Raw genomic sequence first — 57671 nt, 5'->3', positions numbered from 1 at the left:
TGGCTGACGCATTAGGTGTGAAACAGGGGTCATGGCTGACAGTAATGATCCCGAATAGTGATCCTGAAATGAAACTGCTGCAACCTAAGCGTATTCGCTTACAGGTCGCCGGTGTTTTTCAGCTCAGTGGCCAGTTGGATCACAGTCTGGCACTGGTTCCTTTAGCTGATGCCCAGCAATATTTGGAAATGGGTGACAGTGTCACTGGTATAGCCATCAAGGTCAATGATGTATACAACGCGAACAAACTGGTGCGAAGTGCCGGTGAAGTGAGCAATGCGTATGTTTATATCAGCAGTTGGATTGGCACTTATGGCTATATGTACCGCGATATCCAGATGATTCGTACCATCATGTACTTGGCCATGGTGCTGGTGATAGGTGTTGCCAGTTTTAATATTGTGTCCACCCTGGTTATGGCTGTTAAAGATAAAAGTAGCGATATAGCCGTGTTACGCACATTAGGGGCCAAAGATGGTCTGATCCGTGCAATCTTTATCTGGTATGGCTTATTAGCCGGACTTATCGGCAGTATCAGCGGGGTGATAGTGGGGGTGATTGTCTCGATGCAATTGACCAACATTATCCGTGGGCTGGAGAGGCTGATTGGCCATCAATTCTTGTCTGGCGATATCTATTTCATTGATTTTCTGCCGTCAGAATTGCACTGGTTTGATGTGGCCTGCGTATTAGCCACCGCGCTGGTGCTGAGTTTAATTGCCAGTTGGTATCCTGCACGTCGCGCAAGTCGTATTGATCCGGCTCGGGTATTAAGCGGGCAATAATTACCCCCGTTATACTTCAAGCCGCATCTGCGTTGGCTGCTTTCGTTTACCCCCAGTCACTTGCTTCAGTAAGCGCCTGGGACTTATTCAGTTGCCGTCTTCCTACAGCTCGAATTATTTAGGGTATATAAGGACAATTCTATGTATTACGGTTTTGATATGGGCGGCACCAAGATTGAGTTAGGGGTTTTTGATGCCAATCTGCAACGAATCTGGCATAAACGAGTCCCAACGCCCCGTGAAGATTATCAGCAGTTACTGCAAACTTTGCGTGATTTAACGCTGGAAGCTGATGCATATTGTGGTGTTAAAGGCAGTGTGGGTATTGGTATTCCCGGTTTACCCAATGCCGATGATGGCACAGTATTTACGGCCAATGTGCCATCGGCCATGGGGCAATTATTGCAGGGTGATCTTTCCCACCTGATTGAGCGTGAAGTTCGAATCGATAACGATGCTAACTGTTTTGCGCTGTCCGAAGCGTGGGATCCTGAATTTCGCACTTATCCAACCGTTCTGGGGCTAATTCTTGGCACCGGTGTTGGCGGTGGCCTGATTGTTAATGGCAGTATTGTTAGCGGGCGGAATCATATTACCGGCGAATTCGGCCACTTTCGGTTACCGGTAGATGCGTTGGATATTTTAGGCGCAGATATTCCGCGCGTACCCTGTGGTTGCGGCCATAACGGTTGCATAGAGAATTATATCTCAGGGCGTGGTTTTGAATGGATGTATAAGCACTTTAACCAACAATCGCTGCCCGCAACTGAGATTATCGCCAACTATAATGCTGGCGAGCCTAAAGCAGTAGCCCATATTGAGCGCTTTATGGATGTGCTGGCGGTATGTTTGGGTAATTTATTGACGATGCTTGATCCACATCTGGTTGTCATTGGTGGCGGGCTATCTAATTTTGACAAGATTTATCAGGAACTACCAAAACGCTTACCCCAGCATTTATTGCGAGTGGCGCGATTGCCACGCATTGAAAAAGCGCGTTATGGTGATGCGGGCGGCGTTCGTGGCGCTGCGTTTCTGCATTTGAGTTAATAATAGTCGTCACAAGCTATAGAGTCGTCACAAACAATAACGATATCCAATATAGAGGCAAAAGTTATGCGTATTCGCCATCGGCTATGTCGGTTTCGCAAGAATAAGCATTTGCGGCATCAACGTTTTCGTTCCCGTATCTTTCATCGGGACAGTGCTGCTACATCAGAAATGAAGAAACCGTTTGTGGTGGTGCTTACCGGTGCGGGGATTTCTGCTGAGTCAGGTATCCGTACTTTCCGTGCCGCAGATGGCCTATGGGAAGAGCATCAGGTGGAAGATGTTGCAACGCCGGAAGGGTATCGTCGCGACCCTGAGTTAGTTCAAGCTTTTTATAATGCTCGTCGCCGTCAATTGCAGCAGCCAGAAATTGCACCCAATGCGGCGCATCAGGCGCTGGCAGATTTGGAAGCGGTGCTGGGTGATAACTTTGTTCTGATTACCCAGAATATTGATAATTTGCATGAAAGGGCAGGCAGTAAGCGTGTTATCCATATGCACGGTGAATTGCTGAAGGTGCGTTGCACGCAGTCTGGCCAGGTATTAGATTGGCCGGGAGATCTCTCGGCTGACGAGCGTTGTCATTGCTGCCAGTTCCCATCCCCTTTGCGACCTCATATTGTGTGGTTTGGTGAAATGCCGATGGGGATGGATGATATCTATCAGGCGCTGGCTGAGGCTGATTTCTTTATCTCGATAGGAACTTCAGGCCACGTCTATCCAGCGGCTGGGTTTGTCCATGAGTCACGTTTGCACGGTGCTCATACCGTTGAATTGAATCTGGAACCCAGTCAGGTAGAAAGCCAGTTTGATGAAAAACATTATGGTTTGGCCAGTAAAGTAGTACCTGAATATGTGCGTGAGTTTTTGACTACCCGGGGCGAGAATCGTCAGGGTGATAGCAGTAATTAGCCAAAATGGCGTATAAATAAACGATAGTCCCTGCGGGTTGATGAATAAATCACCCTGCGGGGTTTTAGCATCCCACCTTATTATTCTGGCTTAAGTTTGCCTAAAGCTGACTTGACGCAATATTTGATCACGATCACTTCCCCATAATGATATTCACTATTATGAGGGTGGGAACCATGGACAAATTACTCGACCGCTTTTTCAACTATGTCTCTTTTGATACACAAGCAAAAGCCAATGTAAAATCCGTGCCGAGCACTGAGGGGCAGCACAAGCTTGCGCTGGCATTACAGCATGAGTTGCAGGCGCTGGGGTTTTCTCAGGTTACCTTGAGTGATCACAGTTGTGTAATGGCAACATTACCTGCAAATGTCTCTTGGCCGGTCCCCACTATTGGTTTTATTGCACATCTCGATACGTCACCTGATTTTTCGGGCAAAAATGTTAATCCACAGATTGTAGAAAGTTACCGTGGTGGGGATATTGCCTTGGGGATAGGCGACGAGGTGTTGTCACCAGTCATGTTTCCGGTATTACACCAGCTACTCGGCCACACATTAATTACCACTGATGGTAAAACCTTGCTGGGGGCCGATGATAAAGCCGGTATTGCCGAAATTATTACTGCAATGGTGCGGTTAAAGCACAGTAATGTGCCTCACGGCGATATCCGCATTGCATTCACTCCCGATGAAGAGGTTGGCAAAGGTGCACGCTTCTTTAATGTGGACGAGTTTGATGCCCAGTGGGCTTATACCGTTGATGGTGGTGGTGTTGGCGAGTTAGAGTTTGAAAACTTTAATGCGGCGTCAGTAACGATCAAGATTGTCGGTAATAATGTCCACCCAGGCAGTGCCAAAGGGGTAATGGTAAATGCGTTATCACTGGCGACCCGTTTCCATCAGGAACTTCCTGCGAATGAAACTCCTGAATGTACAGATGGTTACGAGGGTTTTTATCATCTGCAAAGTATTAAAGGCACTGTCGAGCGGGCAGAAATGCACTATATAGTACGTGATTTCAACCGTGATGGTTTTGAAGCCCGTAAGAAGAATATGGTGGATATTGCTAAGCGGGTTGGTAAAGGTTTGCATCGTGACTGCTACATCGAAATCGTTATGGATGACAGTTATTACAATATGCGTGAACATATAATCAAGCACCCGCATATCATCGAGTTAGCACAGCAGGCGATGCGTGATTGCGATATCGCGCCCGTCATGAAGCCAATACGGGGAGGCACTGATGGCGCGCAGTTATCTTTCCTCGGATTACCTTGTCCCAATATCTTTACTGGTGGCTATAATTATCATGGTAAACATGAATTTATTACGCTGGAAGGGATGGAGAAGGCGGTTGCAGTAATCATGCGGATTTCTGAGCTAACCGCAGCACGAGCTAAAGCGTCATAAATTGCCTGCTACCTGCTTAACAGCCTATAACAAACGCCCCGTAAATGGGGCGTTTTGTATCATATATCACAGAGATTAGTCGTTGAAATACCAATAACCGCTATTAACCAGTTCCGCCAGCAGTGCCAGGAACGCCGGGTCTTCCAATGCATTACCAAGTTGTTGAGCATCCACACTGAAATGTTGACACAAAGCATTGGCAGCACTCATATGCGGCGTATCAATCAGTTCACCGTTAACAAAGCAGCTATCACCAATACGTAAAGCGCGCAGGCCACTAAGGCGGCGTAATGCCTCACCTTGTTGTAGCAAATCATAGATCTCACTGGCCTGATAAGGTGGTTCAGGTGGTGCAACATCCAGCTCATGACGTGATTGAGAAGTAAACTCACCAAACCAGTTTTGGAAATGCTCGGGTTGCTGGAGTAAATCCAACATCATTGCCCGCAGCTTATCGACTTCATGTGGCAAAATATCTGCTGGCTGGTCACGCAGTTGCAAATCAGGATCACTGTAACGGTAGCTCCCCAATTCACGCGAAAGGATATAATCGGCAAAACCACTGACTAATTCACGGCCATTTGGCGCGCGGAAACCTACTGAATAATTCAATGCATTTTCAAGTGCATAGCCTTCATGGGGGAAACCCGGTGGAATGTAGAGAATATCGCCCGGCTCCATTTCCTCATCAATGATGGCATCAAAGGGAGCGACTTGTAGCAAGTCAGGGTGTGGGCAATGCTGCTTCATTTCAGTTTTTTCACCCACTCGCCAGCGGCGGCGGCCAGTCCCCTGAATGATAAAGACATCATATTGATCAAAGTGTGGGCCAACACCGCCACCGGGTACGGAGAAGGAGATCATCAAATCATCCATACGCCAGTCAGATAGTTGGCGGAAGGGGCGCATTAATGCAGCGGCAGGCTCATGCCAATGGTCAACAGCTTGAACCAGCAGCGACCAGTTGGTTTCACCTAAGTGATCAAAACTCTCAAACGGGCCGTGACTCACTTGCCAACGACCATCTTCATGGCTTACCAAGCGGCTGTCGACTTCATTTTCCATAGCTAGCCCAGCAAGTTCATCCGGCGAGAGCGGGTCTATAAAGTTTTTAAAACCGCGTTTGAGGATAACGGGGCGTTTCTGCCAGTAACGTTGCAGAAAGTCAGGCCAATCGAGACAGAGTTGGTAATCCATGTTTATTCCAGAATAGGAGGGAATTTGCTTGTGATTATAACGGAAGCCAGCCTTTAGTATCAGGGGCTGGCAGGCAAATTTTGTTAATCATCGTGATAATCATGTTGCTGGCCAAAAGTCACCATCATTTTGGCTCCACCCAGGGGGCTTTCAGTGATGGAAATCTCACCTTGATACTGTTCAATAATTTCGGCGGCCACGGATAGCCCCAGCCCTTGTCCAGGGCGCAAAGTATCAACTCGCTGGCCGCGCTGGAAAATCAGCAACCGCTTACTTTCAGGAATACCCGGTCCATCATCATCTACCACAATAGTTAGCTGTTTTTCAGAGTGTAGGGCGGTAATTTCAACGAATTCAAGACAATACTTGCAAGCGTTATCCAGTACGTTGCCCATCACTTCCATAAAGTCATTTTTATCACCAAGGAAGGTGACTTCAGGTGAGATATCCAGCGTCAGTACTACCCCTTTACGCTGATAGACTTTATTCAGTGCACTGCACAAGCTGTCTAACAGCGCCGGTACCGAGTGGATTTCCCGGACCAGTACATTATGTTCGGAACGCATACTGGCGCGGTGCAGGTAATAGCCAATTTGCTGAGAGATACGGCTTATCTGCTCTAGCATGATAGGTTCGACCTCTTCGATGGTCGTCTGCTTGCCGGTACGTAAAGAACGCAGGGTGGTCTGTAATACCGCCAGTGGGGTCTTAAGGCTGTGGGTGAGATCCGACAAGGTTGTGCGATACTTGGTATAACGTTGACGCTCATTGGTGAGCAGAATATTGAGGTTTCGAACTAAGCTCTGCAATTCACGCGGTGGATTTTCATCCAGTTGTTCGCGTTCACCTTTTTCCAACTGACTGATCTGACTGACCAGTGCTTTAATTGGCCGCAGGCTCCAGTAGGCCGCCAGCCACAGTAAGGGAACCACTAACAGCAAATTAGCCAGTAACACATAGCTAAACCAGTTCCACACCAAGTCAGAACGTTGTAACTCCTGCGGGATAGTATCTACGACCACAATGGTGAGCTGTGGTAAGCGTGAGGTAGCAGGATAAGTATTGACGGAGATGGAGTGCGTTAGGGCGCTGTTATCAGTATCGTCATATTTTTTGAGCTGGTCTTGGGCTTTGGGGTTATCACCCAACATCATGCTACTGATGTGTGTCCCGGTATCCAGCTCGTAGAAGCCGGGTTTTTGTAGCCAACTTTTTTCGATATGAGACTCAAGCTCGGGCACATGGCGCTGACGCCACAAAATATTGCCGTCTTTGTCATAAATCAGCACCAATGTTGGGATGTTCAGTTCAAGTTCAGGGGGAACCGAAATACTCAGTTTATTATCATGCCACTGAGCCAAACTGAAAAATAAGTTACTTTCACCACGATGGGCGCTGAAGGTATTTTTATCAAAGCTGACAATGTACCCAACCACGGCAACCATGCCATAAGATAACGACAGCGCTAAAATGACACCTGCTGTCGCCATAAGAAAACGCGCACGAAGAGAGAACGGTTTGCTATTTTTCCTGAACATAGTGTCTAGCTGGCGTCAAAACGGTATCCCTGACCTCGAATGGTCGTAATCACTTCGCCTTCATGTTCTGCCAGTAGCTTTTTACGCAAACGGCCCATTAATACATCGATGGTGTGGCTCTCACGTAGTTCTGCATCAGGATAGAGTTGCAGCATGAGCGTATCTTTGCTGACCACTTTACCGGCATTACGAATAAGGGTCTCGATGATAGTGTATTCAAAGGCTGTCAGTTTAATCTGTTGCTGATTGACACACAACTCTCGGCGCGAGAGGTCAATCTGAAACGGAGGGAATTCAATTACCTGAGATGCTAAACCAATATTGCGGCGCATCAACGCCTGCATCCGTGCGATGACTTCTTCGAGATGAAAGGGCTTAGTCACGTAATCGTCGGCACCTGCTTCCAGCACGGCGACTTTATCTTGCCAGCTTTCCCGTGCCGTGAGCACCAGAATAGGTAAGTTTGTTTGATGACTGCGCCAGCGACGAATAAGACTTAAGCCATCTTCCCCGGGAAGGCCGAGATCAATAATCGCGATATCCGGGGCATGCTCTTGCAAGAAATAGTCTGCTTCTTTAGCATCTTCCGCCGCATCAACCTGATGGCCCATTTCACGCATTTGCACCGTAAGATGGTGACGCAATAAAGCATTATCTTCCACAACCAGAACCCGCATACCACATTCCTCGATAAGACTTAACCGGGTAACTCAATATTACCCGGTAAGTAAACAATTAAAACCAACGACTTAGAAGTTATAACGTAAACCTGCTTGCATTGCTTGATCACTCACTTTCCAGTTATGGTAGGTGTAACCTACTTCCGCTGCAAGGCTCTGTGTTAAGGCGTAGCTCGTCGTAATTCGCGCTTCATGGAATGCCCGGTGGTCATAATTTGCCAGGCGATAAGCAACATCCATACCGATACTTTGCGTGAGTTTGCTCTTAATACCTATTTCACCGGTAGCGCTATTGTAGGTATTGGTTTTTTTACCGTCTTTGCTGGCATCAAATACCATCGCATGGCGGCTGCCACCCACTAAGCTATAAAAATCGATATTAGGTGAAAAAGCAAAGTGGTACCCCAAGCCGAGCACTGCTTGTGCAAGGCCGCGATCGTTATTGGCAATACTGTTCAGGCGGGCATCAATAAAAAGATCATTATCAAATCCATAGCCACCATTCAGATAAATGCCGCCCATCTCGCGATTACCAGTCTGGCTATACTTTTTTTGGTCAAACTGTTTATCAAAACGGGCATTATTGCTGATGGCACCATATTGCAGGCCACCTGCAACATAAGTGTAATCACCCGCTATTGCGGCTGTACAGGTGCCCATCAGGGCGAGAGATAATAAGGTTTGCTTCAACATATAATAATAGCTCCTGCAATTGTAACGTCCTTTTGGCATCGCGGGTATTATCGATGATAACGGCTAAACCGTTGCTAAACAGGGGAGAGTACGCGGGAAAATAAGAGAAATCAGGGGGATAATACAGGTGGCATAGGGCTACCACCTGTATTAGGGATTAAAAAATTACTTTAATTCATCGACCATAGTGGCTGCCCGGCCAATATAATTAGCGGGCGTCATTGCTTTCAACCGGGTTTTTTCTTCTTCCGGTAAGGCAAGGCCATCGATAAATGCCTGCATGCCTGCGGCATCTACCCGCTTGCCACGGGTGAGTTCTTTTAGTTTTTCATACGGTTTTTCAATGCCATAACGGCGCATTACGGTTTGGATCGGCTCAGCCAGAACTTCCCAGTTGTGATCAAGCTCATCCAGTAGGTGCGCTTCGTTGACTTCCAACTTGCTAATGCCTTTCATTGTCGCCTGATAGGCTATCAACGCATAGCCCAAACCAACACCCAAATTACGGAGCACTGTGGAGTCAGTCAGGTCGCGCTGCCAGCGGGAAACCGGTAATTTACTGGCCAGATGTCCGAGCACCGCATTGGACATGCCCAAATTGCCTTCGGAGTTTTCGAAATCAATGGGGTTTACTTTATGGGGCATGGTGCTTGAACCGATTTCACCGGCGATAGTTTTTTGTTTGAAATGATTTAGGGCAACGTAACCCCAAATATCACGGTCAAAATCGATCAGGATAGTATTGAAACGGGCAACACAATCAAACAGTTCGGCAATGTAGTCATGAGGTTCAATTTGCGTGGTGTATGGGTTCCAGTTGATCCCCAGCGACGTGACAAAACTTTCGCTGAACTGATGCCAGTCCACTTCAGGATAAGCAACGATGTGAGCATTATAGTTACCTACTGCACCGTTGATTTTACCCAGAATTTCCACTTGTGACAGTTGACGGAACTGGCGCTCCATACGGTAAGCAACGTTAGCCAGTTCTTTCCCGATAGTTGAAGGTGTGGCTGGCTGACCATGGGTACGGGACAGCAGTGGCAAATCACGGTACTGGTGGGCCAGCGCTTTAATTGAATCAATAATCTGCCGCCACATTGGCAATACCACATCCTGACGGGCGGTTTGCAACATTAAGGCGTGGGATAAGTTATTGATATCTTCTGAAGTACAAGCAAAGTGAATAAATTCTGACACTGCGTGCAATGCCGGAACACTCGCTACTTTTTCTTTCAGGAAATACTCAACAGCTTTCACATCATGATTGGTCGTGCGCTCAATGGTTTTGATGCGCTGTGCATCTTGTTCGTTGAACTGTTGCACGATCTTATCAAGGTAAGCGTTTGCGTCGGCATCAAAAGCCGGAACTTCTTTGATCTCTGCGCAGGCGGCCAGTTTTTGCAGCCAACGTACTTCGACCTGCACGCGGAATTTCAGCAAACCGAATTCGCTAAAGATTGGGCGCAGTGCGCTGACTTTGTCGCCGTAGCGACCATCAATAGGTGAAACGGCGGTCAGTGAGGATAATTCCATCGGTGGCAACTCCAATTACTTTGGTATGGTTCAATTATGAGCAAGAATACTCTGTGCCTGTTTAAAAAGACGATTTCGCGAAAACATTAACTGCAAGCGGCTTCCACCGACTTGTTGCCAAAGCACGGCTGAGCGAATTCCCGCCAGCAGGGCGGCACGAACTTTTGCCTGCACCAGCGTGCTTTGTAAAATAGCGGGTGAACCGGTAACCTGAATGCGTGGGCCGAGAGGGCTGATGACATCAGTATAAATGGATGCCAGTGAACTCATCATTGTTTCTGATTCAAGATCGAAATGTGCCAGTTGGCGATCAAGCTGATTGATTCGGTCACCCAATGTATTCATGGCAGGCTTATTGCCATTGAGCTTGCGTTCTAACACCATTAAGCTGAGGGTATAGCGGGTCAATTCTGCTGCTGGCCCCTGACGATTGGCATTTAAGACCGTTTGCAGCGTCTCCAATCCCATTTTCAGCGATTGCTCATTACCGCCGTACACCGCAAGTGTTGACGGTGGGTCGGTCTGTAGTAGCCCGCCCAAGATGGTGTTCAATGCCTCATTATCGCACTGGCCTTCATGAGCCAGTTGCTGAACCAAGCGAGCGGACTGGCAGATCCCTGCCAGTGCCAGCGTAATGTCATAATAATTCTTCGCCACGGTCACTCCTGTAAACGTTCTGGTTCATTGCTGGGCTGATTTAGTTTGTTACTACGTCAGTCAGTGGATAACGCTCTTCAATGATACCGCCGCCAAGGCAGACTTCACCTTGATAGAATACAGCGGACTGACCCGGTGTTACTGCGGCAACCGGGCTATCGAATCTGACCTCGATACGCTCATCATCCAGCGGGGTGACGGTGCAGGGAATATCCTGCTGACGGTAGCGTGTTTTCACCACACACTGAAAAGCGGCGGTTATCGGTTGACGGTCAACCCAATGCAACTGTTGGGCTATCAGGCCGACTGACATTAACCGTGGATGTTCATGTCCTTGCGCCACGAGCAAGATGTTATTGGCGACATCTTTATCTACCACATACCATGGGTCATCACCGCCATCTTTGGTGCCACCGATACCCAGCCCTTTACGTTGCCCCAAGGTGTGATACATCAACCCCTGATGCTCGCCCATATGCTGACCGTCAACAGTCATGATAGGGCCGGGTTGTGCGGGCAGATAACGCCCCAGGAAATCACGGAATTTGCGCTCACCGATAAAGCAGATGCCGGTGGAGTCTTTTTTCTTGGCGGTGACCAGATCAAGTTGCTCGGCGATACGGCGCACTTCGGGTTTTTCCAGTTCGCCGACCGGGAACAGGCTTTGGGCCAGTTGGTCGTGGCTTAATGTATAGAGGAAGTAACTTTGATCTTTATTGCCATCCAGACCACGTAGTAAACGGCTTTTGCCATCGACATCCTGGCGGCGAACATAGTGGCCAGTGGCAATATAGTCAGCCCCTAAGTCTTCGGCGGCAAACTCAAGGAAAGCTTTAAATTTGATCTCTTTATTACACAGAATATCAGGGTTAGGTGTGCGCCCGGCTTTATATTCTTCCAGGAACAATTCGAACACGTTATCCCAATATTCTGCGGCAAAATTGACGGTGTGCAACTCCATGCCCAGTTTGTCGCATACTGCTTGCGCATCGGCCAAATCGGTCGCTGCTGAGCAATACTCTTCGCCATCATCCTCTTCCCAATTCTTCATGAACAAACCGGCAACTTGGTAACCTTGTTGCTGAAGCAGGTAGGCGGAAACGGAAGAGTCGACACCGCCGGACATACCGACGATTACTTTTTTCTGGCTATTATCTGACATGGGAGTCTCACTAACGTAAATACCTAAGCTTCTGATAGAGACCAAGGCGGATAGCACTATCCGAACACTTTATCGCCACGGGCAAGGCATTATAAAAACAAGCGCCGGATTTTATCACGTTGACCGCTTGGCTGCATTCTAGATTCGCGCTCTCGACGAAATTACCTGAGTAAATCAACGCTACCTTTTATAAAGGCCAGTTAAAAGAACCAACCAGATCAAGGGAATAACGTTCGGGTTGTTGGTAACAGCGGATACTCTCGGCCACTAATGGTGAACGTAAATTGGCTGATTGCAGTATTTCATCAGCAAAGAGCCACCGACAGCAATCAATATCACTATCATGAGGATGGGTGGGTAAGGGGGCCAGCAGTTCAATAACGAAAGCGAAGCGCAAAAATGGGGTCTTGTCCGGGGCTATCCATTGATGCATTCGCAGAAACGATTGCGGTGTGGCGCGAATTCCGGTCTCTTCCCACAACTCTCTCTCTGCGGCTTGCAACAGAGTTTCATCGGCTTCCAAATGTCCAGCCGGTTGATTCCATAGTTTTTTGCCATTAATCGTCTCTTCGACAACTAAGAATTTCCCTTGAGCGTGCACAACACAAGCGACAGTTACATGGGGCTTAAACATGGTTAATCTCCTTCCATTCGCCGGGCTGTAGGTCGGCAAGGCTTAAATTTCCTACACTAAACCGTATCAGACGCAGGGTAGGGAAGCCAATATGGGCCGTCATTCTGCGCACTTGCCGATTACGACCTTCGTAAAGTGTGATCTGTAGCCAGCAGGTGGGACTATTTTTGCGCTCTCTGATCGGGGGCACCCGCGGCCATAGCCACTCAGGTTCATTAACCAACTCAGCCCCTGCGGGTAAGGTAGGGCCATCTTTTAAGGTGACACCACGGCGTAATTGGCCGAGAGCATCATCGCCAGGTATTCCTTCTACTTGTACAAAATAGATTTTACCTGTTTTCTCGCCTGGTTGGGTGAGTTTGGCTTGCAACTTGCCATCATTGGTTAATACCAGTAAACCTTCACTGTCGCGATCGAGTCTGCCTGCGGCATAAACGTCGTTAAAGGGGATAAATTCCTTCAATGTGCTACGGCCAGACTCATCGGTAAATTGTGGCAAGACATCGAAAGGTTTGTTGAATAACAGCACTCTCCTTGGGCCGACAGGCTTTACCCGTTTGGCCGGTGTCTTGGTGCTGAATCGGTTAACTTTGTGATTTTTAACAGAGAATTTATTCATGTTTATTGCGATTCCGAATGATTAGCGCATTATACCTCAATCCGTTTCGGATTGGCGTGGAACGAATATTCAAGTAGTATTGACACGAATCTTACAAGGCATTAACAAAATTGCGCTGAAGGAGAAGGTTGATGGAAAGCAAAGTAGTTGTTCCGGCAGAAGGTAAGAAAATTACTGTCGATGCTCAGGGTAAACTGGTTGTTCCGCATAATCCGATCATTCCATTTATTGAAGGTGATGGTATCGGCGTTGATGTGACCCCTGCCATGATCCACGTGGTAGATGCCGCGGTTAAGAAAGCCTATAAAGGTGAGCGTAAAATCTCCTGGATGGAAATCTACACCGGTGAGAAGTCAACGCATGTTTATGGCAAAGATGTTTGGTTGCCAGAAGAAACATTGGATCTGATTCGTGAGTACCGCGTGGCGATTAAAGGCCCATTGACTACCCCGGTCGGTGGCGGTATTCGTTCGTTGAACGTTGCTTTGCGCCAACAACTTGATCTGTATGTGTGCCTGCGTCCGGTGCGTTATTACGAAGGGACCCCAAGCCCGGTAAAACACCCTGAATTGACCAACATGGTGATTTTCCGCGAAAATGCTGAAGATATCTATGCTGGAATCGAATGGAAAGCCGGTTCACCAGAAGCTGAAAAAGTGATTAAGTTCCTGCGTGAAGAGATGGGTGTGAAGAAAATCCGTTTCCCTGAACAATGCGGTATTGGTATCAAACCTTGTTCAGAAGAAGGGACTAAGCGCTTGGTTCGTGCGGCAATTGAGTATGCAATTACCAACGATCGTGAATCAGTAACTCTGGTTCATAAAGGCAACATTATGAAATTCACCGAAGGTGCCTTTAAAGACTGGGGTTACCAGTTAGCACGTGAGGAATTTGGTGGTGAGCTGATCGATGGCGGTCCTTGGGTTAAAATCAAGAACCCGAATAATGGCAAAGAGATCATTATCAAAGATGTGATTGCTGATGCCTTCCTGCAACAAATTCTGCTGCGTCCTGCTGAATATGATGTTATCGCCTGTATGAACCTGAATGGTGATTACATCTCTGACGCCTTGGCTGCTCAGGTTGGCGGTATCGGTATTGCTCCGGGAGCCAACATTGGTGATGATTGTGCTTTGTTTGAGGCCACTCACGGCACTGCACCAAAATATGCTGGTCAGGATAAAGTGAACCCAGGCTCAATCATTCTGTCCGCAGAAATGATGCTGCGTCACATGGGTTGGTTCGAAGCCGCAGACCTGATTATCAAAGGCACCGAAGGCGCAATTCAGGCCAAGACCGTGACTTATGATTTCGAACGTCTGATGGAAGGCGCTAAACTGCGCAAATGTAGCGAGTTTGGTCAAGACATCATCGACAACATGTAAATTGTTGAGCAGAACAAAGCCTCGCGGGAGTTTAAGCTGCCGTGAGGCTTTTTTTATCCCAAGAAGGGACGAAGTTGGTTGCTTAAATATCTATTAGTACAGATTTATCTCTTATTTGTTATTAAATTGTTACTCACCGCTCAAGCTGTTTTTGCGGTAGGAATATATGAAGAAAATATTTGACTGATTATGGTAACTCTTTATCCTTTACCGCAAGTTATTTGGCATATAGCTGCTGGCGAATTGTACTGAGCTTATTTAGCGAGCAGTTTTCAAGATATTATAAAAATCTTATTTTTTATTTTCTCTCTTAAAACAGAGGTTTACATTGTGACAAAGGATGTAGAAATTGTTAAAGCACGGCATCCGTTAGATAAGCAGCATATCAAACTGACTTATGTAACTCATTTTTACTGCAATCAGGGAAATATGGATTCTGTTGAATCTTTGATGAAGGAATATGAATCTTACCCTGATGATATTAAAGATGCAGTGGAGTTTGTCATCGTCGATGATTGCTCGCCATTAGAGTATGACGTAAAAGATTATGATTTGAATTTCACGTGGTTAAGAATAACCACTGATATTCAGTGGAATCAGGCTGGCTCTCGGAATCTGGGGGTGACATACGCGAAGTCAGACAAGATTATCATTACTGATTTAGATTGCTTGCTGCCGGCAGAAACCCTGCGTTATTTGGTGAATGCCCGTAACCCTGGCCGTTCCCTGTATCGTATCTACCGCACAGATGAAAAAACAGGTAAAGCCTATCGTGGCCATCCTAACCTGTTCTTCATGTCCAGAGCACGGTTCTTTAGGTTGTATGGGTATGATGAAGAGTTCGCTGGCCATTATGGCTCGGAGGATTATCGGTTTGTGAAGTTCCATAAAGATCATGGTAGCACACCACGTTATCTGCCTAAGCAGTACCGATGCATTGAGCGTAATGTAGATAGGAAGAAAAGCTACCATTCTCTGGATCGTGATTTGACTCATAACGCCCCGATTGATGACCGGAAGAAGAGTGAAATTGCACGGTTTGGTGCAGAATATGGCCATAGCCGAATATTCCTTAACTTTAACTGGGAAATTAAAAAAGTGCATTCACGTGTGCCGACGGTGCCTGAACGCAAGCTTTGGTGGCGACCATTATGGTGGTTCCGTTACTTGTTTAGACCACTGGCAGCATAACGGCACTCGCCACAAATATTGCCATAGCTAGCGGTTATCTGATGGTTGGTTATGGCGTAAATTGGGGCTGCTATCCTTTGCGAAAAGGTATCTGATAGCCTCAACTGATTATCAATTCGAAGTGAGTGACTTATGATTTCTCCGGTTTCTACTTCTTTGCCCGGCTCTGCGCCAGTGCATCGATATGTTGGCATGTTTTCCTGTGCTACGGCATTCCTGTTAGGTATTGGTCTACCCACTTCTAATTTCATAATGAATTTGTCGATGGTGTTAGCTGTCATCTGTTTGCTGCTGAACCGCGATACTCGCTATGTGAAAACGTTGGCAAAGAATCCGTTGATTTGGTTGCCCGCCATTATGTTCATACTGCTGGCACTGTCGTTGCTCTGGCAGCACAACCTATACGGCAAAGTGATGGTCAGCAAGTACTCCAAATTACTGTATATCTTACCGTTAGCGATGTTTTTTGTGCTGTCACGTTCATTGGCTGGCTATTTTGCCAAAGGTTTTTTACTGGCAAATGCCGTTATCCTGGCAGCCAGCCTGTGGGTTGGCCTTCTCCATCTGCCGCTGGGGCATATTGATCCACTGAATCCCTCTGTGTTTAAACTGCAAATCACACATAATTTCTTTATGGCTCTGGCTGCCGTTATCTGGCTTGCTCTGGCTTTTAGAAGCCAAGGATGGAAGCGTTGGGGTTATGGTCTGTTGGTGTGTTTGGCTATCTATAACATTGTGTTTATGGTGCAAGGCCGCACCGGCTATGTTGCATTGGCCGCGGCATTTGGCCTGTGGGGGTTACTGTCACTGTCAATCCGCCAACGCTTGGCGATGGCCGTTTGCGCATTTATCGTCGCGGCCATTGTACTTATGGTGCCTAACCGGGCGGTAGATCGGTTGCAGCAGGGCGTTACTGAGGTTAAAACCTGTCTGGCCGTCTCGAATGGTGATGCTAATGTTTCCTGTGACAGCTCGATGGGGCTACGTACCGCATTTATGCTCGCCTCAGTGAAGTTGATTGAGGATGCGCCGGTATTGGGGCATGGGGCCGGGGGTTTTTGGTATCCGAATCCGCAAATTGGTTATAGCATCAATCCACATAATGAATATCTGATGCAGACAGTTCAGTCGGGATTGATCGGGTTAGCCTTATTCCTGGGATGGATGTGGTGCTATTTCCGCTCCGCATGGCGTTTATCTGCTCAGGTTAGAAATGTGCTGATTGCATTACTTGGTGCCTATTTGGCTTGCCACTTGTTTAATTCCTTCTTACTCGACTCTTCAGAAGGGCATCTGTTTATTATTCTTACGGCGATAGTTGCCAGTTATTCAGTTCTGCCGCCGAAAGAGCAAAATGAAATCAGTAGTCAATAAAGTTGGCTGTGAAATAAATAAGACAGGTGCCCGATGTGGCACCTGTTCTTTATCTGTTTATTCCGGTGTTGCCGTGGCTGAAGTGATGCCTAAACTGTTGTATCCCTCTTTAAAACCAAATACCTCTAAAAACTCATAAACTATTGAATACATATGGTATGGTGAGAAAAACAACCAGGCAAAAAGTGATAATAAAACCATAATGGCAACTAGCAAGAATTTATCCAGCAGCACTTTTCCTCCTTGTATTTTTTGGCTTCATAAACCTTGCCGAATTGATCTTTTAGGTCTAATACGCAAAGTACAATAACGATAACGTAAAACCATATAAAAATCATGGACAGAGTGAGCGAAAATGACTTTTTAGTCACTAGATCACCCAATTCTATGCAATATATTATTTCCCTCACCTTTGCTTTAGCACAGGTCTGTACAGTCGCCATGATAGCGATGCTCCAGTAGATGCTTCAGCCAATGATGCAGAAAATACGGTGTTCAGATGGGAGATATCAGTAGTAAGGACGACAGTGCTACTGTATATGCGGGTAATCAGGTTAATCGCCTGACGCGATACCACCGTGTGACCTTAATGGGTCATGTTGTCGTTTTAATTGGTTGATTATCATGTTATTGCCATTGTTGAACAACCGGCACGACCCTGAGGATGAACCAATAAAAAGCCCTCAATGATGAGGGCTATAGACTAACGGTTGGCTTTATCATCAGCCTCATCGAGCAGGCCTTTGGCTATTTTGCTGGCATCCAGATAACGTGCTGAGTGTAAGATGCCGTTAAGCGTCTCTCGGACACTGGCCAGGAACTGATCGTTATCTGACTCATTAGCACATTCAACCATTAACGCGACAAGCAAAGCTTCATGGGCGATCAGATGATCTTCACCAGGTAAGTTTGCATCAGTTTCACCTTTGTGAGCGCGGACAGATGTTTGATTAAGTGATGACATAAAACTCCTTATTTAATAATTGAGTAACTCCCTGACTACTATAGCGGGATTTCTATTTATTGCTATCGTATAAAAATACAGGTGAAATTTATCCACCTGCATAGTGAGATTGGCTAAATTAGATGAAGCCTAATTATTTATTGACCAAAGTCGACATCACATGCTTGATAAAACGCATTGCCTGAGTCTGCAACAATCCATGCCAGAATAATGACGTGATGGCCTTTTTTACCTTTAGGTAAATGAACCTTATGCTCGATTTTAGCCACTAACTTATCGTTGTGCGAGTAATAAGGAACATAAGGATAGATATCCTCATAAAACGGTGCTGGCTCTAATTGAGCCCGTGTAATACGTTCTGCTGGGTTCCAATCATCTTTGGTAATAAACCAACGATAACCACGAGTAACATGAGCAACAGTGTAGGCCCAATATATATCAAGGTCACTGCCTGGGTTAACCACGATAGTTGGCCAGGTAAAGTTATCATTAGGGTGACCGATAGACCGTAGCTTGTGTTGCATTTCTTTATCGGTGAAATTCACCACCTCTCGATTACCGCGGTGACCACCACTGAGAATAAGGCCATCAGGAGGTGGTGGGTTGCTCCAACTATCCATTTCGTAAGGGGGGGCGAAAGAACCGCCTGTCAAATCAGGGAAGTTTTTTCCTCCTTCCATTTCATTATTTTCCCATTCAGCAATCAATCCTAAATCAGTTGCTACCAAGCCTCGTGTTTGAGGATCAGTGACCCGGCCATGCCGAAGTTGTAATTTATTGTTACTCATGATTTTTACCTCGATAGTTAAGTGTTTATTTCGATTTTTATGCAACAATATATAAGTATTAATTGGTAATATTGCAGTTTGATACTTTGTAAATAACCTTATTCTACTGTTTATTTAATTATCAAACTTATTATTAATTTGTTTTTTGATAAATATAGTTAATGCCAAGTTTGGTGCACATAATGACATTATGTTTTTTTTGTGGGGAATTATCGTTTAATATATTATTTTGTGTTTAATTTTTTTATAAGTATGTGGTGTGATAATTCATTTATCAAATCCTTTAATTGTTACTCTATGGGTGAAATATGTATATCTTCACTGCTATTATATTTAACACGGTTACCGAACATGGCTGAGTTAAGGATTGGTCATCATTTTGATTATTATCATTTTTTAGGGGGCGATTAATTTGCATGCCACGATGGAACGTTGTAATTATGTTTATTTATTAAAGCGAAGTGATATTTTTAAAAAATGATACTCAGCCCTCTGGCGACGTTAAACGCGGCAGTATTATGGCTACTGGGCATATTATATTATGCTGAAAATAAAGGATTACATCTGAGATGTCAGGCCAATAGCCTTAAGTCATGACGGGTCATATCTTATCTGACATTAGCGGAGAATATCTTGCGACACTCTCCGCTAATTTTAATGCGAACATTACTGGATGCCGTTCTTAAACACCTCGCCAAAGCCTACCGAAGTAGGGCGTTGGAGTATCAGTGCTGGCACTATTTCAGCGTTATGTCATCTAACAACCTATCTCATTTTACTGGGCGGTAAATTCGAACAGCCGCTGTTAGGCGCAGGGTTCGATGCGCCAATTCTTCTGCCGCCCCGGCATACTGTTCAACCATGGCCGCATTCTGGTGTGTCATTTGATCTAACTGACCGATCGATTGGTTAATTTGACCAAGTGCCTGTGTCTGTTCATGGGTTGAGGTGCTGATTTCACTGATTAGGGTAGAAACTTGACCCGCTTGTTTGACGATATTATCCATGGTGGCCCCGGCATTTTGCACTAAGGCGCTACCGTCACGGACCCGCTCCACACTGGTTTCAATTAATTGTTTTATTTCTTTGGCCGCGGTTGAGGAGCGCTGAGCCAGATGGCGTACCTCACTGGCAACTACCGCAAACCCTCGACCTTGTTCCCCAGCACGTGCCGCTTCAACCGCCGCATTGAGCGCCAGAATGTTGGTCTGAAAGGCGATTCCTTCAATGACACTGATAATATCTACAATACGATGACTGGAGGCATTAATCGTGCCCATAGTTTCAATGACTTGATGCATCAACTCGCTGCCTTGTTCTGCGGCATGGCTGCTCATCGCGGCCAACGATGTGGTTTCATTGGCACTATTAGCACTGTGCTGTACTGTGGCCACTAATTGTTCTGTGGCGCTGACGATATGCTGCAAGTTAGCGGTAGCCTGTTCAGTTCTGACTTTTAACTCACGATTCCCCGCGGCAATTTCACTGCTGGCAGTGTTAATACCATCAACCTGGCCGCTAACGTCATCCGTCAGAGAACGGAGATTCAGCCCTAATTGATTGACACTCCGCATCAAGTAACCAATTTCATCAACGCGATTTAGCTGTACGTAATCACCAGCTTGCCCAGAAGAGACATCTTGCGCTTGTTGCAAAATTGCGGCGATAGGGCGGGCAACCTGACGTTCTAACCACCAGGAGGTCACCACGCTGCTGGCAACGCTAACTGCGGCCAAAACGAATAATGGCAAACCGGTTATCCCAATCACTCCGGCGGCCACAGTAGGGAGTAAAGCCGCCCCCAATAATGCCCCGCGCAAGCGCCAGCGCAATGGTAATTTTTGGAACAACGACAATAAAGACAACCAACCGGTACGAACAACTAACCCTCGATATAGTGCTATGTGGCGCTGCCTGGCCTTACCCGAATTAAAATCGGCATACAGTGCTTCCGCTTGTTTAACTTCTTCACGAGTGGGTGCAATGCGTACCGAAATATAACCGGTCAGACGGCCATCATGACGTAATGGCGTAGCATTAGCGCGTACCCAATAGTAGTCACCATTTTTACGGCGATTCTTAACCAGTGATGACCAGGATAAGCCAGCATTCAGGGTTTGCCACATGTCAGCAAATGCCGCGGGTGGCATATCTGGGTGCCGAACAACATTGTGCGGTTGACTCAGTAAGTCCTGATATTCAAAACCACTGGCGCGAACAAAGGCGGCATTGGCATAGGCGATATTGCCGTGAATATCGGTGGTGGATTGCAAGGTGGTATCGCGATCAATGGGATACTCCTGCCGACTGACAGGCTTGTTCACTCTCATAATAACCTCAGTAAATGGGGGAGTTCCCTGATAACAGGTGAATACAATAACTACTGACGGTAATCGGCCTCATAAGATAAAACTTTATACTTTTATTAATTAAATTATTAATTCCCCATAATGGTGCTGATTATTCATGCTATTGCACTTTTTTGGGGCGCAATTGTATTTATGAAATGATTAATTTATTTAAATTTATTTTTTTTATTCAATTATAATTCTATTATTTAAAGTGATGTAAGTTATATAAAAACACATTAAAAACAACTGGATGTGATTTTTACTGTAGGGTTACATTAAATATAATTGATGAAAAGAGTGAATGAGTTCTCTTGCATCTAGTTGTTTGTCTATTATTTAGATAAAAATAGTTCAAATCTGTTTAGATGTTGCAAAAAATGATGTTCATGAGTTTTTTATTTACAATTGACCATTTATTATGAATATATGAATAACTATTTGTTACAGTAGTGGGGTATTAGTTGAGTCGCTATCAAGGGTAAAACCTCTGAAAGGCAGGGGTAAAAGATGATAACACCGTATGGACGTTTAATAGCAAGCTGCTCTAAATCTAATGTTTCATCTGTGCAGCTTGCAAGGTTTTGACGCTTGTAAATGGATTAAACCCATTTGAATATCGCACTTTTGCACCGTGGATAGGGTAAATTTTCTCGTCTAGCTAAAGTGATTATGACTTTTCTTCAAGCTTTCAATTTTCATCAAAAAATCATAGATAGGTGAAAGACGGAGAAAGTCTTTACTCAACCGGTCAACCAGTTGGTTGGAAAATAATAAATCCATATCTCTGCGGTGGCTAATTAATGCCCACGACTTCTTGTTGTACCAGACCGCCAATGCCGGTGGTTGATCTTTAATCAAAGGGCGCTTGTAACTCTCTCCCTCAATCGAGAAATCGGGATAAATACAGTCAGCTATGGTGAGAAAATCAGCCGGAGCACGGAGCAGTTGTTGTCTGAAAAGATCCATTGTTTCTCGCGAGGCGCTGTAATACCCCAACCCATAACGCCACCAGTCTGGACCAAATTCGAAAAAGTAAGTTGGAGCATCCGTCCTATTTTTACGTGATCTTTTAAATGTTAACCAAATATTGCTGCGATAGAGTGACTTATCATGAGAAAAACGGGTATCGCGATTCATGCGAGAAATTGTCTTGCCAATCGCCGGACGAACTTCAAACAGTTCATCAATAGTCAGCATATCTGAACTCAGGTCGGTAACCAGTTTTCGCACTGGCTGTAGTAGATGCTGATCATAGATATCGCGATGTTCCTCGAACCATTCTTTGTTATTGTTGTGAGCAATGTGCTGTAAGAATGTCAGCCCATGTTGAGTAAAACCGGTAAATTCACCCATAATATTCCTTTCTATATGCAGGGCGGACTAAGCCTCTGTTGCCAACCATCAATGTTTTCACGTGACATTCATCTATAAGCAGTACACCGAGGTATTCGTTAAGTTATGATACCGGATAACCGCGCTAGGACAATTTTTAATTAGCTCATCTACCAGGCTTTAATTTTATTAAAAGTACAGGGCAATTTTAGGGGCAAACTAATAGTGAAGTATGTACTTCATTAATCCAGTGGCCCGCAAGCGTTGGATCCTTTCAGCTATTATCATAGTCATTCGAGTGAACTGAGTGTTATTTGGCCACGGTCACGTCACTTATTGCCAAGCATTCGCTTTATTGTTGATGAACTTATCGCTTTATCGAAGCTGAACGCCTTTAGATAATTGTCATCTTATCTTCCACACTTAGTTCATTTTGGGAGGGTATCAACTTTTTTAACGGCGCTATCATATCTCTCTTAGTGCAATGAAGATGAAAATTGTCGCGCTACCTGGCTGAATGGCGGCTGAGAGGATGTCGATATCGTTTAATTATAATTAATAGCTAAATAATTACTTTTGTAGGTAGGTACTGCTCATTAATTCCTCTATTGTTATTCTCTTCATCACCTCCGTCGCCAGTCAAGAATGTGACTAGTCACGTTATATCATCGTGTTGGCAGCGGCGCTGGCTATTGTCATATAACAAGGGATAAAGAATGAAATTAGAAACATTATCTATTCATGCAGGTTATTCACCGGACCCCACCACCAAAGCCGTTGCGGTACCTATTTACCAGACTTCCTCCTTTGCTTTTGACGATACCCAGCATGGTGCTGATCTGTTTGATTTAAAAGTCGCCGGCAATATTTACTCGCGCATCATGAACCCCACCAATGATGTCCTGGAGAAACGGGTTGCCGCTCTCGAAGGGGGGATTGCCGCTCTGGCCGTGGCTTCCGGTATGGCGGCGATTACTTATGCTATCCAAACCATTGCCGAAGTGGGGGATAATATTGTGTCGGTGGCCAAGTTGTACGGCGGGACTTACAATCTGCTGGCGCATACGTTACCGCGTTATGGGATAGAAACCCGGTTTGCCGATCATGATGATATCGCCGCATTGGAAGCCTTAATCGATGACCGAACTAAAGCAGTTTTCTGTGAATCGATTGGTAATCCTGCTGGGAATATTGTTGATTTGAAAAAATTGGCTGATGCGGCTCATCGCCATGGTGTGCCATTGATTGTCGATAATACCGTCGCAACACCAATCTTGTGTCGACCATTTGAACACGGTGCGGATATTGTGGTTCATTCATTGACCAAATATATCGGCGGTCATGGTTCCAGTATTGGCGGTATCGTGGTGGATTCGGGTAAGTTCCCTTGGACGCAATACCCTGAGCGTTTTGCTCAATTAAATACCCCTGATCCGTCATATCATGGCGTGACCTATACCGAGCAATTCGGCGCGGCTGCCTATATTGGCCGTTGCCGGGTGGTGCCATTGCGCAATACTGGCGCTGCGTTATCGCCGTTCAATGCTTTCCTGATTTTGCAGGGGCTGGAAACATTGGCTTTACGTATGGAGCGTCATACTGAAAATGCGCTGAAAGTCGCGCACTATTTGCAAAACCATCCACAAGTCAGTTGGGTTAAATACGCAGGCTTACCTGATCATCCTGAGCATGAACTAGCCCAGCGCTATTTAGGTGGCAAACCGGCCTCGATATTGTCATTTGGTATTCATGGCGGCCAGGAGGCGGGCGGGCGTTTTATAGATGCGCTGAATTTGATCGTGCGCTTAGTGAATATTGGTGATGCCAAATCACTGGCTTGCCACCCAGCGTCAACCACCCACCGTCAGCTTAACGATGAAGAGCTGATCAAGGCGGGCGTACCGCGGGATATGGTGCGCCTATCGATTGGTATTGAGCATATTGATGACATTCTCAATGATCTTGCTCAGGCACTGGATGCTGCCAAGTCTTAGTCCGGCATTATTATAAGTTCTAATGGAGAACGGCCGGTAACTTAAGGGGAACCGGCCGAGAGTATTTGAATAGATTTAACGTGTTGCTAGCGTTGCAGCAATGACATCTGCATAAGGCGTTGTCGGCCGGCCAATCAGTTTGCTCAATGTATGACTGTCATCAAACAGCCCTCCTTTAGCCGCGCCAGCATCAGAATCTGCTAATAGGCTGGCGAAAACATCAGGTAAACCGGCATCGAGCAATGCTTGCTTGAAATCTGCTTCAGACAAATCGTGGTACACCACAGCTTTACCTGACTGGCGGGCAATTTCTGCCGAGAATTCAGCCAGTGTATAGATATCGTCACCGGCTAATTCGTAAACTTTTCCTGCCTGGTTTTCCTGAGTTAGAACCACAGCGGCCGCTTCGGCATAGTCTTCACGTGCGGCAGAGGCGATACGCCCCTCAGCTACTGCGCCGATAAATGCGCCGTGTGCCAGGGCTGGCGCGATACTTGCTGCATAGTTCTCGGTATACCAGCCGTTACGCAATAACACCACGGGCAGACCTGATTCACGTAATAGTGCTTCGGTGGCCCGGTGTTCTTCGCCTAACCCCAGTGGGCTTTTATCCGCATGTAACAAACTGGTATATGCCAACAATTTAACCCCTGCACGCTTGGCCGCCGCAATCACGGCGCTATGTTGGGCAATACGCTGACCCACTTCACTCGATGAAATTAACAGTAGTTTATCAACACCTTGAAAGGCGGTATCCAGCGTGGCTGGCTGGCTATAGTCAGCTTTGCGGATTTGAACACCTAACGCCGCCAGCTCGTGGGCTTTGTCCGGGGTACGTACCGCAGCAATAATCTCACTGGCTGGCACTTTTTTAAGTAATGCATTGATAACAAGGCGGCCCAATTGGCCTGTGGCACCGGTTACTGCGATCATAATGACACTCCAGATTTGATGTTATGAGAAAGATGACAGACAGTTGGCAAAGAATAAAACCGCATGATTGGCCAGAAAGTTGCCCTTAAGTTCATCATATGCAATATACTAACTTTACGTAAGTACGCACCAAAAGGTTAGTATGAAAATAATAGAGCCGCAAAATTTGAGTCACACTGTTTCGTTTCCCGAACAAGTTCGGCGGGGTGAATTACTCAATGCTGATTGTCCCTCAAGAGAAGTGCTCAAGCGCGTAACCAGCCGTTGGGGGGTGTTAGTCTTGATTGCGTTAAGCAATGAGACTCTGCGTTTTAGTGCGTTGCGCAGAAAGATTGGCGGTGTTAGTGAAAAGATGCTGGCACAAACTCTGCAACACCTTGAAGAAGATGGTTTTGTTGAGCGTATTGCTTATCCGGTAGTACCACCTCATGTGGAATATAAATTAACGCCGTTGGGGAAGGAGATTCAGGAGCAGGTGGAAGGGCTGACTGTATGGCTTGAGGCCAATCTGCACCGCATTATGGCGCAACGACAACAGCGGGCAGAATTAACGACCAATACGTTGTAACAGCAGCCATGGCATCAACCATAGCTGCTGTTAGGATTTATCGCATAAAAGCATCACAGAGTTTTCAACGCTTCCACCGACTCGATAGCCATGGAGGCGATAAACTCGGTCACGCTATAATCGGCAACCGCATTAAACGGATCTTCGGCCAATATCTTATCCAGCTCTTCACGGGCAATACTTTTGGCCAAAATAATGCCACCGGTACGCGGCACTTTACGGCCTGATGCGATAAAAACACCTTGTGTATAGTACTTTTTCAACCACTCTTTATGACTTTCAGTGAGTGCTTCGACCACATCGATAGGTTGATGGTAAGTCAGACTGACAACAAACATGCGAAACTCCTTCAGGGCGAATGTCTAATTAAGATAACGCCTTGGCTGATGGCTGGCATCTTTAAAATGCATAATTATTAATTTTTATCTTAAGTTTTGGCCTTCATAGCTAAATTTGGCATATCCAAAGCCATAATCGTTATTTCACCTTTGCGCGCGGCAGCGTCTACCCTTAAAGCATCAGTTTCATCCCGCTAGATAAATAACGCAGAGGTAGCAATGGCTAAGATTACAGCATGGTTTATCGGTCTTCCCCTGTGGTGGTCAGCGCATTCAACCGCGAGCGATACCGTCCTGCATCAAGCGGATGGTGCGCATCTATTAGAAACTATCAATGCTATTGGTGGGTTGTATGGTATTGAGTTTATCCATCACGATGGTGCTTGAACCGCACGGTGATTGCACTAGATGGCGGGCAGAAAATAAAATCATCTGCCCGGATAAACATATTTAGCGGTAAGCGGCTAAAGCAGCTCGCATCCCCACACGTTTAATTGTTTGCAACTGTTCAGTAATGCTATTGGTGAGCTGCGGGATGTGATTGAGGTCTTGCCCCCAATGGGTGGTGTCGGCTAATACCAATTGCACCAATCCCTCCATCGACAGTGAACCGGCGTCAACGTCGTGCCACAGGGAGGCGAAACAATTTAGCCAGTGGGCATCATCTTGTAATGCAAAACATTCATCGTCACGTTTTCCTCGATAAAACATCAATAAGGCGGCAAAGGCAAAGGTGAGTCGTGGCGGTAACTGCCCGTTATTTTGCTGGCTGGAGAGCAACTGAGGCAAAATACGGGTACGGAATTTGGTCATGCTATTGAGGGCAATAGACAGCAGTTGGTGCTGAATAAACGGGTTACGAAAACGGCTCAACACGGCTTGAGCAAAGGTTTGTAGCTCATCCGCGGGTAAATCCAACACTGGAATGATCTCTTCGCTGATCAGTTGTGCGACGAATTGACTGATTTGCGGGTCGGCCATGGCCTCGCCGACTGTATTTAAACCGGCCAGAAATGCGATCGGCACCAATGCGGTATGGGCACCATTGAGAATTGCTACTTTGCGTTCTTTATAGGGCTTAATATCATCGACGATTCGAATGTTTAGTGGGTATTGATTCAGACGTAGTTCCTGCGCTAATGATTGCGGTCCTTGGATCACAAACAGGTAAAAGTGTTCTGCGGTATCGAGGAATGCATCGTGATAACCCAGGTGGTTTTCCAGGGCCACAGCTTCATCGCGGGGATAGCCGGTCACGATACGATCGACCAATGTAGAGCAAAACGTATTGTGCTGTAATAACCATTGACTGAAACCTTCGCCTAAATTCCAGCACTGCGCATAGCGTAGGACTAACTCCAGCAATGCTTCGCCGTTATAATCGATCAACTCACATGGCAACAGCACCCACCCCTTATCGGCTGCCCCGGAAAAATGTTGAAAGCGCTCAAACATGAGCCGCGTTAATTTCGCGGGATAACTGGCGGGAGGCGTATCACCAAACTTATCATCTTCCAGATAACTTATCCCAGCCTCCGTAGTATTGGAGAACACCCAACGAATATCTTCATTACGGGCGAGGGCGAGGTAGCTGTCAAAGTCCTGATAAATATTGATTTCGCGATTAACCGAGCGAATGATGCGCGCATCACTGACTTTCTCACCCTGTTCGTTTAAACCGCGAATAATCGTGGTGTATAAGCCATCCTGAGTATTAAGTGATGGGGGGAAATCACTGTTAATCGGGCGGACCACTACGACACCGGCATTAAGGTCGGTATGTTCATTTAGTCGGTCCAATTGCCAATCGACAAAGGCGCGCAAGAAGTTTCCTTCACCAAATTGAATCACTTTATCCGGGTGAGTACGGCCAGGAAAGTTTTCGCGGTTTAACGTTAGCATGGTGTTATATCCTTAAAATGAGTGAGATCAGAATTGAATAACGCCTTTGATAAGATCTTTATTCTTCACGACCTGCTGTTCATAAATATCTGCCAAGGTATTGAATTCAAAACGATGTGTCAGGATCATGTCCGCCGATAGTTTGCCAGCGGCCATTAATTTCCCCACTTTGTCAAAATCCTCAAAGGTGGCATTTCTGCTGCCCATCATGGTGGTCTCTTTCTTATGGAAGTCAGGATCAGGGAAACTGAGATCACCTTTGAATAAGCCCACAAATACAATGCTGCCCCCGTGACGGATAAAGTTGAGGGTGTTATTCATTGCTCGTTGGTTACCTGTGGCATCAATAACTTTTAATGGCAGCATGCCAGCAAATTGCTGGCGTAAATTCTGCTCAAATCCGGCATCGCTGGGATCTAATGCCCGGATATCCAACAGGTTTTCTACATGTTCACGGCGTTGTGCACTGGTGTCGGCCATCACTACATAGGCACCATCGGCTTGCGCAATGGCGGCCACACCCAAGCCAATTGGGCCAGCACCGACCACCAAAACATGCTCATCAGGATGAACATCGGCACGGCGCACGGCATGGGCGCTGATGGCAAAAGGTTCAATCAATGCAGCCGAGACGGGATCTACATCGTCGACCACCAATAAATTACTGACTGGGACGGATAAATACTCACTGAAACCCCCGTCTTGATGGACGCCAATAACAGAAATGTTTTCGCAGCAATTGGTTTTACCGCTGAGACAAGAATTACAGTGCTGGCAAGCAACATAAGGAATAACGGCAACGCGTTGCCCGGCATGCATATTATTGACGTTATCCCCCAGCGCTATTATTTCGCCACAAATTTCATGACCCAATACCCGTGGATAATTAAAGAACGGTTGATTACCTGCCCAGGCATGTATATCTGTGCCACAAATACCAACATTTAAAACCTTTATTAAGGCTTCATTAATTCTCGGTAACGGTTGAGTTCGTTTTTGATAAATAAGTTTGGTTGGTTCAAGGCAAACTAAAGTATTCATCGTGGTCATGATTATTCCTCCAAAAGGTGAGGTTTGATATTCATTAAAAATCACAACCAGGTTTAAATCGAATGTGATATTTGTGAGGGATGACGAATTATTCTGTTTTAAATTGGTTTTAAATGAATAAAAAACAGCTAAGGATAATCATGAGCAGAACACAAAATCTTCGTCACAATGTCATCAATCAGATGATCGACGCTATTGCCAAAGGGCATATTACATCACCACTTCCTTCTCAAGCTTCCCTGGCAGAAATGTACAGTATCAGCCGGACAACTGTGCGTAATACCCTGAGTCATTTAGATCACTGTGGCGTGTTGGAGAAGGTCGGCGACTACTACATTATTGTCAGAACACCCCAATCAGAGGACGGTTTTGATTGTATCAGTCAGTCACCAGACGCTCAGGGCGACGTATTTGAACGTGCTTTTTTTCAGATGATTAATCAACGTCAGCTTCGTGCAGGAGATTCCTTTTCAGAGTTACAACTTGCTCGTGCCGCCAATGTCAGCGCTGTGGTGGTTCGTGAGTTCTTACTGCGTTTTTGTCGTTATGACCTCATTGTTAATATCCGCCGTGGTCAGTGGAGCATGAAAAAATTTGATCAAAACTATGCTGAAAAGTTATTTGAGTTACGTGAAATGTTGGAAACGCATGCGCTAAATCGCTTTTTAAATCTTGCACATAGTGATGAGCGTTGGCTGCAAGCCAAAGAGCTATTGGCTCGCCATCGGCAATTGCGGGATACCATTGGCAGCAGCTATCGCATGTTTTCACAGTTAGATCGTGATTTTCATACCCTGATACTTTCTGCTGCTAATAACCCATTTTTTAATCAATCTCTGGAGATTATTTCAGTTATTTTCCACTTCCATTATCAATGGGATGAGAGCGATTTAAAGCAGCGCAATATCGTGGCGATAGAAGAGCATATGGCAATTTTAAGTGCGTTAATCTTTCGCAATGATTTGGATGCGGTGCGTGAGTTACGGCGTCATCTTGATACCGCTAAGCAATCAATGATTCGTTCGATCACGCAGTACAGCGAATGATTAACCACCTAGAGAGTATTGCTGAAAGCGCATGCTAAGATAAAAAACTGGATAAAAAACCGCATAAAAAACCATTAAGGACAGATAAAATCCAGCAAACTATTAATCATCTCACGTATTCATCACAAAGATATGCTGTATATAGAATGCCCACATTAACCTGAATTTCAGTTAACTTATCTCTCTATAGTTGACGCTGTAATAAGTCTGTTTTCTTGAGATTTTTATTTCCTAATCGATTCATATCGGCCAGGTTTTTCTATGAATCGCAATATGAATATATTATAAAGTTCAGGAGCTGGGCGTGGAAAAAAATAATGTCGTGATAAATAATGATGCGGGTGTATTAAACCCAATATCAGATGAAACCCCCAAGGTCATACTACATACAGAGCGTTCTAGTCGTATTAAAAGAATTCAAACCGTATCGATGGTTTTATTATTCTTGGCCGCAGTTATTAACTTTCTTGACCGTAGTTCTTTATCTGTAGCGAATTTAACCATTCGTGAAGAGCTAGGGCTAAGTGCCACGGAGATTGGTTTTCTGCTTTCCGCATTTTCTCTGGCATACGGTATTGCTCAACTGCCGTGTGGCCCGTTGTTAGACCGTAAAGGCCCGCGCATTATGTTAGGGCTAGGCATGTTTGTATGGTCATTCTTTCAGGCGCTATCCGGGGCAGTTCATACCTTTACGCAATTTATTCTGGTACGTATTGGGTTAGGTATCGGTGAGGCACCCATGAACCCTTGCGGTGTGAAAGTGATAAATGACTGGTTCAATATTAAAGAACGTGGCCTGCCTATGGGGATATTTAATTCCGCGTCGACAATTGGTTTAGCCATCAGTCCACCTATTCTGGCCGCCATGATGATGGTTATCGGTTGGCGTGGGATGTTTATTACCATTGGTCTTCTGGGGATCGCACTTTCTATCGGTTGGTATCTGCTTTACCGTAATCGTGACAGTATCAATTTAACCGAAGCAGAACAAAAATATCTTGATGCTGGCAGTGTTAATGTAAGTCGTAAGCCTATGAATTTTAAAGAATGGCGTGGCTTATTCCGTAATCGTACTATGTGGGGCATGATGCTGGGCTTCAGTGGCGTCAATTATACCGCATGGCTCTATCTGGCATGGCTACCGGGCTATTTGCAGACAACGTATCATTTAAATCTTGCCAGCACTGGCATGTTTGCTTCTATTCCCTTTATTTTCGGCGCGGCAGGCATGTTATGTAATGGATTCGTTACCGATTTTCTGGTCCGTCAGGGTATGGCTCCTTTAAAAAGCCGCAAAATATGCATTGCGGTCGGTATGTTGCTGTCAGCGGCATTTACCTCTGTCGTCGTCCGTGCTGACACTACCGGGAGTGCGGTTATATTAATAGGCATGGCACTGTTCTGTATTCACTTCGCTGGGACATCATGCTGGGGGCTTATACATGTCGCGGTCTCTTCTCGTATGACTGCATCGGTTGGCAGCATACAGAATTTTGCCAGTTTCATATTTGCATCATTTGCACCGGTGATAACGGGTTGGATAGTTGATACCACTCACTCATTTAGCCTGGCATTAACCATCTGTTCTTGCGTTACTGTCCTCGGGGCTCTGTCTTACATATTCATTGTACGTGAACCCATTTTAGATACCGCAAAATAAAATGAGCAAGGCCGATCAGAACTCTCGATGAGATAACGATCGGCCTTTCTTGGTTATCTTTGTGGCTGGCAATGATGGCGGCGCTTAAACCAGGATTGCATCATGCCTGGGCGTGAGAACATCACTAAATTACCTAATAGGATGAGTAGTAAACCAATAATGGCATTCAGGTGCCAGTGATAGCCTTCATAGAAGGTTGATATGGTTAGGGCCACCAGCGGAAATAACAAGGTGCTATAAGCCGCACCACTGGCTCCGATTCGTCCAATCAAGCTGAAATAGGCGGCAAATGCAATCACGGAACCGAAGATAGCCAGATACAGCAATGAGCCAAGGTAACGTGGCGTGAGTTCGAGAGTAAAAGAGTGTTGTTGAATCAGACTGAAAAGTCCCATCACTGCCGCACCATAAGTCATGGCATAAGCATTGGTTGACAGAATATCCAATCCCCTGCGTTGGTGGCGGCTACTGATCATATTACCCAGAGAAAAACCATAGGTACCCAGCAAACTTAAGCCAATACCTTTAAGTAATTCCGGGGCCATTTGTGTGGCGGTCAGATCTTGCCAGAACAAAGCAACAATACCTATCATGCCGAGGATACTGGCTGGCAGCAGGTTAGGGCTAAGGCGTTGGCGAAAGAAAAGCATGCCATTGATGGCATTAAACAGTACCGCCATTGAGAAAATAACCGATTCCAGGCCGCTACTGATATAAGCCGCAGCATGATAAAAACAGTAAAAATTAAAAGCAAAGACACAAACCCCTTGTGCCAGACAAAAAAGGTGGTCACGTACCGTGAGCTGGTGCAGTCGGCGGGCGAGCAGTAAAACGATCATCATGACACCGGCCGCCAGCACAAACCGATAAAAAATGGACACAGTAATAGCAACATCACCTTGCTGTTGTAGGGTAATAGCAATCCAGGTCGTTCCCCAGATCAGTACAACTAACAAATATAGCAGCGCGTTCATCGTTATTTCTCATCACAGCTAGAAAACAGCAGTATCCGGTATGGGAAGCAGAGGCGCTTTCAGCGGCTTGCTTTAAATTGCAAAATCTTGCGCATTTTTACGATAAATCACTGGAAAATATAGTCTGCCGTCTGGCAAGCCATTAAACTGGTTGCATCCGCGTACCCAAAGGAAGTCAGCGCAATGTTGGAACGGTATCAAGCTTTTGAAACCCTAAAAGAACACAAAGCGCGCTTGCATGATTGTGTGCAACTCGGCTCGGGTATTCAATTGGCTGCCTGGTCTAACCGTGATGACTGTATTACACAAGAAAGCCCTGATCACCACACCTTGAGCCTGTATGTTGCCGATGGCTATGAGTGCTATCACAAAACGCGCGCTGGCTGGAAAAATGGCGGTGGACCGGATCGTTTTTGTATTATGCCAAAGGGCAGCTTATCCAGTTGGGATGTGCGGGATGACCTGTCATTTGTACATTTGTATTGCACCGATAAGCATCTGCGCCAGCTAGCTGAACAAATTTGGGAGCGCAGCCCCCAGTCAATTCAGGTTGATGAACGAATTTTCGCAGAAGATCCGCAAATAACGTTGTTATATCGCCAATTTTTACTGAATTGTAACTGGCAAGAACAGGCCAATCATTTAGCCCTCAGTAGTGCTGCTACCTTGTTGATGACCCATTTATTAAAAAATTACACCCAGTTGCAGTGGGCGATCCCCGTAATTCGCGGTGGGTTGTCTCCGGCAGTGTTAAAACGGGTGAAAGAGTATATTGACGAACATCTTTCACAGCCGTTGCTGTTGTCAGACCTTGCTGAACAGGCAGGGTTGAGTGAGTTCCATTTCGCACGGATGTTTAAGCAGAGTACTGGGCTGGCACCACATCAATTTGTGTTGAAAGCGCGGTTATCTCGCGCAGACCAGCTATTAAGACATAGTATGATGCCGCTTATTCACATTGCCCTGGAGTGTGGTTTCAGCTCTGCCAGCCACTTCAGTAACTGTTTTAAAGTGGCTTATGGCCTAACGCCCTCGACTATTCGGCAACGCTAATCACAGCACGCTATAAGGGGCAACTTAGGTCACCTTCAGCACAATCAAGGAATGACTGTAGTTCTGCCGAGCGAGCTTCAGTTTTGTGGGTCAAACAAGCCGAGATAATCATAGGATGCACTGAACCGCCTTCGGTGGCTGAGGATTGGAAGGTACAATCTGCGTCACGGTATTTTATCCAGGTAAGTTGCGCACTCTTTAATAATGCTCTTTGGGCAACTGGGGTTTTGGCCAAAACCTGTTTATAAATACGGTTTAGTTCGGTATCGGCTTTCTTATAATCTAAATTTGCGCACTGGTTCATATCCAGTTGTGTCAGTGCGTTCTGGCAGTCAAGTGCCAATGCCTGGTGGACGGGTAATGCCAGTAGCGATATCAATATGATCTTCTTTAACATGATTATTTCTCCCCAATAATAGTCAAAAAATAATGTTAGCCCCACATTAAATAATGTGAGGCTCAGAGTTATATTACATTGGTTTCTTAGGTACCCACTCAATCTCTTTTTTCATCTCAGTAATTTTTTTGTTCGGTGATTTTTTACAAACATCAATCACTTTTGGTGTGTAGACCTGGTCTATTTCCTGGAAATCGACGCTATCGCCTTTTTTATACTGGATATCCTGGTTTAGGATCCAGAAAGCGACGGGGGTCATACTTTTCGGATTAAGATCAAGGAATTCTTTGCAGGTCATCTCTGTTGGGGTAGTGGGTGATGATGCCGCGAATACTGTGTTAACGGTTACGAGCATGAGTGTCACAATGACACTCTTAAGCAGTGATTTATAGAACATGACTATTTCCTTATCTATATATTATATTTCAACTGATATTATTGTTACATGGATGAGAGTTATATCTCGTTATTTAGCATGAGCTATAAAGGTATATCTTGCCAGCGCCAAGCTTAATTTATCGGGAGGAGGGGGTAAGACGGATTATTATTTTCCGCTAGTGTTCCTCTTATGTATCTGATTTGCATGAAAGAGATTTAATAGTGACTTATATAAGATTGGGAAACGTAGCTAGCAACAGTAATTTGTTATATTTTTTTGTTTCTTTATTGATTATGACAGGGTTATTTATTTTGAAATAAAAAGCAGAGCAACAAAATATGCCTGCTTTCAATTTATCTGTTGTTACAATAGTATTAGCTATACTAATAAATATAACATATTAAACTTTGTGGTTTTTATCTGATAGCGGTGGCGGGCATGGATACTTGCCATCATGTTGCGGCGGGATTTTTGCTGGTTGGCCATCATGATGTTCTTTCGCTGGCGGCAACGGGCGGCCACTCTTGTCTTTTGGCGGTTCAGGCGGGCGTTTACATCTCACTCCCGATTGTTTTTGTGCTTCTTTATTAATAGGTTGTGTGGCAAAGCTAGAGGCTGCATTCAATAGCAACACTGATACACCACAAAACATCAGTAACTTCTTCATTCTCGCTCCAGTTATTCAATAGGAATACATCATCACCATAACGGATTGTTCTTTCAGTTTTCTTGGCGAGATTTGTAATGATATTATCAAGTTGAGTGTCTGTAGTTATCTATTAGAGAGTATCATCATTCCAAACCTACACTGATTCATTGGTGTATGTTATAGTTCATAGTGTTATTATTAGCACCATCAGTAGACTGGTTATAATTTCATTTTTTCTTGTTCTAAATTATAGGTGATTTACTTTATGTCTTTATTTTCTTTTTATCATAACTGCCTGAATGCTTTGACTGGGAAAGTATTTGGTCAGCACCGTAAAGGTGAACCAGTGAAGAGAGAGAATGGGAAAGATAAATTATCTAATCTTCAACTGGATGTACTGTTGAATGCGGAAAAACAGGTCGCGATTATTACCACCGACTTAGAGAGTCGGATCACCATATTTAATGTGGGCGCGGAGCGAATGTTTGGCTATTCTAAAGATGAAGTCTTGGGATGCCCTATTTCGGATATACTGCATATTCCAGAGTTTGGTAAGGATCAAGCTGAGCTGGATTATTTATTGCTTAATCGGCGTGATGCCAGCGAGTGGTGTTATCAGCGCCAAGATGGGAAACGTTTCTGGGGAGCACTTAGTGTCCATGAAATAACTGCCGATAATAACCAGACCGTGGGTTATATTAGTGTGATTGCTGATGTTTCGGAAAGAAAATTCCTGCTGATGAAGCTGGAAGAAAGTAAGCAGATGATGGATCGTTTAACTAAGAATTTACCAGCAATGATTTATGCTTATTATTTAGATGCAGAGGGTAAATCTTATTTTAAATATTGTAGCGAGGGTGTCAGAAAAATATTTGCTCTGTCACCGGCTGATGTTTTGTATGTGCCCAGAGAGGAAAACCCTCTGTTTAGCCGCGTGCATACTGACGATATGGATATGCTAAAACAGGCGGTAGCCATCTCTCAACAGAATCTATCTGTCTGGCGCTGCGATTTTCGCGTGGTGTTGCCGGGCAAAGGTACACACTGGCTCCATGGTGAGTCTTTCCCGACGCTTCAGGATGATGGGGCTGTTATTTGGTATGGCTCGTTTTTCGATATTACTGAACTTAAACAGTCAGAATCGATCCTCAAGGCGTTGTCACAAACCGATGTATTAACTGGGGTCGCCAATCGTCGCCACTTTGATGATATCTATCAGCACATCTGGCAAAAAAACCGGATCGAAGGCGGTTCTCTGTCTGTGTTGATGATCGATTTTGATAATTTCAAAAGCTTTAACGACCTTTATGGTCATGCAATGGGGGATGTTTGTTTGAAATCCATTGTCGAAACTTTGTCAAAATCTATTCGTGGTGGTTCAGACATTTTGGCGCGCTATGGCGGCGAGGAGTTTATTGTATTGCTAGCACCCAGTACCCTGGCGGATGCGAAAGCGGTTGCCGAGCGCATGCGTCACTCCATTGAGGAGTTAGATATTCCCCATGGGATGTCGCCAGAGGGGCGGGTGACCATCAGCATTGGTGTGGCTTCGGTATCCGCGCCGGGTGAGTCTATTGCGGCGACAGACTTGTCGGATGCTGCGGATAAAGCGTTATATCGGGCGAAAACCACGGGGAAAAACCGCGTGGAAGCGGTGGTGCTGAACTGATAGGTAAAGAGCGTGTGGGGCAGGGAAGAGAGTCATTACTGCCCCACAGAGTGTCGATTTAGGATAGTTAATGTCTAGTTGTCGTGATCCTGAGCTTCACGCAGGCGCTCTTGCTCTTCAGCTATAACCGCTTTGATTTCCTCCAGTACACCCTCAACATCAGCCGCTTCGGTGCTTTCTGCAAACTCACCAGTCAGTTGCGTTTCTGGATGCAGTTTGCCATCCTCATAAAGTGCCCACATCTCTTTGGCATACTTACGATTAAGCAGTTCTGGTGCGTATTGGCCATAATAGTGTGTCATGTTTGCGACATCCCGCTCCAGCATGGCTTTAGCATGATTGTTCGCCGCAGCATTGACGGCTTGCGGTAAATCGATAATGACCGGGCCCTCTTTATCAATTAAGACATTAAACTCTGATAAATCGCCATGAACCAGACCGGCGCAAAGCATCCGTACCACATATTGGATCATCAATGCATGGTCAATCAGCGCTTGTTCTCTGCTAAATGGCACATCACTCAGGCGAGGGGCGGCAAGGCCATCTGCATCGGTGACCAGTTCCATCAATAAAACACCATCAAGGCATGCATAAGGTTGGGGTACCCGAACACCGGCATTGGCGAGCAGGTACAAGGCATCCACCTCGGCAGTTTGCCAGGTCTCTTCCTGTTGCTTGCGGCCAAATTTAGAACCTTTGGCCATGGCTCGCGCGTCACGACTGTTACGAACCTTACGCCCTTCCTGATACTGAACAGCCTGTTTGAAACTGCGGTTTTCCGCTTCTTTATAGACTTTAGCGCAGCGGATATCCTGCCCACAACGGACAACGTATACATCAGCTTCTTTGCCACTTTTCAAACGACGGATGACTTCGTCAACCAAGCCGTCATCAACCAGCGGTTGGATTCGTTTTGGAATTTTCATGGCGTCCTTGTACCCTATTTAAGCCCGCGATGGAATGGCTTTGGCTGAATTTTCCTTCAGTTTACCATTCGCGCCCATCAGCGGGTGGGTTTTTACTGAGTATCAGGCAGCACTGAACTGGGCATTATGCAATTTTGCATAGGCGCCTTTACGGGCCAGCAATTCATAATGGTCGCCCTGTTCCACAATCCCTTCCTTATCGACCACAATGATACGATCGGCATTTTGAATCGTGGCTAAGCGATGGGCAATCACCAACGTCGTTCTGCCTTGTGATAATTCCGTTAGCGCAAGCTGGATGGCTTGCTCAGTGGCAGTATCAAGCGCGGAGGTTGCTTCATCCAGAATCAAAATCGGTGGATTTTTCAGGAAAATACGTGCAATTGACAAGCGCTGTTTCTGCCCACCGGATAATTTCACTCCGCGCTCACCAACAACGGTATCCAGTCCATCAGGCAAGCTTTCAATCAACTCATCTAGCCGGGCTTGTTGTGCTGCAACCATTATTTCATCGTCGCTGGCATCGAGTTTACCGTAAGCAATATTCTCACGGATAGATCCGCCGAATAAGAAAACGTCCTGCTGAACAATACCGATATTATTACGCAATGATTGTTGAGTCATATCACGGATATCAATACCATCAATCGTGATTGCCCCCTCATCGAGTTCATAAAAGCGGGGCAGCAGTGAGCATAATGTGGTTTTACCCGCCCCCGATGGCCCGACGAATGCCACAGTTTCGCCAGCCCGGATTTGCAGGTTCAAATGGGTGAAAATTTTATTCTGTGGTGAATAACCGAAACTGACATTGTGATAACAAATATCGCCATGCAAATGGCCAACAGGGCGAGCGTTTGGTTGGTCGACAATATCAGGCAGTGTATCTATCAATTGAGTGAATCGCTTAAAACCGGCAATTCCTTTCGGATAACTTTCCAGTACTGAGGTTATTTTCGCCACCGGGCGAAAAAACACTTCAACTAATAACAGAAAGCCGACAAAACCGCCGTAACTCAACTGGTCATGCACGACGTACCAGGTACCGGCAACCATCACAATTAACTGCACCAGACGGGTACTGAGGTAGCTCATGGTCATACTGGTGGTCATGATGCGGTAAGCCCGCAATTTGGTGGTGCGGTAGCTTTCGTTATCTGCGGCGAACAATTTCTTTTCATGAGATTCATTAGCGAAAGCTTTGACGACACGAATACCGCCGATACTTTCCTCAATGCGGGCATTAAAATTGCCAACTTGACCAAACAGTTTGCGCCAGGTCTCGGTCATCTGTGAACCGTAGCGGCTGACCAGATAGGTCATAAAGGGTACGATGATGATGGTGAGCATCGCCAGTGGTAAATGGACGGATGCCATCAAAATGAATGCACCGATAAAGGTCATAACGGCAATAAAAAGATCTTCAGGGCCGTGGTGGGCAATTTCTCCAACCTCTTCAAGGTCTTTGGTGACGTGGGTGATAATATGGCCGGTCTTCATATTGTCGTAATAGCTGAATGATAATTTTTGCAGATGGCTAAAAGCCTGGCGGCGCATGTCGGTTTCGATACCCACACCCAATGCGTGCCCCCAGTAGTTAACAATCGCCATTAGCGCAGTATTGAGCAGATAAATCATCAACAGGCCAGTTGCCGCCCAAACGATCAACACCCAATCTTGATTGGGAAGTAATTTATCAATGAACAGTTTTACCGCCATCGGGAAACTCAACTCCAGCAGCCCGGCCAAAATGGCACAGCCAAAGTCCAGATAAAAAAGCCCTTTGTACGGGGCATAATAAGAAAAGAAACGGCGGAGCATTGGGGTATCCTTACAATTACAGAGGAGAAATCGGTACAAATGTCGGAAAGAGCTGTTCGCTGCATTATAAATGTAAATGGTTCTTAATAGCATTTATTTTGCTATTTATTATCCGATAATAGAATTCTTATCTGTGAGAATATGCATTGAAGCCAAGATTATATCGAGTGTTGTTAGTCAGAAAATAGCGAGGAGCAGTAGCAATGAATTTGACCATGACAGATGCCCCAACGACTGAAGATATTGCAGAAATCATTGAGGGATTGAAGGCTTTTAACCGTAAATTTGTTGGTGATAATGGTCGTAAACCATTAGCCGTATTTATCACAGGAGAAGGTGGCGAAAAGTTGGGAGGGATTACCGGATATACATTAGGTAATTGCCTGAGTATTGAGTTGTTATGGGTATCGGATGCATTACGTCACTCAGGGGCTGGTACTAACTTGATGAACGCAGCCGAACAGGAAGCAATACAGCGGGGATGCAAGTTTGCCCAAGTAGATACATTCAGCTTCCAGGCTCGCCCGTTCTATGAAAAACAAGGTTATCAATTGAAAATGACGCTAGAAAATGTACTGGGTGAGTACCACCGTTATTATTTGACTAAAAATCTGATTAACGAGTTTGGCGGCACAAACCGACCATGCGCAGTTTAAATTCAAACAGTATCAAGGCCTATGTCTAATAGGTCTATTTTGTTACTGATACATAAAGAGGCTACCGCTGTGAGTGTATATACGCCTTAATATTAGTGTCACGCCCACTCAACAGTGAATATTCAGCTTTTAAAGGAGGCTCACATTTTCTCTGAATTGCATCTATAGGCGTGGGTCTTCTATTAGGTTATTCTGTTTTACATTGGATTAGTTAATGTAAATGGAAATGAATATGGCGGCTTCATCAAATAAAAAGCTCTCGCTGTGGTCATTAACCTCGCTGGTCGTGGGTTCAATGATAGGTGCTGGTATTTTCTCTTTACCTGCTACATTCGGCCGAGCAACCGGAGGCTTGGGTGCCATCATCGCGTGGATTATTGCTGGTGGCGGAATGTTAACTCTGGCCTTTGTTTTTCAGACTTTGGCACAACGTAAGCCAGATTTGGATTCCGGTGTTTATATTTATGCTAAAACTGGATTTGGTGATTATGCCGGTTTTGCCTCAGCCATTGGTTTTTGGGCTGGCGCCTGTATCGGCAGTGTTTCCTATTTTGTTTTGATCAAATCAACATTGGGAGCCTTCTTCCCACTATTTGGTGATGGTAATACGTTATCCGCAGTCTTAATTGCGTCATTAATCTTGTGGAGTTTTCATTTTATGGTGCTACGCGGTATCAAAGAAGCCGCAGCAATCAATACTATTGCCACCTTTGCTAAAGTTATTCCGATATTTATTTTTGTTATTGTGCTGGCATTTGCATTTCATACAGATACGTTTGCATTAAACTTCTGGGGTTCCCAATCTTTGTCTGGTGTCGGTGATCTCTCCCATTTGGATGACTATGGTTATACCGGTCATGCGGCATTAGATATTGGTGCAACATCAGAGACACTATTTGCTCAAGTGCGCAGTACTATGTTGGTCACCGTATTTGTTTTTGTGGGCATTGAAGGGGCGAGTGTTTATTCCCGTTACGCTAAAGAAAGAAAGCATGTTGGTATTGCTACTGTTCTCGGTTTTATTGGTGTTTTATGTTTACTGGTATTAGTGACAATGCTTTCCTATGGTGTGCTGCTTCGTCCTGATCTTGCTGCTTTACGGCAACCCTCAATGGCTGGGGTGTTAGAACATATAGTGGGTCGATGGGGCGCTATATTTATCAGCATCGGGCTGATTATCTCCGTTATGGGCGCATATCTGTCATGGACCCTATTGGCGGCTGAAGCACTCTATTCCGCAGCAAAAAGTAATATCATGCCGCAGATATTTGCAACGGAGAATAAGCGCGGGGTGCCATCGGCAGCGGTTTGGATGTCGAATATTTTTATCCAATTATTCTTAATTGTTACGCTCTTCACTGAGTATGCGTTTCAGTTGGCACTGGAACTCACCAGCTCATTAGTTTTGATCCCCTATTTGCTGGTTGCGGCTTATGGGTTGAAATTGGCCTGGACCCGAGAAACCTATTCGGCAGGTTCGGTCGAGCTGAAGAAAGATTTTATTTTTGCTTTGATAGCAACACTATATGCCATATTAATGGTCTACGCGGGCGGGTTGAAATACATATTACTGTCAGCAGTGATATATGGCCCGGGAACTGTGCTGTTTATCATCGCGAAGCGTGAGCAAAAGAAAGCAATATTCGCGCCGATTGAAAAATGTCTTTTTGCCGTGGCCATGATTACCGCTTTAGCCGCTCTGTATAGCCTCGCCACAGGGATAATTACGGTATAATAACGGCGGTGATACAGTAATTGTCTACTGAACAGAGATGACATTATATTATCGCCACAAACACTTAACTAAAACTAATGTATTTTGCGCCTATCCCTAACTTTACAATAGATGGGCTTGATCTATAACACAGAGTACGACAGGATCGCGTTGGAATAACTAATGGTTAGGTTGATATCCGATAGAAATGTATCCATTATAAAACGCGATTTTTCTTATATAGAGTTAGGATTGGTGTGCGCCAATCAGTAGGTATTGCTTTGAAAAAACAACAAAATATTACCCCGAATAGTGATTATTCTGCGGGAATTGGCGATGCGCAATTTGCGCTCGTGGTTTTACTTACAACATCATGTTTGCTGATTGCAATAACATTGATTGCGATCCTATGGCTAATCTAATGATACGCCATAGAAATTAGGGGGAATGTATGGATAAGAGCTTGTTTGATGACAACAAAGTCATCGCATTGATCGGTTTACTGTTGGCGGCACTCATTGTTGTCAGTGTCATGTTTGCGATGACCTATATGGCGGATCGCCAACGTAACGAAGCACAACCTATTGATGTACAGAATTGCTATAAAAAGAACTGAAAAGCGTTATTCGCCGGAGAGCAGTGGTAAGCATTCAGGCGAATCGTGGGTATTGCGGAGTGTTATGCCAGCTTCTGATGAATAGCATGCAAGGGCAACGCGATATTCAGGTCAATATCAGTATTTTGCCTGAAATCATACGGAGTGATACCGTAACGTTTTCTGAACATGTAAGTAAAATGTGACTGTGAGCCAAAGCCAAAGTCCAATGCGATATCAAAAATCGTACTATCACTACTTCTTAGTTGATAAACCGCGCCCGCTAAGCGTCTTTCCCGAATGTATTTACCCAGCGATACCCCGGTCACTTCTTTAAATATTTTCTGCATATGCCAAAGCGAATAGCCTGAATACACGGCTAACTCTTCAAGGTAGATGACCCGCCCTAGATGGGTTTCGACCCATTTACTGAGGGCGCAGACTAACGCGAGATGATTTTCTTGTGACATTATTTAGTCTGTTTTTTCTGGATAGGAGTAGAGCAGTATACACAAGTTGAATCGAACAACACAAAACACCAAATTGCTCCCGATTGAACAAAATAGACCATAAAGACTTTTCAGACAGTGTTTGCAAAAGATTTTTCTGGTGCCATAGTAAAAGGGTAGTGTCATCAGGAAGGGGTCTATCCCGAGGATAAAGGGTTGAGTTTGGAAAAATAGAAATTAAAAATGATGAGGTGATCGCATGTTAATAACGGTGATTATGACTCTGATAGCGGTTGTCGGCGTAACCGTTTTTTTAAAGATGCCAGTAATGGTCCTGCATAAAGGTAAAGGCGCAGGAGGTGATGAACTGTGAGATTAGGAATATTGTGATCGATCTACATCTAATGAGTTTCCTCTAGAACCAGGTGATTGATAATTTCATCCCTGGTTTTTTTATATCCCCCCTTCGTACTGACGTTAGCTTTCTTGCCATCTCATATCTGCTTCTTTCTCGCAAAAAGAGGGGGCAATTGATTGATTAAGCACATCATCGACATCGGTTGTAGGTATTTCATTAGCCGAGGATAATGCCAGTCTTTCGAGTCGACAAGAGCAGTGCAGGTTAAAGAAATATTTCAGCAAGCGTGATATCCTTTTACGATATTACTGAGAAGGAATTATGCATGTCTGAAATGTTTACTAATGACCAAGAGCTGGTGTCAGACTTGGTTGCCTGCCAACTGGTGATTAAGCAAATCCTTGATGTGATTGATATCATTGCTCCGGTGGAGGTGCGAGATAAAATGTCCCATCAACTTAAAGCTATTGATTTCTCTACACACCCGGCAGGGGCGGACCCAGTGACTAAGCGAGCGATTGAGAAAGCCATTGCATTAATTGATATGAAATTTAGCCAAAAATAACCGCTACCGTTTAAGGCTGTCTGCAAGTAGGGCGGTAGTATCAGGCTAGCGGCCGTGGGGGAAATGCACTGCGGGTTATGAATAGCAAACCCGCAGTTCAATTATTCAAAAACGTTATTGCCGATCTTTTTCACTAATGGGCAGTTACTGACACCAATGACACCATTTTCACCGTTTATAAATTGAGCGGTTGTAACAGTTCTTGCCGTCAGATATTTACACTGCAAACCAATGCCTGCGGCGTTTTTCTCACTGCCAATAAGCACGCCATAGCCTGAAAAGAGAAGGCCCAAGTATATGATTGCTGCCACCAGAACCAGTCTGAATAAACTCATGTAGTCACTCCATGTAATTAGTTTTACTTATTTTTTAGGATAAATATTTAACAGTTTAACGAGTAATGATAAGTTAGTTAATAGTAAAAATCCTAAATCATATTGATTTATAAGACTAAACAGTAAATTCTTATAAAAAATGTTGTTACAGAGCTATAGTGCACATCAGTAATTACATTTTGGCTATAAATGGTTGATGTTTAATACAGTATAATTAAAAAAAACATTACGGAAGGTGCCCGATTTGAACATTAAGAAACTTGTTGCAGCGGTAGGGATCATTGCCGTTTGCTGCTTGTTTTATCTATTAGCCCTTGATAGTTATTGCGATCAGGGGGGGACTTTTTCTACCGGTATTTGTGCTATCACTTCGATTATTCCATGGTAAGGATAGCCTATTATGCTTAGCTATAATAACGATAAATAACTATTACTATTCGTTATCGTTATTAAGTATGAATCACTTATTCAGATCCCCTTTGTGGTGGGCAGAGTGATAAGATAGCGCCTTAGCCACGTATGTCATAGGGTCGTCAATGTTAGATACAAATATGGGGGCACTGGGTGTCATCCCAATTGCTTTATCGCTGCTTACTGTCATTTTCTTCTTGATAGTCTGGTTCTTTTTGAGCCGTGCCAGTGTACGAGCAAATGAACAAATCCGTTTGTTACACGAAATTGCCGAACAACAAAAACGGCAAACCGAATTGCTCAATGCTTTACTGGAAAATGCTACGGGTGTCAGGCATGAGCAAGACGATAGTGATATTGTCTCGCCTCTCGACTTTAAAGGGTTTATTCCAGAGCGATAAATCCCCCCGATTCTGATGCTGTCACCCGGCGGTATCAGAATATCGTCGTAGCCAGAGTGATGGTTTCTCCTGCATAGCCGGCATTATCTTTTTGCGCGATGTGAGTTTGCCCCTTTATTTAGCCCAATATACTGCGCTGATTGTCATAAATTTGTCTTATTTTCGCCGTAATGTAGCCAGGACTTTTCAAGAAAACGGTGATTCTAATGATTAAATGGTATGAAGAAAGTGACACTGAAGTGAACCGAAATATTGCACTGCTGACAGGGGAAGATCCCGATAAGTGGTATCCATACGGTGGAGTTAAAGGTAAGGACTACTGCAAAAACCCTTCTGATGCCTGGCCTATCATCTATGCCAATAAAATTGGCCTCTATTCCCCTGAAGTTAATGATAATAATCAGTGGAATGCTCGGATTACCAATCCGCAAGGTGAGTGGCAAGCCTATAGCCAAAGTCCACTTCGTGCCGCGATGATTTGTTACCTGCTCAGCCAAGATATTTGAGTAAATATTGATGGTTTTCGACCGCGTGGAGACCCATATGCTGAGCGCGTGGCATGACCAACGGTAAGCGATTCTCTGACTGACTTCTTGGAGCTGATGATGAAACGTATTATTAAAGGGGATTCAAATTTATCTCACCTGGTCATTGCCCATGCGGCGATTGACCACCATCAAAAATCTTATGGTGAGCGGCGTCAAGGCTGGCCTTCAACTTATCTTATCCGCTATAAAAATAATCGCGTGGCGGTTGAAGTTGTCACCCGGCGTCAATCTTATGTCGCGACATTGATGATTGGGGCCAGGAATCTGAGTAAGTTATGTGGCATATCTGCGTTACAACCCTAAACAGACAAAGCATCATTGTCTTCTAATCAAATCCTTCCCATGTAAACATCGGCTGATTGATCCTTCTCCGATAGTCAGCTAACTACCTTTATTCTTGCTGCAATTAGGTTTAAGTGTTAAAAAACCGCCGCAGATTCATTTATGAAAGCGCTGTTTAGCACGTTAGTGCGTAATAGGTGCGGCAGAGGATAGGATGGAACAGCAGTTGCAGGATTCAACACTAAAACGCGGTTTAAAAAATCGACATATTCAACTGATTGCCTTGGGGGGTGCGATTGGGACCGGATTATTTTTAGGGATAGCTCAGACGATTAAGATGGCTGGCCCCTCAGTGATACTCGGCTATGCCATCGGTGGTTTTATCGCTTTTCTCATTATGCGTCAGCTCGGTGAGATGGTTGTCGAAGAGCCAGTTGCAGGTTCATTTAGTCATTTTGCGTATAAATATTGGGGCGATTTCGCTGGCTTCTTATCTGGTTGGAACTACTGGGCGATGTTTATACTGGTTGGTATGGCTGAATTGACCGCCGTCGGTATTTATATTCAATACTGGTGGCCAGAGATACCCACCTGGGTTTCCGCTGCTGTATTTTTTGTCTTAATAAATGCCATCAATCTTATTAACGTACGTATGTATGGTGAAACTGAATTCTGGTTCGCAATCATCAAGGTTGTTGCCATTATCGGTATGATTGTGTTCGGTGCATATCTGCTGGCTTCCGGTACTGGTGGGCCTGAGGCATCGGTTACTAACCTCTGGGCACAAGGTGGGTTTATGCCCCATGGCTTGAGCGGATTAGTGATGGCGATGGCGGTGATTATGTTTTCTTTTGGTGGCTTGGAGATGGTTGGCATTACGGCCGCTGAAGCTGAAGATCCACATCACAGTATCCCTAAAGCAACCAATCAGGTTGTCTATCGCATCCTTATTTTTTACATCGGTTCATTGGCGGTACTGCTTTCCCTATATCCGTGGGGCAAAGTGGTTGAAGGCGGTAGCCCCTTTGTGATGATTTTCCATGCGTTAGATAGCAATTGGGTTGCAACAATCTTGAATGTAGTGGTTTTGACCGCAGCGCTATCGGTTTACAACAGCGGTGTTTATTGTAATAGCCGCATGTTATTTGGCTTGGCATCGCAGGGGAATGCGCCTAAGTTGTTGACCCGGGTTAATAAACGTGGCGTGCCTATTCTGTCAATCGCACTTTCGGCGTTAGCCACCTCAGCCGGTGTTGTTATAAACTATGTTATGCCGGGCAAAGCGTTTGAACTGCTTATGGCGCTGGTTGTTTCAACATTGGTCATTAACTGGGTGATGATTTGTTTAGCTCACCTCAAATTCCGGGCTGCGAAGGTGCAAGAAGGCGTAGAACCGCGGTTTAAGGCGCTATGGTACCCATACGGTAATTATCTGTGCCTGGTGTTTCTGTCGTTGATTCTGGTCATTATGTATCTCACTGATGGTATTCAGATCTCAGTGCTAATGATGCCAGTTTGGGTTGCGCTATTGTGGTGCGGTTTTATACTCACTCGGCGTAAACATAAGCGGCATGAACTGAATGTAAATGACTCAGACGCAGCCTGATTGAAGTGTTAGCATAAAAGTGCCGGGCGATTAACTGTATGAAAAATCAAGCCCGGCTGTTATCATCTAAGACGCTATTTGTCGTGTTTAAATAATCAGCAATAAACTAAGCGGATACTCAGCATAGTTTTAATTGATAAGAACTATCGTATTTTTTGGGATCAATTAACGCTAATTGAGATTAATTCTTAATAGTCGCTTATAACCACTTTAATTGCATGGTTTAAATAGTTAAATAATAGCGTCCATTAGAATTGCCAGCGCATCCAGGTAAACAAAACATTACCATTATTATAAGTGCCGGGAATATAGGTGCTTTGTAGTGAAAACTTATTATATTCAATAGAAATAAGTGGCAAAGGCAATGGGACAGGAATGTAATAATATTCATGACGTGCGGTAATGCTGGCGGTAAAACCTACGCCAAAACGCCAGCCGTCCATCGCTCCCGGTATCCACATTTTTTGATAGCCATAACCTATAATGGGTTCAATTTGGTTGTGCGAATCCATAAATGCCATCGCATACACAGAGTGCCAGTTGTTATCCTCATCATAGCGATATTTGCCATAGCCGATACCCCATGGCCGCTCATTGTATGACTCTATCTTGTCATCATCGTAGGTCCAGCGGTTGTGCCAGGTATTCAGCGGGATATACAGCTCCTGGTTTGGTGAATCCCAGGTAAGCGAGATGTTGCTCGTCAGGCGTTGCCACAGACTCCCATTGCTGGTTTGCGGGTTATGTTGCCCTATAGATGTCGGTGTTGGCTGATAGTTTTCCTCCGCCAATACAGTAGCAGCCTGACCCCACCATAAGCTACTGAGAATACAGGTGTTGATAATATATTTACAATTCATAACATGGCTCTCTGATGCCCATAAGGCGAAATAAGATATCTGTGCATCAGATAATCTTTGTACTTATCAAAATAAGGGTGATTAATAGATTATTTATAATTGCGTGGAGCTTATAATCTCGAACCTAAACCACACTATAACGATAAAGTAATTTAGAGTTTTCAACTGTACATCAGTGCTATTAAATTCTGTTTCAGAAAAGTAAAGAATATATCAAGAGGGATTTCTCATACTAAATGTAGGTGGATTAGGCTGCATTTCACCCTGGTGAATTAACTAATAATGCGTGCTTTAGGCGATATTCATGCAGATTAAATAAAGTGCTATCGCACCTTGTTGGTGCGATGCAGCTAATTTTTCTCGTGTATTGCACCTATATAGCACAATACCAGTCCATATGGAGAGTCAATCTTTTAGTATTAAATTTGGCATTTTAGTTTATATTTTTATATAACAAGTGGCTCTCCTTACTGTTGGGGGTAGGTTGTGCAATTGTGCTTCATAACAAAGTCGTCAATAAATTATTTCTGATTTTTGAGCAAAGATAAGATTCAAGCTATAACCTGATATTAAGTAAGGGGTTAGCTAGCAAGCTTGCCCCTGTGACAGTCACCAGATGAAGAGAGTGAGCCGTCAGAGCTGGGGTGGGATATATTCAATTATTATATATTTAATGCTAATAAAATTTATACCATTGTGATTTTCGGTTCGATGCTGGGGATGGAAAACAGCAAATATCCACGTAAGCAGTATTATAAAAAGTGTTAGCTGAAATGTTAAAAACCAGTAAGAAAGCGCGATAGGCCAGTATAAAAAAATAGAGCAGAAAATACGATGACCTTCAACAAATTTCAGCATATTTACGCATTCTTTATGAGCAAGCGTTTCAAATATGTGCGACAGGTTCACCCTTGATTAAAAATGGCTTGCCATCGAATACAGAGTATGTGATAACGCATATGGGTAAAACGAGGTACAGTTCTGTATATGTGTGGCATTTTCAGTAAAGAAGTTCTGAGTAAAGACGTTAGCGTTGAATACCGCTTCTCTGCCGATCCTTATCTTAGTGCCTCAAGCAGTAACGACTCTAGTTTGTCTATGTAAACGCCTACGGGCGAGTTAAACAATCCAAAGGAAATACTCAAGATGGCAAAGATCAAAGGTCAAGTTAAGTGGTTCAACGAGTCTAAAGGTTTCGGTTTCATCACTCCAGCTGACGGCAGCAAAGATGTGTTCGTACACTTCTCTGCAATCCAGGGTAATGGTTTCAAAACCCTGGCTGAAGGCCAGAACGTAGAGTTCGAAATCCAAGACGGTCAGAAAGGTCCGTCTGCAGTAAACGTTACTGCAATCTAATCAGCTCTTTTGCTGTAAAAACCCGCCTTTGTGCGGGTTTTTTCGTATTCAGGGTGCGATAAATATTATCTATCCGTTAAGGCAAAATAATTAAGCCGGAATGTTGATTACGGCCTTTAATCCCTGGATGGGTTGGATCAATCGCTTGCTGCTGGCTGGTTCGGCGGAAACTGGTATATTTGAAGTGACTTTTATTATTATCATCATGTTGAATAGTCGTACAAATAGTACAACTGCCTACATGATCGACTTGATGAATTCCTGCACTTCGTAATTGGTGTTCAGCAATGGCCGCTAAGTTGAGGTGGCGAAAACGGGGTGAAATGATATTTTTAGCCAGTGGTAATTTATTAATAAACCTTTCGACCAACACCTCATTGACTTCATAGCAGCAAGACTGTGCGGCAGGCCCTATGGCTGCAACCCAATTTACAGGGTCATCATCGCGCGCAATACGCTCAACCATCTTTAAGATAATGCCATCAAATAAGCCCCGCCAACCGGCATGAACCACCGCAATGGCTCTCCCTTGTCGTTGGCTAAAAATGATTGGCAGACAATCAGCCGTCAGAACGGTCAATAAAATGCCTGCTTGAGTGGTATAGAAACCATCGGCTTCACCACACTCTTGTCCCGGGGCGGTCACATCGATAATCGTAGTGCCATGAACCTGCTTTTTAATGGCTTGTGAAGCCTGATATGGCAAGAGGCAGGAAGGTAGCAGGGCCGATTTATTGCCAAAACCATGGCAGAGGGTGGTGATTCGGCTAAGTTGTGGTGAAAAATCAGTCATAGAACCTACCTAATGAAGAAAAAGAACGCCACTCAGTGTAAGCCGATTTTTAAGTTATTGACCAGTCACCTTTTCTTTTAAATCGCCGTTAGTGAATTGTTGCAAAATAATGCATCTTGTATCACTGTTTTGGCACCCGTTAGTGTCTGGGATAGGGTTTAATGGCAGCTATGATGCACGCTATTCTCCAGGGTTGATCTTAATGATTCCTAAACCAAAAACTGACAGTAACAACTTTATTCGTTGGCGCTTTGGCTTGTTGTGTAGTTGTATTTTAATGTCACTTTTTGGCCTGCTGGCACGGGTTGCCTGGCTGCAAGTTATTGAACCGGACCCGCTGGTAAAAGAAGAAGACATGCGTTCAGTGCGTGTGGTGGCAACACCCAATACACGCGGTATGATAACTGATCGTGGCGGGCATCCGTTGGCGGTCAGTGTCCCGGTCGAGGCCATTTGGGCTGATGCCAAAACGGTACTGGAAAAAGGCGGGGTAGGTACTACCGAACGCTGGCAGGCATTGGCACAGGAACTCAATATGCCAATAGGCCAATTAATCAACCGTATCAATCAAAACCCCAATGCCCGTTTTATCTATCTTGCCCGACAAGTTGAACCTAATGTTGCTGAGTACATTCAACGCTTGAAACTGCCCGGTATCGCGACCAAAGCGGAGTCACGGCGTTTTTATCCGTCCGGTGATGTGGCGGCCAATTTAATTGGTTTCACTAATATAGATGACCAGGGTATTGAAGGCGTAGAAAAGAGCTTTAACTCGCTATTAAGTGGCACCGCTGGCAGTAGAGTGGTACGTAAAGATCGCTTTGGCCGAGTAGTTGAGGATATCTCTTCTACTGATAGCCACCCGGGACAGAATGTTGAACTCAGTATTGATGAGCGTTTGCAGGCTGAAACATCCCATGCGCTGACCAATGCTGTCATGTTTAATAAGGCTGATTCTGGCTCCGCAGTGGTTATTGATATTAATACTGGCGAAGTCTTGGCGATGGCCAACTATCCCACCTTTAATCCGAATAACCGCGCAGCCACGGCGGAAGAGAATTTTCGTAATCGGGCTATCAGCGATATTTTTGAGCCGGGTTCGACAGTCAAACCGATGGTGGTAATGACCGCATTACAACATCATCTGGTAAAGCCAGACAGCGTACTGGATACCCATCCTTATGTGCTGAGTGGGCACCAAATTAAAGATGTAGGTTTTTATCCCGCACTATCGTTGACCGGCGTATTGCAGAAATCAAGTGATGTTGGCGTCTCTCGCCTGGCATTGGCAATGCCGTCTTCGGCATTAATGGAAACCTATGCGTTGTTTGGTTTGGGAAAACCGACTCAGTTAGGCCTTACCGGTGAAAGTAGCGGGTTAATGCCACAGCGGCAACGCTGGAGTGATCTGGATCGCGCTACCTTCTCTTTCGGTTACGGCTTGATGGTGACGCCGCTGCAACTGGCTCGAGTCTATGCCACCATCGGCAGCTTCGGTATTTATCGGCCATTATCGATTACTAAGGTCGATCCTCCGGTGTTAGGGCTACGGGTATTCCCCGAGGCTCTGGTGCGGCAAGTGGAACATATGATGGAAAGTGTGGCGCTGCCCGGCGGTGGCGGAATGAAGGCGGCCGTCAGGGGATACCGGGTTGCCGTTAAGACGGGGACTGCTAAGAAGATTGGGCCAAATGGCCAGTATATTGATAAATATGTGGCTTATACCGCGGGTGTCGCGCCTGCCAGCCAACCCCGTTTTGCCTTGGTGGTCGTGATAAACAATCCGCAAGGCGGCAAATACTATGGCGGCGCGGTTTCTGCCCCGGTATTTAGCGATATTATGGGGCAAATTTTGCGCACCATGAATGTTGAACCTGACGCTATTCCAGCAGGGATGGTACACCATAGCTGATATTCGACCGATTTATGGTGTTAAACAGTGGCTTGCAACGGTGGAAGTGCTTCTTTAGACTAACGCCGTGTCTGTCCGCGATTCTGGCGGTTATTTGTCTGTCATCTGGAAATCAACCATGTCTTATCAGTGCCCCCTTTGTCATCAGGCTTTGCAGCTTAGCGTGCAGCAGTGGCGTTGCAGCAATAATCATCAGTTCGATTGCGCCAAAGAGGGTTACGTCAATTTGATGCCAGTGCAGCACAAGGGATCGAAACAACCAGGAGATAGCCCGGAGATGATGCAGGCCCGGCGGGCATTTCTTGATGCGGGATATTATCAGCCCTTGCAGCAGCGGGTCTGCGAGCTTCTGGATGCCACGTTACCACTGGATGCCACCATGTTGTTGGATATCGGTTGTGGTGAAGGTTATTACACCGGCGCTGTGGCAGATAGGTTAAATCGGCGGCGTCAAATGGCTGTTTTCGGTTTAGATGTGGCAAAAGTCGCCGTAAGGTATGGCGCAAAGCGCTACCAACAGGTGAGCTTCTGTGTAGCTTCCAGCCATCGCTTACCTTTTGCCCATAATTCGCTTGATGCGGTATTAAGGATTTATGCACCGTGCAAAGCGGCGGAGTTATCACGTACCGTGAAACCTGGCGGGATTGTGGTTACTGTTGCCCCTGGGCCGCGTCATCTCTATCAGTTAAAAGCACTGATCTACCCAGAAGTACAACTCCACGGTGATGCACAAGAGCACCTTGAGGGGTTTGACTTGCTGAGTTGCGAAAAACTGGCTTATGAAATGAAACTTCCGGGTAAGCAGAGTTTTAATTTATTGCAGATGACCCCTTTTGCCTGGCGGGCATCAATCGAGATGGGGCAGGAGTTGGCTGCGCGGCAGGCATTTATCTGTGAAACTGACTTTGTCATTGCGTTGCACCGCCGCAGAGAAGAGCCTGCGGCTGAAATTGCAGCCGTGAGCAGTGACCAATAGTCTATGTTGTTAGCCTTGGCCTGACAGTGTTCGGGCCACGAGTCTTATATAAATTATATCAATCCAGATTTGATTTTTAATAATCACCAATACCTTAATATTAGCTAACTCCCCTAAGGTAAACTCTCATTATTATTTTAATATATTTATAGTGTGACATTCCCTGGTGTAGAATCATTAATTAACTTAAGTCAAATTCATGGTTTTTTTATATTTACTGAAGTGGCTTATTTAAGATCTAAGTTTCGCCAGGTTCGACCACCGGATTCAGTCACCAGTATAGAGGGTATAAACCGTACCTCCTCGGCAATTTTTAGTGCTAAATCAGCAACTTCTTGTTTGTTTAGTGTGCCGCTGCCATAATTGAATTCCCCTTCAGGTAATTTATAGACTTTTTCCCGACCAATAAGGCGGGTAAAGCCGGCATCAATCATTTTCTTATTAAGTGATTCGTAATCGCCTTCCACTGCATTATGCAAAACAACACTAACCGTAAAGTACGGCATATCTATTTGTTCCAAGCTATAAGATGATTATCTTTATATAGCACAGCACTGACAGCGATATTTTGACCAAAGTCTAATTGCGCGACATACCAACCAATAACCCTGCTAAAATTATGTCATTAAGGGCGATTGAGTTAATGCGCTTCTGATGATTGATCAATTTGATGAGTGGGTGGCAGTCATCGCCACCCAGACCAGAAGGTGTTTAGAGTGAGAGTGATAGCCGGTTACGGCCTGCGTGTTTTGCTGCATAACAGGCGATATCTGCCTGACGCATGGCTTGTGCGGCATTCTCAGTTTGGCGAGTTAGCGGGACGGCGCCCAGACTTGCGGTAAATGTATACGATTGACCGTGCCAATGAAATTGGATGGCGGCAATATCGGCAACCACAGATTCCAGAATGTCTGTTGCAGGCTTGTTTTGACTATTAAACAACACGATAGCAAACTCATCGCCACCTAAACGGGCGACAATGTCATTTTCACGAACGGCTTGTTGCATGGTTTGTGCCACCATTCTCAGCACCATATCCCCAGCTTCATGGCCTGCGGTATCGTTAACATCCTTGAAATAGTCTAAATCGACATAACAGAGGATATGCTGCTCGTTGTCCCCCAATTGGCTGATTGATTGGGTGAGCCGCTCTTCCAATCGACGCCGATTAATCAGGCCAGTTAGCATGTCATGATTGGCCTGATATTGCAGTTCGCGCTGTGCATGGCGGGCGCGAGTCACATCCTGAAATACCACGACCGCGCCGGTGAGTATATTGTCACGATCGCGGATCGGCGAGGCAGAACAGCGAATCTCTTGCCGTTCTCCTTGGCTTGATAACAACTGGCTGCCTTCTGGTAATAAGGTATTGCGCCCTTCGGCCAAACACTGATTGAAGGCAACTAACTGATTTTTATCTTGCAACGGAGACCACAAAATAAAAACGTCTTCAATAGGTAAACCGCAGGATTCATTTTGGCTACGCCCGGTCATCTCTTCGGCTTTGGGGTTCATCAGTACCACACGGCCTTCTGTGTCGAGGGAGATAATCCCCTCCTGGATAGATGACAACACCCGATGCAGTTGCTCGCGCTCTTCATAACGTGCGACCTCACTGGCGCGCAGTGCATCTTCGCGTTGTTTGCGCTCACTCATATCACGGATTATTTCGGCATAACCGAGAAGTTTCCCATTATTGTCATGGACAACTGTTATGACTGTCACTGCCCAGTAGCGCGTCATATCTTTGCGAACCAACCAGCCCTCGCGTTCCATTCGGCTCGTCGATGCTGCGGTCTTCAGCAACTTCTCCGGTAACCCGGCGGCAATATCCTCGGGTAAAAAGAAACAACCGAAATGCTGACCAATTATCTCATTACTGGCATAGCCAATATTCCGTTCAGCACCGTGGTTCCAGGTATTGACCCGGCCCCAGGGATCAAGCATTAAAATAGCGTAATCCTCAACAGTATCAACCATTAAGCGAAAACGCTCTTCACTGATGCGCAGTGCTTCTTCTCGTTGACGACGCTCGGTGAGATCACGGACAATTTTGGTAAAACCCAACAGTTTGCCACTGTCATCATGCATTGGGTTAATTGCCACACTGGCCCAATAGCGAATACCGTTTTTGCGCACATGCCAGCCTTCGCTCTGGTAATTACCTTCTGCGGTGGCTTTGGCGAGTGATTTCTCCGGCACGCCAGCAGAAATATCCTCCTGTGTGAACAGCAACGCAAAATGTTCACCGATTATTTCATCACTGGTATAGCCTTCATTCCGTTCTCCACCTTTATTCCAGGTGAGAATTCGGCCATGAGTATCGATCATGTAAATAGCATAGTCTTCAACTTCACTGATCAGATGACGAAACTGTTCCTCACTCTTTCGCAGCGCATTTTCGCGCTGCCATTTATCCGTCAAGTCGCGGGTGACATGGACGAATCCCTGCAAAATATGGTCTGAATCATGCAGCGCACTCAGCGTAATATTGCCCCAAAAACGTTTACCATTCTTACGCACCCGCCAGCCCTGGGTTTCATAGTGGCCAAACTGATTGGCATGTTGCAGCCCTTTGGCCGGTAATTTGTTCGCCAAATCCTCTGGGGTATAAAACAGTTCGAAAGATTGACCAATAACTTCTTCGCTAGCGTAACCGGCATTGCGTTCTGCGCCACTGTTCCAAGTGAGGATATGTCCTTGAGCATCAATGATGTATATGGCGTAGTCATCAACGGCTTCAATCAAGAGCCGGAAAATATGATCGTCAAATGATGCTGGATGCAAAGCCATTCCTGTATTTCCTTGAATTAATATTCAGCCACCTTTGGCTGAGCGGATCGAGAGCCAGAAGGGTTAATCTGTTATTGCGGTAAAAGTAATGTAGCAGTCTATCGCTAACAGATGAAATTAGGTAATGAGAATTTTCTTACCAGAAATAAATACACGATAAGAATTGTAATGGATATGAGGGTTACGCTTATCAAGTCTGTCACTACGAGGCTTCAGGTAAGGAACTGATGTCAATATAACAGGGAGAAAGAATAAATCGCCTTATTAATAATAGGGGGTGATTGGCGTGAATAACCCATAAAAATTGACTTAAGTAGGGAAGGGGAAATTAGTCTGGTCGTATATAAAAGTAATTTACGCAATCATTTCCCTTTAATTTCATTTCCCCTCATTTTGGGCCATAAGATTACCGACCGAGATCATGTTCATTACATAACTGATCTAATTTTTTCACGATACAAAAAATAACCCCGCAGAAGTGCAGAAATGCTTGCATCGGCAACTGTTATCAGGATAATTCTGAATCCTTATAATAAGCATTCTCATTATTAACAAAATTGCAAACTTCAGGGGCATCAACACGATGAATCAAACTATCTCTACCCGCGCAAATCAGAAGCGGCTTGCACCACGTCTTTTGTGCGTCATGATCGGTGCGGCATTAGGGACTTTGTCTGCATCTGTATGGGCAGCAACAGCCACAGACAATACGGCTGAAAGCAGCAAAAAGGCTAGCACAACAGCTGATGCCACTCAGGTTGATAGCAGCAAAACAACGGATACTATTACTGTGGTCGGGACGCAAGAGACCTTCCGTGCCGGTGGTAATGATCTTATTCCAACCTATCTGGACGGTCAGGTAGCTAACGGTGGGCGTATTGGCTTCCTGGGGCAGCAAGATGCGCGCAACGTACCTTTTAACGTGATTGGCTACACATCTAAATTGGTAGAAGACCAGCAAGCGCGGACACTGGCTGATGTGGTCAAAAACGATGCTTCAGTACAGAACGTGCGCGGCTACGGTAATGCTTCACAGAACTTCCGTATTCGTGGTTTTAATCTCGATGGGGATGATATTTCGTTCGGCGGTCTGTTCGGCGTACTGCCACGTCAGGTGGTTGATACCAGTATGGTCGAGCGGGTTGAAGTGTTTAAAGGCCCGAACGTATTTGTGAACGGTATTTCGCCGAGCGGCAGCGGTGTGGGTGGGATGATTAACCTGGAGCCTAAACGAGCCGGTGATACCCCATTGACGCGTGTTAGCGTGGATTATACTTCTTCTGCCAAGGTTGGTGGTGCGCTGGATGTCGGTCGCCGCTTTGGTGACAATGACCAATTCGGTGTGCGGGTTAATGTGCTGCACCGCGAAGGCGAAACGGCTATTCATGATCAGAACGAGCGCACGACCGCACTCTCTACCGGTTTGGATTACCGTGGTGACC

General features: G+C 45.2%; 58 protein-coding genes and 1 pseudogene (2 of these 59 only partly in view). 29 read left to right on the top strand and 30 right to left on the bottom strand.

The features are described from left to right. The 4 genes from lolE to pepT all read left to right on the top strand — a co-directional run. Positions 1 to 785, top strand: the 3' portion of a protein-coding gene (gene lolE, locus Q2T71_RS12215) for a lipoprotein-releasing ABC transporter permease subunit LolE (RefSeq protein WP_372559254.1). 463 nt of this gene lie to the left of the window's left edge; the window shows 785 of its 1248 coding nt (coding positions 464-1248); the start codon falls outside the window, past its left edge; the stop codon is at positions 783 to 785. 141 nt (positions 786 to 926) lie between these two features. Then, complete coding sequence (gene nagK, locus Q2T71_RS12210) at positions 927 to 1835, top strand: N-acetylglucosamine kinase (RefSeq protein ID WP_372559253.1); 909 nt, start codon at positions 927 to 929, stop codon at positions 1833 to 1835. Positions 1836 to 1901: 66 nt separating this feature from the next. Next, entirely contained in the window at positions 1902 to 2747 is an 846-nt protein-coding gene (gene cobB, locus Q2T71_RS12205) for a Sir2 family NAD+-dependent deacetylase (protein WP_372559252.1), read from the top strand. Positions 2748 to 2923: 176 nt separating this feature from the next. Further along, the gene (pepT, locus tag Q2T71_RS12200) at positions 2924 to 4159 is read left to right on the top strand and encodes a peptidase T (protein ID WP_372559251.1); all 1236 of its coding nucleotides are present in this window, start codon (positions 2924 to 2926) and stop codon (positions 4157 to 4159) included. Between the two features lie 75 nt (positions 4160 to 4234). Here pepT and Q2T71_RS12195 read toward each other — a convergent pair whose 3' ends face one another. From Q2T71_RS12195 to rluE, 9 genes are all read right to left on the bottom strand, one after another. Then, positions 4235 to 5356 carry a JmjC domain-containing protein gene (locus tag Q2T71_RS12195; protein WP_372559250.1) on the bottom strand — a complete coding sequence of 374 codons (1122 nt, stop codon included), beginning with the start codon at positions 5354 to 5356 and terminating at the stop codon, positions 4235 to 4237. Between the two features lie 83 nt (positions 5357 to 5439). Continuing rightward, on the bottom strand, positions 5440 to 6894 hold the full coding sequence (gene phoQ / locus Q2T71_RS12190; protein WP_372559249.1) for a two-component system sensor histidine kinase PhoQ: 1455 nt from the start codon (positions 6892 to 6894) through the stop codon (positions 5440 to 5442). A 5-nt stretch (positions 6895 to 6899) separates the two neighbouring features. Continuing rightward, positions 6900 to 7571: a two-component system response regulator PhoP gene (phoP, locus tag Q2T71_RS12185; protein WP_042569971.1), complete on the bottom strand. Its 672-nt coding sequence runs from the start codon at positions 7569 to 7571 to the stop codon at positions 6900 to 6902. Between the two features lie 72 nt (positions 7572 to 7643). After that, positions 7644 to 8267, bottom strand: coding sequence for an outer membrane beta-barrel protein (locus Q2T71_RS12180; RefSeq protein ID WP_372559248.1), 624 nt, complete (start codon positions 8265 to 8267; stop codon positions 7644 to 7646). A gap of 165 nt (positions 8268 to 8432) precedes the next feature. Next, on the bottom strand, positions 8433 to 9803 hold the full coding sequence (gene purB, locus Q2T71_RS12175; protein WP_372559247.1) for an adenylosuccinate lyase: 1371 nt from the start codon (positions 9801 to 9803) through the stop codon (positions 8433 to 8435). 30 nt (positions 9804 to 9833) lie between these two features. Then, complete coding sequence (hflD, locus tag Q2T71_RS12170) at positions 9834 to 10460, bottom strand: high frequency lysogenization protein HflD (RefSeq protein WP_083158551.1); 627 nt, start codon at positions 10458 to 10460, stop codon at positions 9834 to 9836. Between the two features lie 40 nt (positions 10461 to 10500). Beyond that, a complete protein-coding gene (mnmA, locus tag Q2T71_RS12165; protein ID WP_372559246.1) occupies positions 10501 to 11622 on the bottom strand; it encodes a tRNA 2-thiouridine(34) synthase MnmA in 1122 nt (373 codons plus the stop codon). A gap of 187 nt (positions 11623 to 11809) precedes the next feature. Then, positions 11810 to 12256 carry an NUDIX hydrolase gene (locus Q2T71_RS12160; RefSeq protein ID WP_372559245.1) on the bottom strand — a complete coding sequence of 149 codons (447 nt, stop codon included), beginning with the start codon at positions 12254 to 12256 and terminating at the stop codon, positions 11810 to 11812. Beyond that, on the bottom strand, positions 12249 to 12875 hold the full coding sequence (rluE, locus tag Q2T71_RS12155; RefSeq protein WP_372559244.1) for a 23S rRNA pseudouridine(2457) synthase RluE: 627 nt from the start codon (positions 12873 to 12875) through the stop codon (positions 12249 to 12251). Before rluE ends, Q2T71_RS12160 begins: the two co-directional genes overlap by 8 nt. Before the next feature lie 131 nt (positions 12876 to 13006). Between rluE and icd the strand changes: the two genes are divergently transcribed. The 3 genes from icd (at position 13007) to Q2T71_RS12140 (ending at position 16825) form a co-directional block, all read left to right on the top strand. After that, positions 13007 to 14260: an NADP-dependent isocitrate dehydrogenase gene (gene icd, locus Q2T71_RS12150; protein ID WP_042569968.1), complete on the top strand. Its 1254-nt coding sequence runs from the start codon at positions 13007 to 13009 to the stop codon at positions 14258 to 14260. Between the two features lie 330 nt (positions 14261 to 14590). Beyond that, on the top strand, positions 14591 to 15451 hold the full coding sequence (locus Q2T71_RS12145; RefSeq protein WP_372559243.1) for a glycosyltransferase family A protein: 861 nt from the start codon (positions 14591 to 14593) through the stop codon (positions 15449 to 15451). Between the two features lie 132 nt (positions 15452 to 15583). Further along, entirely contained in the window at positions 15584 to 16825 is a 1242-nt protein-coding gene (locus tag Q2T71_RS12140) for an O-antigen ligase family protein (RefSeq protein WP_372559242.1), read from the top strand. Between the two features lie 57 nt (positions 16826 to 16882). Here Q2T71_RS12140 and Q2T71_RS12135 read toward each other — a convergent pair whose 3' ends face one another. The 3 genes from Q2T71_RS12135 to Q2T71_RS12125 form a co-directional block, all read right to left on the bottom strand. Beyond that, the gene (locus tag Q2T71_RS12135; RefSeq protein ID WP_372559241.1) at positions 16883 to 17059 is read right to left on the bottom strand and encodes a hypothetical protein; all 177 of its coding nucleotides are present in this window, start codon (positions 17057 to 17059) and stop codon (positions 16883 to 16885) included. Between the two features lie 469 nt (positions 17060 to 17528). After that, positions 17529 to 17789 (bottom strand): hypothetical protein, encoded by a 261-nt coding sequence (locus Q2T71_RS12130; protein ID WP_372559240.1) that lies wholly within the window; start codon positions 17787 to 17789, stop codon positions 17529 to 17531. A gap of 137 nt (positions 17790 to 17926) precedes the next feature. Next, entirely contained in the window at positions 17927 to 18577 is a 651-nt protein-coding gene (locus tag Q2T71_RS12125) for a lytic polysaccharide monooxygenase auxiliary activity family 9 protein (RefSeq protein WP_372559239.1), read from the bottom strand. Positions 18578 to 19054: 477 nt separating this feature from the next. Between Q2T71_RS12125 and Q2T71_RS12120 the strand changes: the two are divergent. After that, positions 19055 to 19303 (top strand): annotated as a pseudogene (locus Q2T71_RS12120) (IS4/IS5 family transposase); the annotation flags it as partial. 44 nt (positions 19304 to 19347) lie between these two features. On the opposite strand, the gene Q2T71_RS12115 reads toward Q2T71_RS12120, so the two are convergent. Further along, positions 19348 to 20907 carry a methyl-accepting chemotaxis protein gene (locus Q2T71_RS12115; RefSeq protein WP_372559238.1) on the bottom strand — a complete coding sequence of 520 codons (1560 nt, stop codon included), beginning with the start codon at positions 20905 to 20907 and terminating at the stop codon, positions 19348 to 19350. Positions 20908 to 21582: 675 nt separating this feature from the next. Next, positions 21583 to 22281: a DUF2461 domain-containing protein gene (locus Q2T71_RS12110; protein ID WP_372559237.1), complete on the bottom strand. Its 699-nt coding sequence runs from the start codon at positions 22279 to 22281 to the stop codon at positions 21583 to 21585. Between the two features lie 695 nt (positions 22282 to 22976). Here Q2T71_RS12110 and Q2T71_RS12105 point away from each other — a divergent pair. After that, positions 22977 to 24254, top strand: a complete 1278-nt coding sequence (locus tag Q2T71_RS12105) for a bifunctional O-acetylhomoserine aminocarboxypropyltransferase/cysteine synthase (protein WP_372559236.1) — start codon at positions 22977 to 22979, stop codon at positions 24252 to 24254. 75 nt (positions 24255 to 24329) lie between these two features. Here Q2T71_RS12105 and Q2T71_RS12100 read toward each other — a convergent pair whose 3' ends face one another. Then, positions 24330 to 25187, bottom strand: coding sequence for an SDR family oxidoreductase (locus tag Q2T71_RS12100; protein ID WP_372559235.1), 858 nt, complete (start codon positions 25185 to 25187; stop codon positions 24330 to 24332). A gap of 142 nt (positions 25188 to 25329) precedes the next feature. Between Q2T71_RS12100 and Q2T71_RS12095 the strand changes: the two genes are divergently transcribed. Continuing rightward, on the top strand, positions 25330 to 25755 hold the full coding sequence (locus tag Q2T71_RS12095; RefSeq protein WP_372559234.1) for a winged helix-turn-helix transcriptional regulator: 426 nt from the start codon (positions 25330 to 25332) through the stop codon (positions 25753 to 25755). A 53-nt stretch (positions 25756 to 25808) separates the two neighbouring features. On the opposite strand, the gene Q2T71_RS12090 is transcribed toward Q2T71_RS12095, so the two are convergent. Then, positions 25809 to 26093, bottom strand: a complete 285-nt coding sequence (locus tag Q2T71_RS12090) for a YciI family protein (protein ID WP_083158564.1) — start codon at positions 26091 to 26093, stop codon at positions 25809 to 25811. 219 nt (positions 26094 to 26312) lie between these two features. Here Q2T71_RS12090 and Q2T71_RS12085 point away from each other — a divergent pair, with 219 nt between their 5' ends. Continuing rightward, on the top strand, positions 26313 to 26480 hold the full coding sequence (locus Q2T71_RS12085; RefSeq protein WP_372559233.1) for a hypothetical protein: 168 nt from the start codon (positions 26313 to 26315) through the stop codon (positions 26478 to 26480). A 63-nt stretch (positions 26481 to 26543) separates the two neighbouring features. On the opposite strand, the gene Q2T71_RS12080 is transcribed toward Q2T71_RS12085, so the two are convergent. Beyond that, entirely contained in the window at positions 26544 to 27995 is a 1452-nt protein-coding gene (locus tag Q2T71_RS12080) for a tagaturonate reductase (RefSeq protein WP_372559232.1), read from the bottom strand. 27 nt (positions 27996 to 28022) lie between these two features. Then, positions 28023 to 29045, bottom strand: coding sequence for a zinc-binding alcohol dehydrogenase family protein (locus tag Q2T71_RS12075; protein WP_372559231.1), 1023 nt, complete (start codon positions 29043 to 29045; stop codon positions 28023 to 28025). 140 nt (positions 29046 to 29185) lie between these two features. On the opposite strand from Q2T71_RS12075, the gene Q2T71_RS12070 reads away from it, so the two are divergent. Further along, positions 29186 to 30091, top strand: coding sequence for an FCD domain-containing protein (locus Q2T71_RS12070; RefSeq protein WP_372559230.1), 906 nt, complete (start codon positions 29186 to 29188; stop codon positions 30089 to 30091). Between the two features lie 430 nt (positions 30092 to 30521). Continuing rightward, a complete protein-coding gene (locus Q2T71_RS12065; RefSeq protein ID WP_372559912.1) occupies positions 30522 to 31751 on the top strand; it encodes an MFS transporter in 1230 nt (409 codons plus the stop codon). A 53-nt stretch (positions 31752 to 31804) separates the two neighbouring features. Here Q2T71_RS12065 and Q2T71_RS12060 read toward each other — a convergent pair whose 3' ends face one another. Continuing rightward, a complete protein-coding gene (locus Q2T71_RS12060) occupies positions 31805 to 32725 on the bottom strand; it encodes a DMT family transporter (protein WP_372559229.1) in 921 nt (306 codons plus the stop codon). 183 nt (positions 32726 to 32908) lie between these two features. Here Q2T71_RS12060 and Q2T71_RS12055 point away from each other — a divergent pair, with 183 nt between their 5' ends. After that, entirely contained in the window at positions 32909 to 33778 is an 870-nt protein-coding gene (locus Q2T71_RS12055) for a helix-turn-helix domain-containing protein (protein WP_372559228.1), read from the top strand. Positions 33779 to 33788: 10 nt separating this feature from the next. On the opposite strand, the gene Q2T71_RS12050 is transcribed toward Q2T71_RS12055, so the two are convergent. From Q2T71_RS12050 to Q2T71_RS12040, 3 genes are all read right to left on the bottom strand, one after another. Continuing rightward, positions 33789 to 34175 carry a lysozyme inhibitor LprI family protein gene (locus Q2T71_RS12050; protein WP_372559227.1) on the bottom strand — a complete coding sequence of 129 codons (387 nt, stop codon included), beginning with the start codon at positions 34173 to 34175 and terminating at the stop codon, positions 33789 to 33791. A gap of 73 nt (positions 34176 to 34248) precedes the next feature. Next, positions 34249 to 34572 (bottom strand): acid-activated periplasmic chaperone HdeB, encoded by a 324-nt coding sequence (hdeB, locus tag Q2T71_RS12045; RefSeq protein ID WP_372559226.1) that lies wholly within the window; start codon positions 34570 to 34572, stop codon positions 34249 to 34251. Positions 34573 to 34954: 382 nt separating this feature from the next. Then, a complete protein-coding gene (locus Q2T71_RS12040) occupies positions 34955 to 35221 on the bottom strand; it encodes a hypothetical protein (protein ID WP_372559225.1) in 267 nt (88 codons plus the stop codon). A gap of 247 nt (positions 35222 to 35468) precedes the next feature. Here Q2T71_RS12040 and Q2T71_RS12035 point away from each other — a divergent pair, with 247 nt between their 5' ends. After that, on the top strand, positions 35469 to 36872 hold the full coding sequence (locus Q2T71_RS12035) for a diguanylate cyclase (RefSeq protein ID WP_372559224.1): 1404 nt from the start codon (positions 35469 to 35471) through the stop codon (positions 36870 to 36872). Positions 36873 to 36946: 74 nt separating this feature from the next. On the opposite strand, the gene Q2T71_RS12030 is transcribed toward Q2T71_RS12035, so the two are convergent. Both Q2T71_RS12030 and Q2T71_RS12025 read right to left on the bottom strand, forming a co-directional pair. After that, positions 36947 to 37798: a PA4780 family RIO1-like protein kinase gene (locus Q2T71_RS12030; protein ID WP_083158573.1), complete on the bottom strand. Its 852-nt coding sequence runs from the start codon at positions 37796 to 37798 to the stop codon at positions 36947 to 36949. 102 nt (positions 37799 to 37900) lie between these two features. Then, a complete protein-coding gene (locus Q2T71_RS12025) occupies positions 37901 to 39619 on the bottom strand; it encodes an ABC transporter ATP-binding protein (protein ID WP_372559223.1) in 1719 nt (572 codons plus the stop codon). A gap of 203 nt (positions 39620 to 39822) precedes the next feature. On the opposite strand from Q2T71_RS12025, the gene Q2T71_RS12020 reads away from it, so the two are divergent. The 3 genes from Q2T71_RS12020 (at position 39823) to Q2T71_RS12010 (ending at position 42605) form a co-directional block, all read left to right on the top strand. Then, positions 39823 to 40275 (top strand): GNAT family N-acetyltransferase, encoded by a 453-nt coding sequence (locus Q2T71_RS12020; protein WP_372559222.1) that lies wholly within the window; start codon positions 39823 to 39825, stop codon positions 40273 to 40275. A 232-nt stretch (positions 40276 to 40507) separates the two neighbouring features. Further along, complete coding sequence (locus Q2T71_RS12015) at positions 40508 to 42010, top strand: basic amino acid/polyamine antiporter (protein ID WP_372559221.1); 1503 nt, start codon at positions 40508 to 40510, stop codon at positions 42008 to 42010. A 430-nt stretch (positions 42011 to 42440) separates the two neighbouring features. Then, positions 42441 to 42605: a hypothetical protein gene (locus Q2T71_RS12010; RefSeq protein ID WP_083158578.1), complete on the top strand. Its 165-nt coding sequence runs from the start codon at positions 42441 to 42443 to the stop codon at positions 42603 to 42605. Positions 42606 to 42667: 62 nt separating this feature from the next. Here the strand turns inward: Q2T71_RS12010 and Q2T71_RS12005 are convergent, their stop codons facing one another. Continuing rightward, the gene (locus tag Q2T71_RS12005; RefSeq protein WP_038632374.1) at positions 42668 to 43054 is read right to left on the bottom strand and encodes a helix-turn-helix domain-containing protein; all 387 of its coding nucleotides are present in this window, start codon (positions 43052 to 43054) and stop codon (positions 42668 to 42670) included. A gap of 662 nt (positions 43055 to 43716) precedes the next feature. Here Q2T71_RS12005 and Q2T71_RS12000 point away from each other — a divergent pair. Further along, positions 43717 to 43956, top strand: a complete 240-nt coding sequence (locus tag Q2T71_RS12000; protein WP_083158579.1) for a DUF2766 family protein — start codon at positions 43717 to 43719, stop codon at positions 43954 to 43956. Positions 43957 to 44057: 101 nt separating this feature from the next. Here the strand turns inward: Q2T71_RS12000 and Q2T71_RS11995 are convergent, their stop codons facing one another. Beyond that, on the bottom strand, positions 44058 to 44291 hold the full coding sequence (locus tag Q2T71_RS11995) for a YobH family protein (protein ID WP_102970397.1): 234 nt from the start codon (positions 44289 to 44291) through the stop codon (positions 44058 to 44060). Positions 44292 to 44535: 244 nt separating this feature from the next. Here Q2T71_RS11995 and Q2T71_RS11990 point away from each other — a divergent pair, with 244 nt between their 5' ends. The 5 genes from Q2T71_RS11990 to Q2T71_RS11970 all read left to right on the top strand — a co-directional run bounded on the left by Q2T71_RS11990 (position 44536) and on the right by Q2T71_RS11970 (position 47539). Then, on the top strand, positions 44536 to 44679 hold the full coding sequence (locus Q2T71_RS11990) for a PhoP/PhoQ regulator MgrB (RefSeq protein WP_372559220.1): 144 nt from the start codon (positions 44536 to 44538) through the stop codon (positions 44677 to 44679). A 148-nt stretch (positions 44680 to 44827) separates the two neighbouring features. Beyond that, the gene (locus Q2T71_RS11985; RefSeq protein ID WP_083158580.1) at positions 44828 to 45103 is read left to right on the top strand and encodes a YebO family protein; all 276 of its coding nucleotides are present in this window, start codon (positions 44828 to 44830) and stop codon (positions 45101 to 45103) included. A 206-nt stretch (positions 45104 to 45309) separates the two neighbouring features. Further along, positions 45310 to 45609: a phage protein NinX family protein gene (locus Q2T71_RS11980; protein ID WP_083158581.1), complete on the top strand. Its 300-nt coding sequence runs from the start codon at positions 45310 to 45312 to the stop codon at positions 45607 to 45609. Between the two features lie 96 nt (positions 45610 to 45705). After that, complete coding sequence (locus tag Q2T71_RS11975; RefSeq protein ID WP_372559219.1) at positions 45706 to 45954, top strand: DUF4060 family protein; 249 nt, start codon at positions 45706 to 45708, stop codon at positions 45952 to 45954. A 193-nt stretch (positions 45955 to 46147) separates the two neighbouring features. After that, positions 46148 to 47539: an amino acid permease gene (locus Q2T71_RS11970; protein ID WP_372559218.1), complete on the top strand. Its 1392-nt coding sequence runs from the start codon at positions 46148 to 46150 to the stop codon at positions 47537 to 47539. 248 nt (positions 47540 to 47787) lie between these two features. Here the strand turns inward: Q2T71_RS11970 and pagP are convergent, their stop codons facing one another. After that, positions 47788 to 48399, bottom strand: coding sequence for a lipid IV(A) palmitoyltransferase PagP (pagP, locus tag Q2T71_RS11965; RefSeq protein WP_372559217.1), 612 nt, complete (start codon positions 48397 to 48399; stop codon positions 47788 to 47790). Between the two features lie 987 nt (positions 48400 to 49386). Between pagP and Q2T71_RS11960 the strand changes: the two genes are divergently transcribed. Continuing rightward, positions 49387 to 49503, top strand: coding sequence for a DUF2627 domain-containing protein (locus Q2T71_RS11960; protein WP_002211058.1), 117 nt, complete (start codon positions 49387 to 49389; stop codon positions 49501 to 49503). A 42-nt stretch (positions 49504 to 49545) separates the two neighbouring features. Further along, positions 49546 to 49755, top strand: a complete 210-nt coding sequence (gene cspE / locus Q2T71_RS11955; RefSeq protein WP_002221949.1) for a transcription antiterminator/RNA stability regulator CspE — start codon at positions 49546 to 49548, stop codon at positions 49753 to 49755. A 76-nt stretch (positions 49756 to 49831) separates the two neighbouring features. Here the strand turns inward: cspE and pgeF are convergent, their stop codons facing one another. Continuing rightward, the gene (gene pgeF, locus Q2T71_RS11950) at positions 49832 to 50548 is read right to left on the bottom strand and encodes a peptidoglycan editing factor PgeF (protein WP_372559216.1); all 717 of its coding nucleotides are present in this window, start codon (positions 50546 to 50548) and stop codon (positions 49832 to 49834) included. Between the two features lie 202 nt (positions 50549 to 50750). Between pgeF and ftsI the strand changes: the two genes are divergently transcribed. Both ftsI and rlmA read left to right on the top strand, forming a co-directional pair. After that, positions 50751 to 52460: a peptidoglycan glycosyltransferase FtsI gene (ftsI, locus tag Q2T71_RS11945; protein ID WP_372559215.1), complete on the top strand. Its 1710-nt coding sequence runs from the start codon at positions 50751 to 50753 to the stop codon at positions 52458 to 52460. Between the two features lie 118 nt (positions 52461 to 52578). Next, positions 52579 to 53436: a 23S rRNA (guanine(745)-N(1))-methyltransferase gene (gene rlmA, locus Q2T71_RS11940; protein WP_372559214.1), complete on the top strand. Its 858-nt coding sequence runs from the start codon at positions 52579 to 52581 to the stop codon at positions 53434 to 53436. Between the two features lie 227 nt (positions 53437 to 53663). Here the strand turns inward: rlmA and Q2T71_RS11935 are convergent, their stop codons facing one another. Together Q2T71_RS11935 and Q2T71_RS11930 are read right to left on the bottom strand one after the other, a co-directional pair. Continuing rightward, positions 53664 to 53942 carry a hypothetical protein gene (locus Q2T71_RS11935; protein ID WP_083158588.1) on the bottom strand — a complete coding sequence of 93 codons (279 nt, stop codon included), beginning with the start codon at positions 53940 to 53942 and terminating at the stop codon, positions 53664 to 53666. Positions 53943 to 54147: 205 nt separating this feature from the next. Further along, entirely contained in the window at positions 54148 to 56229 is a 2082-nt protein-coding gene (locus tag Q2T71_RS11930; protein ID WP_372559213.1) for a PAS domain S-box protein, read from the bottom strand. Between the two features lie 583 nt (positions 56230 to 56812). On the opposite strand from Q2T71_RS11930, the gene Q2T71_RS11925 reads away from it, so the two are divergent. Continuing rightward, positions 56813 to 57671, top strand: partial view of a TonB-dependent receptor gene (locus Q2T71_RS11925; protein WP_193784645.1) — the 5' portion only. The gene runs 1403 nt beyond the window's last position; the window shows 859 of its 2262 coding nt (coding positions 1-859); the start codon lies at positions 56813 to 56815; its stop codon lies beyond the right edge, outside the window.

Source organism: Yersinia sp. 1652 StPb PI, assembly GCF_041538345.1.
In the GTDB taxonomy this organism is placed as follows: domain Bacteria; phylum Pseudomonadota; class Gammaproteobacteria; order Enterobacterales; family Enterobacteriaceae; genus Yersinia; species Yersinia enterocolitica_E.
This window is presented reverse-complemented; position numbering and strand designations above follow the sequence as displayed.

Bases quoted from the DNA above. Each gene is read 5' to 3' on its own strand.
- Q2T71_RS12015 (WP_372559221.1), top strand. From the start codon at position 40,508: ATGGCGGCTTCATCAAATAAAAAGCTCTCGCTGTGGTCATTAACCTCG.
- Q2T71_RS12035 (WP_372559224.1), top strand. From the start codon at position 35,469: ATGTCTTTATTTTCTTTTTATCATAACTGCCTGAATGCTTTGACTGGG.
- rlmA (WP_372559214.1), top strand. From the start codon at position 52,579: ATGTCTTATCAGTGCCCCCTTTGTCATCAGGCTTTGCAGCTTAGCGTG.
- Q2T71_RS12025 (WP_372559223.1), bottom strand. From the start codon at position 39,619: ATGCTCCGCCGTTTCTTTTCTTATTATGCCCCGTACAAAGGGCTTTTT.
- mnmA (WP_372559246.1), bottom strand. From the start codon at position 11,622: ATGTCAGATAATAGCCAGAAAAAAGTAATCGTCGGTATGTCCGGCGGT.
- Q2T71_RS12180 (WP_372559248.1), bottom strand. From the start codon at position 8,267: ATGTTGAAGCAAACCTTATTATCTCTCGCCCTGATGGGCACCTGTACA.
- Q2T71_RS11960 (WP_002211058.1), top strand. From the start codon at position 49,387: ATGTGTGGCATTTTCAGTAAAGAAGTTCTGAGTAAAGACGTTAGCGTT.
- purB (WP_372559247.1), bottom strand. From the start codon at position 9,803: ATGGAATTATCCTCACTGACCGCCGTTTCACCTATTGATGGTCGCTAC.
- Q2T71_RS12065 (WP_372559912.1), top strand. From the start codon at position 30,522: ATGGTTTTATTATTCTTGGCCGCAGTTATTAACTTTCTTGACCGTAGT.
- icd (WP_042569968.1), top strand. From the start codon at position 13,007: ATGGAAAGCAAAGTAGTTGTTCCGGCAGAAGGTAAGAAAATTACTGTC.
- Q2T71_RS12080 (WP_372559232.1), bottom strand. From the start codon at position 27,995: ATGCTAACGTTAAACCGCGAAAACTTTCCTGGCCGTACTCACCCGGAT.
- cspE (WP_002221949.1), top strand. From the start codon at position 49,546: ATGGCAAAGATCAAAGGTCAAGTTAAGTGGTTCAACGAGTCTAAAGGT.
- pepT (WP_372559251.1), top strand. From the start codon at position 2,924: ATGGACAAATTACTCGACCGCTTTTTCAACTATGTCTCTTTTGATACA.
- pgeF (WP_372559216.1), bottom strand. From the start codon at position 50,548: ATGACTGATTTTTCACCACAACTTAGCCGAATCACCACCCTCTGCCAT.
- ftsI (WP_372559215.1), top strand. From the start codon at position 50,751: ATGATTCCTAAACCAAAAACTGACAGTAACAACTTTATTCGTTGGCGC.
- Q2T71_RS12090 (WP_083158564.1), bottom strand. From the start codon at position 26,093: ATGTTTGTTGTCAGTCTGACTTACCATCAACCTATCGATGTGGTCGAA.
- Q2T71_RS11975 (WP_372559219.1), top strand. From the start codon at position 45,706: ATGATGAAACGTATTATTAAAGGGGATTCAAATTTATCTCACCTGGTC.
- nagK (WP_372559253.1), top strand. From the start codon at position 927: ATGTATTACGGTTTTGATATGGGCGGCACCAAGATTGAGTTAGGGGTT.
- Q2T71_RS11970 (WP_372559218.1), top strand. From the start codon at position 46,148: ATGGAACAGCAGTTGCAGGATTCAACACTAAAACGCGGTTTAAAAAAT.
- Q2T71_RS12105 (WP_372559236.1), top strand. From the start codon at position 22,977: ATGAAATTAGAAACATTATCTATTCATGCAGGTTATTCACCGGACCCC.
- Q2T71_RS11995 (WP_102970397.1), bottom strand. From the start codon at position 44,291: ATGAGTTTATTCAGACTGGTTCTGGTGGCAGCAATCATATACTTGGGC.
- Q2T71_RS12070 (WP_372559230.1), top strand. From the start codon at position 29,186: ATGAGCAGAACACAAAATCTTCGTCACAATGTCATCAATCAGATGATC.
- Q2T71_RS12055 (WP_372559228.1), top strand. From the start codon at position 32,909: ATGTTGGAACGGTATCAAGCTTTTGAAACCCTAAAAGAACACAAAGCG.
- Q2T71_RS11985 (WP_083158580.1), top strand. From the start codon at position 44,828: ATGTTAGATACAAATATGGGGGCACTGGGTGTCATCCCAATTGCTTTA.
- Q2T71_RS12075 (WP_372559231.1), bottom strand. From the start codon at position 29,045: ATGACCACGATGAATACTTTAGTTTGCCTTGAACCAACCAAACTTATT.
- Q2T71_RS12085 (WP_372559233.1), top strand. From the start codon at position 26,313: ATGGCTAAGATTACAGCATGGTTTATCGGTCTTCCCCTGTGGTGGTCA.
- Q2T71_RS12050 (WP_372559227.1), bottom strand. From the start codon at position 34,175: ATGTTAAAGAAGATCATATTGATATCGCTACTGGCATTACCCGTCCAC.
- Q2T71_RS12040 (WP_372559225.1), bottom strand. From the start codon at position 35,221: ATGAAGAAGTTACTGATGTTTTGTGGTGTATCAGTGTTGCTATTGAAT.
- Q2T71_RS12010 (WP_083158578.1), top strand. From the start codon at position 42,441: ATGGATAAGAGCTTGTTTGATGACAACAAAGTCATCGCATTGATCGGT.
- Q2T71_RS12030 (WP_083158573.1), bottom strand. From the start codon at position 37,798: ATGAAAATTCCAAAACGAATCCAACCGCTGGTTGATGACGGCTTGGTT.
- phoP (WP_042569971.1), bottom strand. From the start codon at position 7,571: ATGCGGGTTCTGGTTGTGGAAGATAATGCTTTATTGCGTCACCATCTT.
- Q2T71_RS12095 (WP_372559234.1), top strand. From the start codon at position 25,330: ATGAAAATAATAGAGCCGCAAAATTTGAGTCACACTGTTTCGTTTCCC.
- Q2T71_RS12060 (WP_372559229.1), bottom strand. From the start codon at position 32,725: ATGAACGCGCTGCTATATTTGTTAGTTGTACTGATCTGGGGAACGACC.
- Q2T71_RS12125 (WP_372559239.1), bottom strand. From the start codon at position 18,577: ATGAGTAACAATAAATTACAACTTCGGCATGGCCGGGTCACTGATCCT.
- phoQ (WP_372559249.1), bottom strand. From the start codon at position 6,894: ATGTTCAGGAAAAATAGCAAACCGTTCTCTCTTCGTGCGCGTTTTCTT.
- Q2T71_RS12140 (WP_372559242.1), top strand. From the start codon at position 15,584: ATGATTTCTCCGGTTTCTACTTCTTTGCCCGGCTCTGCGCCAGTGCAT.
- Q2T71_RS12115 (WP_372559238.1), bottom strand. From the start codon at position 20,907: ATGAGAGTGAACAAGCCTGTCAGTCGGCAGGAGTATCCCATTGATCGC.
- Q2T71_RS12130 (WP_372559240.1), bottom strand. From the start codon at position 17,789: ATGTCATCACTTAATCAAACATCTGTCCGCGCTCACAAAGGTGAAACT.
- hdeB (WP_372559226.1), bottom strand. From the start codon at position 34,572: ATGTTCTATAAATCACTGCTTAAGAGTGTCATTGTGACACTCATGCTC.
- Q2T71_RS12100 (WP_372559235.1), bottom strand. From the start codon at position 25,187: ATGATCGCAGTAACCGGTGCCACAGGCCAATTGGGCCGCCTTGTTATC.
- Q2T71_RS12110 (WP_372559237.1), bottom strand. From the start codon at position 22,281: ATGGGTGAATTTACCGGTTTTACTCAACATGGGCTGACATTCTTACAG.
- Q2T71_RS12000 (WP_083158579.1), top strand. From the start codon at position 43,717: ATGTCTGAAATGTTTACTAATGACCAAGAGCTGGTGTCAGACTTGGTT.
- Q2T71_RS12195 (WP_372559250.1), bottom strand. From the start codon at position 5,356: ATGGATTACCAACTCTGTCTCGATTGGCCTGACTTTCTGCAACGTTAC.
- pagP (WP_372559217.1), bottom strand. From the start codon at position 48,399: ATGAATTGTAAATATATTATCAACACCTGTATTCTCAGTAGCTTATGG.
- Q2T71_RS12160 (WP_372559245.1), bottom strand. From the start codon at position 12,256: ATGTTTAAGCCCCATGTAACTGTCGCTTGTGTTGTGCACGCTCAAGGG.
- Q2T71_RS12005 (WP_038632374.1), bottom strand. From the start codon at position 43,054: ATGTCACAAGAAAATCATCTCGCGTTAGTCTGCGCCCTCAGTAAATGG.
- Q2T71_RS12020 (WP_372559222.1), top strand. From the start codon at position 39,823: ATGAATTTGACCATGACAGATGCCCCAACGACTGAAGATATTGCAGAA.
- Q2T71_RS11980 (WP_083158581.1), top strand. From the start codon at position 45,310: ATGATTAAATGGTATGAAGAAAGTGACACTGAAGTGAACCGAAATATT.
- cobB (WP_372559252.1), top strand. From the start codon at position 1,902: ATGCGTATTCGCCATCGGCTATGTCGGTTTCGCAAGAATAAGCATTTG.
- Q2T71_RS11935 (WP_083158588.1), bottom strand. From the start codon at position 53,942: ATGCCGTACTTTACGGTTAGTGTTGTTTTGCATAATGCAGTGGAAGGC.
- Q2T71_RS11930 (WP_372559213.1), bottom strand. From the start codon at position 56,229: ATGGCTTTGCATCCAGCATCATTTGACGATCATATTTTCCGGCTCTTG.
- rluE (WP_372559244.1), bottom strand. From the start codon at position 12,875: ATGAATAAATTCTCTGTTAAAAATCACAAAGTTAACCGATTCAGCACC.